The organism is Shewanella sp. H8 (assembly GCF_040285065.1).
GTDB classification, from domain to species: domain Bacteria; phylum Pseudomonadota; class Gammaproteobacteria; order Enterobacterales; family Shewanellaceae; genus Shewanella; species Shewanella polaris.
The window spans coordinates 57,672-115,342 of sequence record NZ_CP157213.1 but is presented as its reverse complement, the minus strand read 5'-3'; the positions used below and the strand labels follow the sequence as shown (position 1 = coordinate 115,342).

The 57,671-nt window shown below is 41.6% G+C and carries 47 protein-coding genes (2 of these 47 cut by a window edge); 9 read left to right on the top strand and 38 right to left on the bottom strand.

Going from position 1 to position 57,671, the window contains the following annotated elements:
* Positions 1-25: the 3' end of a GTP cyclohydrolase I FolE gene (gene folE, locus ABIS04_RS00465; protein ID WP_137223941.1), read on the top strand. 626 nt of this gene lie to the left of the window's left edge; the window shows 25 of its 651 coding nt (coding positions 627-651); its start codon lies off the left edge, out of view; the stop codon is at positions 23-25.
* A 104-nt stretch (positions 26-129) separates the two neighbouring features.
* Here folE and pyrE read toward each other — a convergent pair whose 3' ends face one another.
* Positions 130-771 (bottom strand): orotate phosphoribosyltransferase, encoded by a 642-nt coding sequence (gene pyrE, locus ABIS04_RS00460; protein WP_137223942.1) that lies wholly within the window; start codon positions 769-771, stop codon positions 130-132.
* Positions 772-843: 72 nt separating this feature from the next.
* Positions 844-1,557 carry a ribonuclease PH gene (rph, locus tag ABIS04_RS00455; protein ID WP_137223944.1) on the bottom strand — a complete coding sequence of 238 codons (714 nt, stop codon included), beginning with the start codon at positions 1,555-1,557 and terminating at the stop codon, positions 844-846.
* A 242-nt stretch (positions 1,558-1,799) separates the two neighbouring features.
* Here rph and ABIS04_RS00450 point away from each other — a divergent pair, with 242 nt between their 5' ends.
* The gene (locus ABIS04_RS00450) at positions 1,800-2,663 is read left to right on the top strand and encodes a YicC/YloC family endoribonuclease (RefSeq protein ID WP_350432242.1); all 864 of its coding nucleotides are present in this window, start codon (positions 1,800-1,802) and stop codon (positions 2,661-2,663) included.
* A gap of 784 nt (positions 2,664-3,447) precedes the next feature.
* A complete protein-coding gene (locus tag ABIS04_RS00445; protein ID WP_137223948.1) occupies positions 3,448-4,764 on the top strand; it encodes an anaerobic C4-dicarboxylate transporter in 1,317 nt (438 codons plus the stop codon).
* 484 nt (positions 4,765-5,248) lie between these two features.
* Here ABIS04_RS00445 and ABIS04_RS00440 read toward each other — a convergent pair whose 3' ends face one another.
* The gene (locus ABIS04_RS00440) at positions 5,249-8,404 is read right to left on the bottom strand and encodes a DUF3427 domain-containing protein (RefSeq protein ID WP_350432240.1); all 3,156 of its coding nucleotides are present in this window, start codon (positions 8,402-8,404) and stop codon (positions 5,249-5,251) included.
* 115 nt (positions 8,405-8,519) lie between these two features.
* Positions 8,520-9,626, bottom strand: coding sequence for a Fic family protein (locus ABIS04_RS00435; protein WP_350432239.1), 1,107 nt, complete (start codon positions 9,624-9,626; stop codon positions 8,520-8,522).
* A 273-nt stretch (positions 9,627-9,899) separates the two neighbouring features.
* On the opposite strand from ABIS04_RS00435, the gene ABIS04_RS00430 reads away from it, so the two are divergent.
* Positions 9,900-10,577, top strand: a complete 678-nt coding sequence (locus tag ABIS04_RS00430; protein WP_350433362.1) for a sulfotransferase family protein — start codon at positions 9,900-9,902, stop codon at positions 10,575-10,577.
* A gap of 295 nt (positions 10,578-10,872) precedes the next feature.
* On the opposite strand, the gene ABIS04_RS00425 is transcribed toward ABIS04_RS00430, so the two are convergent.
* From ABIS04_RS00425 to ABIS04_RS00415, 3 genes are all read right to left on the bottom strand, one after another.
* Positions 10,873-12,303, bottom strand: coding sequence for an MFS transporter (locus ABIS04_RS00425; RefSeq protein ID WP_350432238.1), 1,431 nt, complete (start codon positions 12,301-12,303; stop codon positions 10,873-10,875).
* Positions 12,304-12,544: 241 nt separating this feature from the next.
* Complete coding sequence (gene mdoH / locus ABIS04_RS00420) at positions 12,545-14,731, bottom strand: glucans biosynthesis glucosyltransferase MdoH (RefSeq protein ID WP_350432237.1); 2,187 nt, start codon at positions 14,729-14,731, stop codon at positions 12,545-12,547.
* Between the two features lie 8 nt (positions 14,732-14,739).
* Positions 14,740-16,419, bottom strand: a complete 1,680-nt coding sequence (locus tag ABIS04_RS00415) for a glucan biosynthesis protein G (protein ID WP_350432236.1) — start codon at positions 16,417-16,419, stop codon at positions 14,740-14,742.
* Positions 16,420-17,294: 875 nt separating this feature from the next.
* On the opposite strand from ABIS04_RS00415, the gene ABIS04_RS00410 reads away from it, so the two are divergent.
* Positions 17,295-19,430, top strand: coding sequence for a TonB-dependent siderophore receptor (locus ABIS04_RS00410; RefSeq protein WP_350432235.1), 2,136 nt, complete (start codon positions 17,295-17,297; stop codon positions 19,428-19,430).
* A 237-nt stretch (positions 19,431-19,667) separates the two neighbouring features.
* Here the strand turns inward: ABIS04_RS00410 and ABIS04_RS00405 are convergent, their stop codons facing one another.
* From ABIS04_RS00405 to ABIS04_RS00380, 6 genes are all read right to left on the bottom strand, one after another.
* Positions 19,668-21,071, bottom strand: a complete 1,404-nt coding sequence (locus tag ABIS04_RS00405) for a methyl-accepting chemotaxis protein (protein ID WP_350432234.1) — start codon at positions 21,069-21,071, stop codon at positions 19,668-19,670.
* Between the two features lie 357 nt (positions 21,072-21,428).
* Positions 21,429-22,592: an MFS transporter gene (locus tag ABIS04_RS00400; RefSeq protein WP_350432232.1), complete on the bottom strand. Its 1,164-nt coding sequence runs from the start codon at positions 22,590-22,592 to the stop codon at positions 21,429-21,431.
* Between the two features lie 234 nt (positions 22,593-22,826).
* Positions 22,827-23,672, bottom strand: a complete 846-nt coding sequence (locus ABIS04_RS00395; protein ID WP_350432230.1) for a PfkB family carbohydrate kinase — start codon at positions 23,670-23,672, stop codon at positions 22,827-22,829.
* Between the two features lie 213 nt (positions 23,673-23,885).
* A complete protein-coding gene (locus ABIS04_RS00390) occupies positions 23,886-25,223 on the bottom strand; it encodes a coproporphyrinogen III oxidase family protein (RefSeq protein ID WP_137223962.1) in 1,338 nt (445 codons plus the stop codon).
* Between the two features lie 316 nt (positions 25,224-25,539).
* Positions 25,540-25,863: a N(4)-acetylcytidine aminohydrolase gene (yqfB, locus tag ABIS04_RS00385; protein ID WP_137223964.1), complete on the bottom strand. Its 324-nt coding sequence runs from the start codon at positions 25,861-25,863 to the stop codon at positions 25,540-25,542.
* A gap of 90 nt (positions 25,864-25,953) precedes the next feature.
* Positions 25,954-26,823 (bottom strand): AraC family transcriptional regulator, encoded by an 870-nt coding sequence (locus ABIS04_RS00380; RefSeq protein ID WP_350432229.1) that lies wholly within the window; start codon positions 26,821-26,823, stop codon positions 25,954-25,956.
* Between the two features lie 284 nt (positions 26,824-27,107).
* Here ABIS04_RS00380 and ABIS04_RS00375 point away from each other — a divergent pair, with 284 nt between their 5' ends.
* Complete coding sequence (locus ABIS04_RS00375) at positions 27,108-28,271, top strand: iron-containing alcohol dehydrogenase (protein ID WP_350432227.1); 1,164 nt, start codon at positions 27,108-27,110, stop codon at positions 28,269-28,271.
* 218 nt (positions 28,272-28,489) lie between these two features.
* Here the strand turns inward: ABIS04_RS00375 and ABIS04_RS00370 are convergent, their stop codons facing one another.
* The 20 genes from ABIS04_RS00370 to ABIS04_RS00275 form a co-directional block, all read right to left on the bottom strand.
* The gene (locus ABIS04_RS00370) at positions 28,490-28,822 is read right to left on the bottom strand and encodes a multidrug efflux SMR transporter (protein WP_350432226.1); all 333 of its coding nucleotides are present in this window, start codon (positions 28,820-28,822) and stop codon (positions 28,490-28,492) included.
* 127 nt (positions 28,823-28,949) lie between these two features.
* Positions 28,950-29,819, bottom strand: a complete 870-nt coding sequence (locus ABIS04_RS00365; protein WP_350432225.1) for a DMT family transporter — start codon at positions 29,817-29,819, stop codon at positions 28,950-28,952.
* Between the two features lie 131 nt (positions 29,820-29,950).
* Positions 29,951-30,403 carry a GNAT family N-acetyltransferase gene (locus tag ABIS04_RS00360; RefSeq protein ID WP_350432224.1) on the bottom strand — a complete coding sequence of 151 codons (453 nt, stop codon included), beginning with the start codon at positions 30,401-30,403 and terminating at the stop codon, positions 29,951-29,953.
* A gap of 125 nt (positions 30,404-30,528) precedes the next feature.
* Positions 30,529-31,545 carry a formate dehydrogenase subunit gamma gene (locus ABIS04_RS00355; protein WP_350432223.1) on the bottom strand — a complete coding sequence of 339 codons (1,017 nt, stop codon included), beginning with the start codon at positions 31,543-31,545 and terminating at the stop codon, positions 30,529-30,531.
* A gap of 48 nt (positions 31,546-31,593) precedes the next feature.
* Positions 31,594-32,190, bottom strand: coding sequence for a formate dehydrogenase FDH3 subunit beta (gene fdh3B, locus ABIS04_RS00350; RefSeq protein ID WP_350432222.1), 597 nt, complete (start codon positions 32,188-32,190; stop codon positions 31,594-31,596).
* A gap of 28 nt (positions 32,191-32,218) precedes the next feature.
* The gene (locus ABIS04_RS00345; protein ID WP_140232912.1) at positions 32,219-35,077 is read right to left on the bottom strand and encodes a formate dehydrogenase subunit alpha; all 2,859 of its coding nucleotides are present in this window, start codon (positions 35,075-35,077) and stop codon (positions 32,219-32,221) included.
* A gap of 18 nt (positions 35,078-35,095) precedes the next feature.
* Entirely contained in the window at positions 35,096-35,293 is a 198-nt protein-coding gene (locus ABIS04_RS00340; RefSeq protein ID WP_137223988.1) for a formate dehydrogenase, read from the bottom strand.
* Between the two features lie 781 nt (positions 35,294-36,074).
* Positions 36,075-37,067: an alpha/beta fold hydrolase gene (locus ABIS04_RS00335; protein ID WP_140232910.1), complete on the bottom strand. Its 993-nt coding sequence runs from the start codon at positions 37,065-37,067 to the stop codon at positions 36,075-36,077.
* Between the two features lie 68 nt (positions 37,068-37,135).
* On the bottom strand, positions 37,136-38,059 hold the full coding sequence (locus tag ABIS04_RS00330; RefSeq protein WP_140232909.1) for a formate/nitrite transporter family protein: 924 nt from the start codon (positions 38,057-38,059) through the stop codon (positions 37,136-37,138).
* Between the two features lie 324 nt (positions 38,060-38,383).
* Positions 38,384-39,181 (bottom strand): EcsC family protein, encoded by a 798-nt coding sequence (locus tag ABIS04_RS00325; RefSeq protein WP_350432221.1) that lies wholly within the window; start codon positions 39,179-39,181, stop codon positions 38,384-38,386.
* Positions 39,182-39,535: 354 nt separating this feature from the next.
* Positions 39,536-40,228, bottom strand: a complete 693-nt coding sequence (locus ABIS04_RS00320) for a polymorphic toxin-type HINT domain-containing protein (RefSeq protein ID WP_350432220.1) — start codon at positions 40,226-40,228, stop codon at positions 39,536-39,538.
* Between the two features lie 246 nt (positions 40,229-40,474).
* Complete coding sequence (locus ABIS04_RS00315; protein ID WP_350432219.1) at positions 40,475-40,681, bottom strand: hypothetical protein; 207 nt, start codon at positions 40,679-40,681, stop codon at positions 40,475-40,477.
* Positions 40,682-41,293: 612 nt separating this feature from the next.
* A complete protein-coding gene (locus ABIS04_RS00310; protein ID WP_137224000.1) occupies positions 41,294-42,310 on the bottom strand; it encodes a formate dehydrogenase subunit gamma in 1,017 nt (338 codons plus the stop codon).
* A gap of 47 nt (positions 42,311-42,357) precedes the next feature.
* Positions 42,358-42,954 carry a formate dehydrogenase FDH3 subunit beta gene (gene fdh3B / locus ABIS04_RS00305; RefSeq protein ID WP_137224002.1) on the bottom strand — a complete coding sequence of 199 codons (597 nt, stop codon included), beginning with the start codon at positions 42,952-42,954 and terminating at the stop codon, positions 42,358-42,360.
* Positions 42,955-42,981: 27 nt separating this feature from the next.
* Positions 42,982-45,831, bottom strand: a complete 2,850-nt coding sequence (locus tag ABIS04_RS00300) for a formate dehydrogenase subunit alpha (protein WP_137227375.1) — start codon at positions 45,829-45,831, stop codon at positions 42,982-42,984.
* Positions 45,832-45,847: 16 nt separating this feature from the next.
* Positions 45,848-46,045, bottom strand: a complete 198-nt coding sequence (locus tag ABIS04_RS00295; RefSeq protein ID WP_137224004.1) for a formate dehydrogenase — start codon at positions 46,043-46,045, stop codon at positions 45,848-45,850.
* Positions 46,046-46,094: 49 nt separating this feature from the next.
* A complete protein-coding gene (locus tag ABIS04_RS00290; RefSeq protein ID WP_137224006.1) occupies positions 46,095-46,760 on the bottom strand; it encodes a molecular chaperone in 666 nt (221 codons plus the stop codon).
* 10 nt (positions 46,761-46,770) lie between these two features.
* Positions 46,771-48,450 carry a 4Fe-4S binding protein gene (locus ABIS04_RS00285; RefSeq protein ID WP_350432218.1) on the bottom strand — a complete coding sequence of 560 codons (1,680 nt, stop codon included), beginning with the start codon at positions 48,448-48,450 and terminating at the stop codon, positions 46,771-46,773.
* A gap of 151 nt (positions 48,451-48,601) precedes the next feature.
* Positions 48,602-49,261 carry a DUF3306 domain-containing protein gene (locus ABIS04_RS00280; protein ID WP_350432217.1) on the bottom strand — a complete coding sequence of 220 codons (660 nt, stop codon included), beginning with the start codon at positions 49,259-49,261 and terminating at the stop codon, positions 48,602-48,604.
* Positions 49,258-49,725 (bottom strand): DUF3305 domain-containing protein, encoded by a 468-nt coding sequence (locus tag ABIS04_RS00275; protein ID WP_350432215.1) that lies wholly within the window; start codon positions 49,723-49,725, stop codon positions 49,258-49,260. Before ABIS04_RS00275 ends, ABIS04_RS00280 begins: the two co-directional genes overlap by 4 nt.
* A gap of 331 nt (positions 49,726-50,056) precedes the next feature.
* On the opposite strand from ABIS04_RS00275, the gene ABIS04_RS00270 reads away from it, so the two are divergent.
* Positions 50,057-50,911, top strand: coding sequence for a formate dehydrogenase accessory sulfurtransferase FdhD (locus tag ABIS04_RS00270; RefSeq protein ID WP_350432213.1), 855 nt, complete (start codon positions 50,057-50,059; stop codon positions 50,909-50,911).
* On the opposite strand, the gene rlmF is transcribed toward ABIS04_RS00270, so the two are convergent.
* Positions 50,908-51,963, bottom strand: coding sequence for a 23S rRNA (adenine(1618)-N(6))-methyltransferase RlmF (gene rlmF, locus ABIS04_RS00265; protein WP_350432210.1), 1,056 nt, complete (start codon positions 51,961-51,963; stop codon positions 50,908-50,910). The genes ABIS04_RS00270 and rlmF overlap by 4 nt on opposite strands.
* A complete protein-coding gene (locus tag ABIS04_RS00260; protein ID WP_350432209.1) occupies positions 51,963-52,409 on the bottom strand; it encodes a flagellar basal body-associated protein FliL in 447 nt (148 codons plus the stop codon). The genes rlmF and ABIS04_RS00260 overlap by 1 nt, the downstream gene beginning before the upstream one ends.
* A gap of 127 nt (positions 52,410-52,536) precedes the next feature.
* On the opposite strand from ABIS04_RS00260, the gene ABIS04_RS00255 reads away from it, so the two are divergent.
* Positions 52,537-53,112 (top strand): chorismate lyase, encoded by a 576-nt coding sequence (locus ABIS04_RS00255; RefSeq protein ID WP_350432207.1) that lies wholly within the window; start codon positions 52,537-52,539, stop codon positions 53,110-53,112.
* 99 nt (positions 53,113-53,211) lie between these two features.
* Here ABIS04_RS00255 and ABIS04_RS00250 read toward each other — a convergent pair whose 3' ends face one another.
* The 3 genes from ABIS04_RS00250 to ABIS04_RS00240 form a co-directional block, all read right to left on the bottom strand.
* A complete protein-coding gene (locus ABIS04_RS00250; protein WP_350432205.1) occupies positions 53,212-55,830 on the bottom strand; it encodes an immune inhibitor A domain-containing protein in 2,619 nt (872 codons plus the stop codon).
* A 2-nt stretch (positions 55,831-55,832) separates the two neighbouring features.
* Positions 55,833-56,135 (bottom strand): hypothetical protein, encoded by a 303-nt coding sequence (locus tag ABIS04_RS00245; RefSeq protein WP_350432203.1) that lies wholly within the window; start codon positions 56,133-56,135, stop codon positions 55,833-55,835.
* 251 nt (positions 56,136-56,386) lie between these two features.
* On the bottom strand, positions 56,387-56,986 hold the full coding sequence (locus tag ABIS04_RS00240; protein WP_350432201.1) for a YhgN family NAAT transporter: 600 nt from the start codon (positions 56,984-56,986) through the stop codon (positions 56,387-56,389).
* Between the two features lie 313 nt (positions 56,987-57,299).
* Here ABIS04_RS00240 and ABIS04_RS00235 point away from each other — a divergent pair, with 313 nt between their 5' ends.
* Positions 57,300-57,671, top strand: partial view of a metal transporter gene (locus tag ABIS04_RS00235; RefSeq protein WP_350432200.1) — the 5' end (the start) only. The gene runs 1,191 nt beyond the window's last position; only the first 372 of its 1,563 coding nucleotides appear in the window; the start codon lies at positions 57,300-57,302; its stop codon lies off the right edge, out of view.

Here is a 57,671-nt window from a genome sequence, read left to right as displayed (position 1 = left end):
TGAGTTTTTACATCTTGTAAAATAGGTTTGAATCATCGCGCAAGCCAATAAAAAAAGCAGCCATCTAATTTAATAATCTAGGGGCTGCTTTTTTGTTGATAATGATTAATAGGAAAAATAATATAAATATTAAATCCCGTATTGCTCACGATAAGCACTAACAGATGCTAACTCTGCTTCCATACCCGGCTTTTCAGACAGATAATTAATTAAATCGGCCAACTTAATAATCGACACAATCTGACAACCAAAATCACGTTCAACTTCTTGAATCGCCGACAACTCACCCTTGCCTTTTTCTTGGCGATCTAATGCAATCAACACGCCTGCAAGCTGTGCATTGTGAGCATTAATGATTTCCATTGATTCACGAATCGCCGTACCGGCGGTGATCACATCGTCCACCAGCATAACTTTGCCTTTTAGCTCGCTGCCCACCAAACTGCCACCTTCACCGTGAGTTTTGGCTTCTTTGCGGTTAAAACAGTATGGAATGTCTACATCGTGATGATCGCACAAAGCAACGGCTGTGGTTGTCGCAATCGGAATGCCTTTATACGCCGGACCAAACAATAAATCGAACTCAATACCCGAATCCATTAATGCCGCAGCGTAAAAGCGACCTAAACGCGCTAAGTCTTTACCGGTATTAAATAATCCAGCATTAAAGAAGTACGGACTCGTACGGCCAGATTTAAGGGTAAACTCACCAAAACGTAATACTTGGCGGGCTAAGGCAAACTCGATAAATTCGCGTTGATAGGCTTTCACGGTTATTCCTCTATAATCAAAATTTAGCTTAAAAAAAAGGACCGTAATCGGTCCTAATTTTTCAACAGCATATTAACTTAATGCGGCTTTCTGTACATCGACAATTTCGCGAATACTGTTTTTAGCTAACACTAACAACTCAAGTAACTCTTCATGGCTAAAGGGTTCGCCTTCTGCAGTACCTTGAATTTCAATAATTTTACCGGTTTCAGTCATCACTACGTTCATGTCTGTTTCTGCAGCACTGTCTTCAATGTATTCTAAATCACTGATCGCTTCGCCATCAAAAATGCCAACGCTTACTGCGGCAATTAAAAACTTAAGTGGGTTAGCTTTAATAATGCCTTTACCACGAGCCCAATTAAGTGCGTCAACCAATGCTACACAAGCACCAGTAATAGCAGCAGTACGTGTACCGCCATCAGCTTGAATCACATCACAATCGATAACGATGGTGTTTTCACCTAACAATTTCATGTCTACAGCGGCACGTAATGCACGGCCAATTAAACGTTGAATTTCTTGGGTACGGCCAGACTGCTTACCACGAGCCGCTTCACGGTCCATACGGCTATGGGTTGAACGCGGTAACATACCATATTCAGCAGTGACCCAACCTTGGCCCTGACCTTTAAGAAAACGCGGTACGCCTTCGGTGAAACTGGCAGTACATAATACTTTTGTGTCGCCAAACTCAACTAAAACAGAGCCTTCAGCATGTGCAGTAAAAGAACGCGTAATAGTGATAGGGCGAGTTTGAGCTGGTGTACGGTTACTTGGGCGCATGAAAAGTCCTGTAGTCGATTTTAGATCATATTTGAGCGCGTATTATAGAGCTTCATGCCGTGAGATGCCACGACAAACCCACGCAATTATCTATCTGTTGCTTAAACAGCGGTAGTCTCAACACTCGATGTAATTGATATAGACCAAGATAAGCAACAATTCTATCGACAAATCCTTTAATCTGGTCACCTAAAACGGCTATAATCAAGCCACATTCGCAAAATAATATAATAGGCAACTTCATGATCCAAAGCATGACAGCGTACGCTCGTATCGAGCACAAAGCACAATGGGGCACCGCCTCATGGGAAATCCGTTCAGTCAACCAGCGCTACCTAGAAACCTACCTGCGCCTGCCTGAGCAGTTCCGCAGCTTTGAACCTGTCTTACGCGATCGCCTACGTAAACGCCTTAACCGTGGCAAAGTAGAAGTGAACTTGCGTTATGAGCTTGCCGATAACAGCAGCAACGAACTACAACTAAACCAAGATCTCGCCAAGCAATTACTTAACGCAGCCAACTGGTTAAAACAAGAAGCCGGTCAAGGCGAGCTAAGCCTAACAGACGTATTACGCTGGCCTGGCGTGCTAGCCTCAGCCGAACAAGACATGGACAGCATTGGCGCAGAGCTAATGACTGCATTCGACAGCGCTATCGATCAGTTTATCGAAGCCCGTGGCCGTGAAGGTGAGGCCATTAAAGACATGTTACTGACTCGCTTAGACGGCGTAATGGAACAAGTGAACGTGGTTCGTGAGCACATGCCAACCGTAATGAAGTACCAACGTGAAAAACTCACTAACCGCTTAGCAGACATTGCTGGCGAATTAGATCCTGCTCGTATTGAACAAGAAATGGTACTGCTAGCACAAAAGCAAGATGTCGCCGAAGAAATGGATCGCCTCGAAGCCCACGTAGTAGAAGCTCGTCGCATTCTTAAAAAAGGTGGCAGCGAAGGCCGCCGCTTAGACTTTATGATGCAAGAGTTTAACCGCGAATCAAATACTTTAGCCTCAAAATCAATCAGTGCAGAAATCACTTCAGCAGCTGTAGAATTAAAAGTATTAATTGAGCAAATGCGCGAGCAGATCCAAAATGTCGAGTAAGCTTTAAGTTTGGACCTAGTAATATTAAGCCCAGCATTGCTGGGCTTAATTGTTTGTCTGAGCGAGTGGATTACATCTTAGTTTGTATCACGCTTTCTGGGGTAATCAGCTTAGCGCTTTCAGTCAATCCATCTAATATTGAATCCCGTATATAAATAGGAAAATCATGCGGTATTTGTGCTATTACTGTCTTTATCACCGCGTCAATCTGATTAACTGTTTCAAGCAAAATAGTATTCATAGTATCGGCATCAAAACCCACCGCCTTGGCGGTTTGAATAAAGTGTCTAGGGAAGATTTGTGCAACGTACCCTTACACGCTATAGCCGTTAAAATAAAACTTACACGCTTTAGCGTGTAAAACACTCACATAACAACTTCCTCTTGCTGTTAATTATAGAGACCTATCATAACCAGCGAGATGCACTCTAATATAAAATTCGACCTACAATGGCGAGTTATCTGACTTATCAAATGTAACAGCCCTCCACTAATATTTAGCTGATTTAACACAACGACTGCATACACTGTTTTATTTAATCGACACTATCTTATTGCGGTTAATCTCCACTAACTAGAATAACATGAAACCTTTAAGTACGTAATTCAATAACCTAGTGAGCACGAGAAAACGCGATGGTTTGTCATATTGTTCACATTTTTAACATTAAAAGAATATGTCACTCAATAGCTTGAATTGAGTCACTAACCCAAAATACATTGTGATATATCTTTCAATGGCTAAGTCCTGAAAATAATACCTAAATCCATTGGGAGAAATACTATGTTTTATGTACACATGCTGCTGTTATTAGCGGTGATATTTGTAGGTATACGCCATGGCGGTGTCGCCTTTGGTTTACTCGGTGGGTTAGGAGTTTCGGTACTCGCTTTCGTATTTGGCATCGCGCCAGGTACACCACCTGTCAGTGTAATGTTAATTATTCTAGCGGTTGTAGCTGCCTCTGCGACATTAGAAGCCACTGGTGGTTTAACGCTGTTAGTAAAGTTTGCCGAAAAACTGTTACGCAAACATCCTGAACATATTGTCTTTTTAGGCCCTCTTTGTACTTATACGTTAACGGTATTGGTTGGTACAGGCCATTCTGTTTATCCACTACTTCCTGTTATTTACGATGTATCGTACAAAAAAGGTATCCGTCCAGAGCGTCCATTGGCAATGGCAACTGTTGCTTCGCAAATGGGTATTACAGCCAGTCCAATTGCCGCTGCAGCCGCAGTAGTACTAGCAACCGCTGTTGATAACAATCTTGATATTAACTTACTTGATGTACTAATGGTGACCATCCCAGCTACCTTAACAGGTTTGCTAGTGGCGTGTACTTGGAGCTTAAAGCGCGGTAAAGATTTAGATAAAGATGAAGATTTTCAGGCGCGCCTTATTGATACAGAGTTCCGCGAAGCATTAACAGACCCAGCAGCTGACAAGGTTCAAACACCAGAAGCGAAGTCTACGGCGAAGAAAGGCTTAATCATATTCTTACTCGGTATTTTTGCCGTTATCATGGTAGCGATGTTTAGTAAGCAAGTTCTGCCTGCTGGCGTAAAAATGTCGGTCGCGATTCAGTTTATGATGCTGACCGTCGGTGGTTTGATATTGTTGGCCACTAACGTGTCACCGAAAAAAATTGTCACCAGTAATGTGTTTACAGCCGGTATGACCGCGGTCATTATTATTTTCGGTATTGCGTGGATGAGTGACACGATTATTACTCACCATAAAAGCTTTTTGATTGCTGCCGTAAGTGACCTTGTGAGTGTTTATCCATGGACATTCGCTATCGCGATGTTTGTGTCTTCAATATTCTTAAAAAGTCAGGCTGCAGTATTAACCATTATGTTGCCATTAGGGTATTCATTAGGGATCCCAGCACCAGTATTAATCGGTGTACTACCAGCGTGTTATGCCTACTTCTTCTTCCCATTCTACCCAAGCGATTTAGCGGCGATTAGTTTTGATAGAACTGGCACAACTCATATTGGAAAATATGTACTTAACCACAGCTTTATTATTCCTGGATTTATCGGTGTAGGTACTGCAACTGTTGTTGGTTACTTCATATCAATGGCAATTAACTAATCTCAACTTATGTTTTGATTTGAGCTTTGAATAAAGCGATAAACCGCTAGTGACTCACTAGCAACCATAAAAATGGCAGCCACTGTGGCTGCCATTTTTGTTTTTAATTATTGAGAAGCCAAGTTCTAAGACCTATAAAACTAAGATTATCTAACCTGAACCCTGGATAAGAGATGCATTTATAATGATAAAAATCAATACATTAAGCTCAACCTACTTTCAAGCGTGTAATTTGTTTTACTAACAAGGCGAATTAACGCGTCAATAGCTAGTCTATTGCAAGTTAATTCAACGCAGTTAGAAAGACAAAGGACTGTTTGAAAGGTGTTTGTTATCCAGAGTTCAGGTTATCTAGCGAGTTATCGACAGGTTTATTCGTTAATCCGCCCACCATATCGTCCTCTGCAACACGCCGTAAACCCATCCATGGGGGCTTGACGAAAACATCCTGTTTTCAACAGCTGCAGATGCCAATATGGTTAGCTTATCCTACGGCTAATTTTGCAGCTTCATGCCACATAGCATCAGGCATGGGAGTCATTAACTTCCATGTTATATTCATAGGCTGCGCCCCAGAGTGTTCTATGTAACCCGCTTCGCCAAAATTGACAAAACCCATGGTGCGGCCGTTTTCATCTTTCGCTTGCTCACGCACAAACAAAATCAATTTACGGCCCATTTTTTCATGCTCGATATAGCCTAAACCTCTGCCATATTCTGGTCTCGCGCTATTTTGAGATTGCCAATGGAATAGCGATTCATTAATTGCGTAATCATGGTACATGGTCGTTGGTGAAAATTGTTTGACCGACTTTTTCAAGGTAACAAAAAGTAATTCAACATTAAGATCGTTAAGGACTAAAACGCCTTCCCTTGCGGTTGATTTTCTGTCAAAAGAACTTGCACCACTAGCGGCGAGTATTTGTTCCCTGGTATATCTTGAATGCACTTTTAACGCAGGTATTGAGGAGATATGCATTTCAAGTTCACTATGATGAATTCGATCTATAAGTAACGATATAACATCAAGCAGTTCTGCTTGTAATTGAGTATGTCTCAACGCAGCTAAACTTTGCTTAAGGCTAGTAAAACCTAGCTCGGTTCCTGACTTATCCCAAAAATTATAGTGGCACATTAATGCAAATTGGCACAGGGTCGCATCCATATCATCGAAACTGAAGTTATCAATAATTAGCTGCTTTAAAAACTGCAAATATGAAATGGAATTGCAGCCGAGCAAATGATAATTTATCGCACGATAGTAGGCTTTAGCTAGAATTACGTTTAAATTCGGTTCATTAATTTGATTGTTATTTGCACTATCAACCAATTCTAACCAACTCATTTTTAGCTTATAAATGTCTTCTAAATTAACATTAGGATTAAAGCGCAGAAAATTAGATAGGGTTAAGGTTAGCGTACTTTGGTGCTCAAAATTATTAATGAGCTGTCGTAATCGATTGGCATTCATCGTTGCACGACTAATATTTCTTAAAATCATTGCCTGAGTCTGTTCTTCAAGCTCAATTCGACACCCTAATGGTAAATGAGGGAAATCATTGGTTATCTCATCTTTAATAGATTGATTTGTTTTACCAACCAGCGCCCTAAACTTTTGTGAAAAATCATATTCATCACGAGAATTACCCACAAAATCCAAAACTGTGCAGCATTGTTTATCATCCGTTAAACGCAATCCTCTTCCAAGCTGTTGTAAAAAGATGGTCAGGCTTTCTGTTGGACGTAAAAACAATAACGTATCAACTTCAGGAATATCTACGCCTTCATTAAAAATATCGACAACACACAAAATGTGTACATTACCGCTGATTAAACTCTGGCGTTTTTGTTGCCTCTCATGACTATTATCACTGGTGAGGACATCAGCACTAATACCGGCTAGGGTAAACTTACTCGCCATGTATTCGGCATGCTGTTTACTGACACAAAACGCCAAGGCTTTTATCTGACGAATGTCAGTAACGGTGTCATTCAAGCTTCTAATAATGCGCGTGACTCGTTGTTCATTATGAGTATAAAGATGACTTAACTCTGCAATGTCATAGCGCCCTTGATGCCATTTTATTTTGCGAAGGTCGGTATCATCATCAATAGCAAAATACTGAAAAGGACATAAATAGCGCTGATTGATTGCTTCGGGTAAACGGATTTCTGCCGCTATAACCCCACAAAAATCATCAAGGATATTTTGCCCATCATGACGCTCAGGCGTGGCAGTCAATCCTAATAAGATGTTAGGTGAGAAATGTTCTAACAATCCTCGGTAACTACTGGCTGCAATGTGATGTACCTCATCTATAACAATATAATCATAAAAATCAGCGGTGAGCGGCAAGCTTGATAATTGCAGATTCAAGCTTTGTATCGAAGCAAACAAGTGCTGGTAGCTATGAGGCTTATGCTCAGCAACCCACAATTCACCAAACTGATTATTCTTCAATACACCACGATACGCAGACAAAGCTTGCTTAAGAATTTCTTGTCGATGAGCCACGAATAAGAAATTAGCTTCTGGATGCTGTTTATAAAAACGTGCAAAATCAAACGCTGAAATAAGCGTTTTACCAGTGCCCGTTGCCGCAACTATTAGATTTTTATACCGCTGATGGATACTACGCTCAACATTTAACTGCTCAAGAATCTCTCGCTGATGTGCAAAGGGTTTTATATCAAAATGAAAGGTGCTGCTTTCGCTATAACTACCTTTAGCCTCACGTAATGCTTCATGAAGCTTGTTTTTAGATTCAATATCGCCATCAAATAATTCAAATTCATTGGATTGCCAATATGACTCAAAGGTGTTGAGGGATTTATCGATTATGTGAGGAATTTCTTGGGTGGTTATTTTTAAATTCCATTCAAGACCACTCGTCAACGCAGAATGCGATAAATTCGATGACCCTATATAACCGGTATGAAATCCTGTATTGCGCAAAAATAAATAAGATTTCGCATGCAGGCGCTCGCGCTTGGTGTTGTAACTCAATTTAACTTCGGTGTTAGGTAGGCTCGCTAAAAACTCGACCGCTTTAGCATCCGTCGCACCCATATAAGATGTCGTGATGACCCGCAGGGTTTTGCCACTTCGAGTGAACTCTTCAAGTTCATTCTTGAAAATTCGAATGCCGGCCCACTTAATAAAAGACACTAACCAATAAATTTTATCCGCTGAACGGATCTCACGCTTTAACTCAGTGTCTAAAGAAATTCCGGCGTTGCTACCACAAAAAAGTTCGCTTTGGCTTAATCCTGTTAGCGGATAAATGGCTTTAGTAAACGCAGGAAAGTCCGTCGATATGGGATTTTTTTTATCAAATAGCGCTGTTAATATACGGCCTTTACTATCGAGTAAGTTTTCAGTAATCAATTGATCATCTTGAACATGATCTTTCAACCAAAGCACTAACTTATTTGCCAAGCCGATTTGCTCTGTGAGTTGATTGTCTCCGCTAGGGATTGCACCAATGGCACTCTCCATTATCTTGGTCAAAAATCTTGATAGCCAAACACTGGCCTCAGCGCTTTCTAATGGCCGCTCACCTAAATAGAACACATCACGATTGATGCTTTTATCTATCAGTTGAGTAATAAGCTTTTCATAAATACCAACTTGTTCCATGTCAGATAGGCCTTTTGAAAGTGAAAACACTAAGAATATACCATAGCAATAAGTGCATATTACGACTAATAATAATATTATTTGTCAATAAAATGCTTACAGAACAACGATTAAATTAGCGCACCAACACATACCTTGTGCTTCTTCCGCCCGCACCGGTTTTAACCAAACATTGTTGTTCAACTAGTTGAGCTAAATGGCGAGTTGCGGTTGCGCGGCTGACTTTAGCCACTTTTTGATATTGGCTGCTGCTGATCCCATCACTAAAATCACCATCAAGCAGCCGGTTAAGTACCTTAACTTGTTCTGTTGTTAATGTTGGAGTGAGTAAGCGCCGATCGACACGAAGCCAGAATTGGGTTTTCGCGATGGTTTGTTCAATGTTATTGAGAGTGTGTTGAACAGCATCATTTAAGGTGTCTAAAAACCATAGTAGCCAAGGTGTAATATCGAGGGAGCCCTGTTGGGTAGACTCTAATATTGCGTAATAGGCTTTGCGTCGCTCAAGTATGCTAACTGACATAGCGTAAAAATGAATCGAACGATGTTCAGCTTGCGCTAATGCTAAGTCGGTGAGTAAACGGGTGATACGCCCATTACCATCATCAAGCGGATGCAAGGTGACAAACCACAAATGAGTGATGGCCGCTCGTACTAGTGGATCAAGGTCAGCATGTTTTCGTGATTGATTAAACCACTCAATAAACTGCGTTAAACTTTGGTCTAGCGTATCTCGAGGAGGCGCTTCAAAATGGACTGTCGGTTTGTCTAAACGCCCCGATACCACCTGCATAGGCTCATCGCCGCGTAACTTACCGCCAATAACAGGATTAAACACGGCTTGGTTACTCGGAAACAACAGAGCATGCCAATCTAAAATACGCGTTAGGCTAAGTGGCTGTTGCCAGTTTTGTAGCGCATCTAAGGTGATAACGGCTAAACCATCGGTTTGTGCAGTTGTGGGATAAGGGTTTTCTTCGCTCACCCCAAGTTTATTGGCCAAAGATGAACGTACAGACAATGCGTTGAGCGTTTCGCCTTCTATCGCACTTGAATGAACGATGTTGGCGATCATAGTATCGAGTGTCCATTGACTAACAGATTCAGTGCCTATCTTACCCAGTAGCAAACCTTGGTTAAATTGAATTTGACGCAATAAAGGATTAATACGGATATGGTCCCATACAAAATCAGGCCATTCTTGTTGTTGCCAAATCCACATATTAACCTCTGTTTAGCTGACTTAAATACTGCTTTGATGCAAATACCAACCTATTCTACTCACCATATGAGGCAAATAGCAATTTATTCGCCTCACCATATGAGGCGAATAGGATAGTTAATTGCCTCATGACTCCTACTAGCAAGCTCGATAACACCTTGGCTGGCATTTCGGTATAATCATTTACTGATTCAATAACCTTCAAATAACCCAATGTGACTGTAAATAATGACACCCAAGCCGACTGAACTATCAACAACGCCACAAGCCGATATGCCTAAACCCACTTTGACGAACAAGTTGGCTAATAAAGTATTTATTATCGGTTTGCCGCGTACCGGCACTACTAGTGTAAGTGTGGCCTTGCTTGAGCAAGGATTAACGGTTGCCCATCAGGCCTTTACTAAACAGGTATTTATGTTGGCCGATGCGGTATCTGATGCGCCGTGCTTTAGTGATTACCAACAATTAGATACGCTATTCCCCAACGCTAAATTTGTCTATTTAGATAGGCCGCTAGATAAGTGGTTACCGTCGATGCAAATGCTATTGAGCAGAATGTTAGTACATTTAGATAAGGACAATGGTCGCTTTCATCCAATAATGAAACGCAGCTTTAATCATTGTTTTGATATATGGCAGGTTGAAGATGTGTTTGATGACGACCATTTAACGGCCTGTTATCAACGCCACCAGCAGCAAGTGTTGAGCTATTTTGCAGGGCGAGATGACTTTATAACCATTGATATCAGCGTTGCTGGTAGCTTTGCTACGTTGCTGCAGTTTATTGATTTAGTTGAGCCTGATACGGCCGAACTCCCACAACCAAACTTTCCACAGTTAAACATGGGCCGCAATGTGGCCAGCTGGGATGAATATAAACACCCAAATAAAATTAGCGCTAATGCAGCAGGGCCTGATAAACGTAAGTTTTTTGATTACCGACTTTAACGATTTAAATTTAGAATGAGCCAGTTAATACAGCACTACTCGCGCGGCAGCAGCTTTTAACCGTTTATATATCTCGCAGATGTTACTTAACCTGAACTCGGGATCAGGAATGTGTTGATGAGTTTACAAAATCAACACTTTAACTAAAATTCACTTTCAAGCTTGTCATTTGTTTTACTAACAAGGCGAATTGACACGTCAATAGCTAGTCTATTGCAAGTCTTCTTGTGTAAAGAATAACGCAGTTAGGAAGGCAAAGGGCTGTTTGAAAGGCGTTTATTATCCCGAATTCAGGTTACTTATCTTTATTGCGCTTTTTCTTTGCGACGGTTAGCCAGTCTAAGCTAACGCCTGAAATGGCATTAAAGCCACGAATACGGAAAATAAGTGTCAGTAATTGAGGCCTTGGACGAGTTTTGGGCTCGACCGAGCGTGGAATAAACCACAATGCCATTAACGACCGCATACAGGTTGATACAATAAACACCACAAATATTGGACTGCTTAACCAAGCGTCCAACCCTGACCAAATTAGAAATGCTTCAGAATATGAAGCAATTACACCACCGACCATAGCACCAATAAATACAAAACCGGCACTTAAGCCTGCTTGTAAGGCTGCATAGATGGCAAAGTCACTGCGAAAGGGGCGAATATCATAAAGATAATTAGCGGTGCTTAAGGTAAAGCCGCTCCAACCAAAACCGGCAAATGCTTGAATGGCAAGAATGTATAAATAATTATCAGAGAATAACCATAGTAATGGCAAACTCGGAATTAAACAGCTGGTGATAATCATCACTAACCGATTGCCATATAAATCGCTAAAGCGGCCCCAAAATCTTAACGTGATGAACTGAGTAAAAATAGACGCTACGCTCGAAAGGACAAATTCAAAATAACTAAATTGCAGATCGTCCAACATATACACCGCAAAAAACGGTGCCGATATTGCCACCATGCACTGCATACCCGCCACAAATAAACTGTAATGCCTGAACGTTTTATCTTTCCATGCTTGGCGAAAGTTATATAGGGTTTGAGTAAACACCCCTGATGCTTTTGCCACTCTCGGTTCTGGGTCATGCATTTGCAATAGCAACCAAGCAGATGCAAAACGCCCCATAGCAGCAATCGAAAACAGTAAGCTAAACCCTAACCATGCCATATGTACTGAGTCGGTTAGCGTTAATATGCCACCGCCGACAAAGAACACACTCAGCGATGCCATCATGGTTAAGCGGGTGCGAGAAGCAAAAAAGGCTCCACGACGACGCTGCGGCACTATCATGCCCATCCATGCACGCCAGTGCGGTTGAATGAGATTGATAAATCCTTGATATAGCACCGCCAAGCCAATAAATATCCACACTGCATTATCTGGTCTAAATGCCGCAAGTGCGCCCATGGCCAATACCACAATTGCCTGTAAAACCGCACATGCGACAATAAACTGCCGACGGCTAAAATGACTCGCCAACCAAACAGACAACAGCTGTGTCATGGCACCAAACAGCTGCGGTAAGCCCGTCACCCAACCCATTTGGCCTAGGCTTGCCCCTAAGAATATGGCATAAGCATTAAAAAAGTTATCACTGGTGGCATTCATGGTAGACGACGCCACCGCCTCTTGCTGACTACGTCGCAAAGTACACCTCAGCCACGACAATCTATCGCGACTGCGTGAACAAGCATTAGCGGAACTAGATGAATAATCTAAAGCCATAAGAGGTATGAATACACGCCATTGATAAGTGAGTGACTAAGGATACTGGTTAACGTAACGGATTAACGTCACGAGTTAAAATTATGGCCGATAAGTGACCAGCTCACAATCTATAGCGATCACATAATCCGCTATTGTCATTGTAAGTTTAAGTGCGTACTGAAAGCCCCATAAACACAAAAGCCCTGTCGATATAAACCGACAGGGCTTTTTGCACATCAATACTAAAGTAAACACTCACCTAACAAAAAGACACTATGCCTTCGGTGACATATTGCTCAGGCAGCTTTTGTAATTGTTTTAGTAATAAAGGATTACCCAGTAAATACGCTAACTCTTGGCGCGTAAATAGGTCGACAATATTATATTGGCATTGTGCTTCTTGTACTTTTACTCGAGTAATGGCTTCGAGTGACTCAACTGCAGAACCGGGTAAACGGTGAGGCCTTTTATCAATAATGTCTAAATGAAGCGCCATTAACTCAGGGTCTTGCAATAATCTTGATAACGTCCACGGCTGAGCAATGGCGTTAATATATTCAGCACGACGTGATAACGACTCAAGGCTAAGCTGTGGCGGACATATTTCTTCAGGCGTTGCTAATATTTGCATACGCTTAACCCATAACCCCAAACGTTCCGAACCTGTCATGCCTGACAAAGGTACCGCAAGCCATAAACCTATTAATGCTGGACTCATCCAAGCCAGTAAAGTAAGCGAATCCAATACTGCGGCGTAACCTAGTAACACGCCAATTATCATGTGCCAACGATGGCGATAAATCAGGGTTAACCAAGGTAAGCTGCCATCGTCACGTCGCTGTGGTGCCCAACCGCTATCACGTCCGGCTAAAATCGATACGACTGCGCCACAATGAATTAGCATCATAATAGGTGCAATCAATGCCGATAATATAACCTCTACCACAACGCTAATCATCACCTTACCCCGACCGCCCAATTGTCGGCTCATCTTGCTATTTTTGAGTAATAACAACACGCCAAAAATTTTGGGGCCGAACAATATTCCCATAGTGATATAGAACAAGCGCAATGCTCGGTCTGAGTCCATTACAGGCCAAGTGGGAAATAGCGAAAACTGATCAGTAAAATACTCAGGGCGAATAAAGTGCGCTTGTAATGCCAGCATTAAGCCTGACAAAATAAGCAGCAACCAAAATGAAGATGACAAGTAAGCCATTATCCCAGAAAGCAAATGTAAGCGGCTAACCCAGTGCAATCCTTTGGCAAACAATACTCGTGAATGTTGCAAGTTACCTTGGCACCAACGACGATCACGTACTGCTAAATCGACAATAGAGGGTGGGCATTCTTCATAAGACCCTGGAAGATCAGCGGCTATGACCACACTCCAACCAGCACGTCGAATCAATGCTGCTTCAACAAAATCATGGCTCATAATATGACCACCAAAAGGAGGCTTACCAGCCAGATTTGGTAACCCTGCAGCACTCATAAAAGCTTTGGTGCGAATAATGGCATTATGCCCCCAAAAGTTACCTTCTTTATCCGCCCACCAAGATAAACCAGTTCCAATAACCGGACCATATATTCGCGCAGCAAATTGCTGTAGCCGCGCCATTAAGGTGTTGCCATTGATTAAATAAGGAATGGTTTGGATAAGCCCTGCATCTGGATCGGCCTGCATCCGCTGAGCTAGACTAACAATAGTGTGGGTTTCCATTAAACTGTCGGCGTCTAGCACTAACAAATGGTCGTATCGGGCGCCCCAGCGTTTACAAAAGTCACCCACATTACCGGCTTTACGGGCATCATTTTTACGACGGCGACGATAATAGACCCGCGCATCTTTACTCACTTGATGACGCAGAATCAAAAACGCTTGCTCTTCCGCTAACGCGATATCGGGGTCAGTCGTGTCGCTTAATATAAACCAGTCGAATGCATGTGCTTCGCCCGACGCTGCTAGCGCCATGGACATCACTTCAACCGCAGCAAAAACGCGATCGGGCGATTCGTTATAAGTCGGCATTAATATCGCGGTGCGGGTATGCAGACTAACTGTTGTGATTGGTGCCGATGCAGTATTTTTTAACAGCATCACAAAGCCTGCTACGCCGCCACTAAACGCCAATGCAATCCAACAAAAGTTAACGGCAAACAAGACCAAAACAATGTATTCAAGTGGTGTCACACCGCCGACGTTAAATACCGATACCATCTCATAAATCGCCATAATCGACATAATAACAGCACTGCCAACCACTAAAAGTCGGCGCAAGCCGTCAGACGTTACACCATTAGCGATGATGCTTTTACGCGGCATGCCTTCTGACAACGCACGTAAGCTTTGTGGTTCCATTGGGCTTGGCCGTTCTAACGGCATCGCAGCACCGCCAACTAATATGGTTTCTATGTCGCTATTTGTAGATTCTGTCTGCATCATGTTTGTTATTACTTAGTCCAACGGTAAAGCCAGGTTTCGACATCACGTGTGCCAGTAAATTTAAGCTCAGCACGTAGTTCAATCAATTCCGCATCTTGTGGATCCATTTCAAATGCCAAACGATAGCCATTGATTTTAGGCTGACGAGACACCACCACATTGATCACTTCACCTGCAGAACTCTGCACTTTGGCGACAGGAATTTCATCGTTATTGCCTTCTTTTACTTGATAGTCGATAACAAATAAACGCCTTGGCGTCGCTTTAGCGATATCTGCTCGACCACTAGCCGTGCGGGCAACAATCACGGTGCCGTCATCAACTTCGGGTTCGCTGCCCCAAATTAATCGATAAGTAAAATGAAACTCGCTACCCGCAGCAATAGGTTGTTTAGGTTTCCAGTAGCTGACGATGTTGTCATGAATTTCAGAGTCGGTTGGAATTTCGGTTAACACTACCTCACCCGCGCCCCAATTTCCGACAGGTTCAACCCATAAACTTGGACGACGTTCATAGTGGGCTTCAAGATCTTGATACGCATCAAAACTGCGTTCGCGTTGAATTAAGCCAAACCCTTGAGGCGAGTTGTCCATAAAGGCACTGACTTGCAATTGCTTTGGATTGGCCAGCGGACGCCATAAACGCTCACCACGACCATTCAATATCAATAACGCGTCTGAATCATGCACTTCAGGTCTAAAGTCATCAGTGTTTTGACGACCATTCATTGAATGTAAAAACATACTGGTGCTAGGCGCTAAACCGACTTTAACTAAATCTTTGCGCGGAAATAAGGTCGCTTCCACATCAATATGCGTATTCTCGCCAGGTCTAACTGAGAATCGATATGCCCCTGCAACACTAGGGCTGTCTAACAATGCATGTACCACAATTAAGTTACTGTCGCTGTTTGGGCGCTCGACCCAAAAGGCACGAAATATAGGAAACTCTTCTCCTTCAGGTTCAGCGGTATTTAACGCTAACCCCCTTGAAGACAAGCCGTAATCGTTGCCTTTTCCTAAAGCGCGGAAATAACTCGCCCCTTGGAATACCATAAGCTCATCAAAATACGCAGGGGTATTGAGCGGATAATGGATGCGTAAACCAGAATAACCAATATCTTGGGTCGGTAAACGCTGACTTAACACATCACCTGCAGTAAAAAATTCTGAGTTATAGGCTAAATGGGTGGCTTGACTGCCTTCAACCAAGGCAATTTCAATCAAGTCTTGGAAATAAAAACCCCGATGGAACAATTGCATTTGATATGGCAAACCTTCGGCTTTCCAAATGGAGGCTTCTGGCTTAAAGCGAATGTCTCGGTATTCATCGTAAGAAATTTTAGCCAAACCAGGCGGTAATGGATCTTTAAGTTCTACATAGGGGTTTTTCGCTAATTTACGCGCAATTTTAACCACCGAATCAGAGTCAAAATTAGCCGTTTTGGCAAAACGTATTTTGGTTTCTGTATTCAGATTATTTGGTGATTTCACAATCGCTTGTTCATCTGCATAAGTTTGCAGCGGTATGGTCACGCTAGGCGGTGTGGGTGTAACAATCGGTGGAGTAAGTTCTTGTGCGGCAAGGTTAAAACAAAGCCCTGCAGCTATAGCTAACGACAAGCACGTTAGTGATTTTTTGACAGTTTGAGATGAGGCCGAAGTACGACTACTCAGTAAGCTAACCATAATAGGCTACCTAAAAAATACAGCGTTAATATGCGAGTTTCAGAGCGGTTATTGCGGCAAAATATCTTGGTACACAACCCTATGCTCTATTTTGCGAACGATATCAGAATGTCGAAAAAATGCACATGTATTTATAGGGAAAGCCGATTAACATCTATAACATTTTAATCTATTGATATATCGAAATAGCACAAAAGGGAGAGTGAAAACTACCGCATTGTTATTTATCAGATTTATAGGCTATTCATTTCAATCGTAATGAATATATTAACTGTACCGCCAACCATTAATCACCTTTAAATTCAACTGGTTACTATAATGCCAAACCAATAAAAGCACTTTCTATTTAAGATAAAAACGAGTTTGGGTGAATTGTTCAGTTATCAATTCCATTTCTGTATACAAGTTCACTCTCATTGACAATTTACTGAAAGTTTACATCTACAAAAACAAGGTATCTAAAATAGCTCATGCCAATGATTTTATTGAATAAATAAAGATTGATTAACTTATTAAAATAGGGGTTTTGTAGTAACTACACCGTAAGCGCGAGTACGAGTCTTGACTGTCACGCCATAAATGAGAATAATTATCAAAATCAATACCGACATATACTTTGATCATTATGTTTACCTCCAGCTTTATCGCCACCAGCCCATTGAAATTAACTCCAAATAACCAACAAGCTATTTTGGGAATCGAAAACTTAGCAATTCCTTTCTCATCAGAAAACACTCATTTTTACGTCATCGATAACACGCCTAAACAACAAGCTTATTTACACCGAAACATTTTTGATTGCTGAAGATAGAGGCATGAACTTTAAAAGCCAACTTATCACTTTAAAACAGACCAAACAAACATAGGAAATATGCATGCTACCTGAAAAATCCAGATTCACTTTGACCACCATTGCGGTGGCCATTGCAGCCAGCCTTGCTAGTTCAGCGGTATTTGCTGACGACAAAAGTCAGACAGAAGTCAAACCCGAAGTCATTGTGGTGACAGGGAGCTTATTGGGTAATTCTGAAGTTGCTGATTTAAAAACTTATACCGGTAACCGCTCAATCATTACTTCTGATCAAATAGAGCGTACTGCAGCTAGGTCAATCGATACAGCACTACAGCAGGTCCCTGGGATTAAAATTAAAGACGAAACTGGAACGGGGATTTTACCTAATATATCCGTACGAGGTTTAGACAGCAGCCGCAGTGGCTATGCCCAAATATTACTCGATGGGATCCCAATGACACTTGCTCCATATGGGCATACTGGTCAGTCATTATTCCCTGCCACCTTATTCATGATAGATAGAATTGATGTAGCACGCGGCGGAGCATCGATTCAATATGGCCCTAACAACGTTGGCGGCGTAATAAACCTTATTTCTAAGCCAATCCCAACAGACTGGGAAACCAGCCTTAATGAACGCACGACCTTCTTTGGTGACAGTAATACCTTATTTGATACTAACGTCAGCACTGGCGGCGCGGTTAATGAAGATTTTTCGATGCGTTTCGATGGCAACATCACCAAAGGGGAATCGTTTCGTGAACACTCCGAAACTGACATTAAAAACCTAATGTTAAAGACCCTATGGAATATCGATGAGCAAAATAGCTTTGATGCCACGCTACAATATTACGATGCTTTTTCTGAGCTACCAGGTGCCTTAAATACCGCCGCATATGAAGCTGATCGAGAACAATCTCTACGCCCTAATGATGAATTTAATGCCAATACTAAACGAGTGTCATTGAAATATAGCCATGTTCTCGATGATTCGAAAATTATCGATTATGGTGAGATTGATCTCAGAGTATTTGGTAATAAGAGTTCACGTAATTTTCAGTGGGATTTTTATGACTCAAGCAAAGACACCGACGGTAATTTAGGTACTAGCTGGAGTGATACTACGCAAGAAGCCACTCATCTGCGTAACTCTCCACGCGACTTTACCGTGTTTGGCATTGAGCCAACTGCAAGTCTGCTTATTGATGGTGATATTAGTCAGCACATTATCGCTGGTGCTCGTTATATTAATGAAGACATTAGCTACCAACTAAACCACATAGAAAAATCGACTCAAACTGCAACTCGTCCGCGCGACTGGCAAATGGATACTAATGCCATGGCCTATTATGTGAGTAATAAAGTGGGATTCTTTGATGACACATTTTCGATTACCCCTGGCATAAGATATGAAGATGTCCGCATGACCTTTACCAATGTTGGACAAGGTTATAGCCAAGATAATCACGTGACCGAGTGGCTTCCGGGCATCACTTTAGGTTACGAATTCAGTTCAAATTGGTTTGCGTATACCAATGCTCAACGCTCATTGAGAACGCCGCAAATTTCACAATTATGGCCTAAAGATCAAACTCTAGAATCAGAGCTATCGTGGAACTATGAAGCAGGCGTACGCTTTACCCCAACAGAACGCAGTAACTTAAGTATTGCGGCTTACCGTATCGATTTTGAAAATAAAATAGAGTACGACGGTGACGTTAGTCTGTTCGTCAATATTGGCCAAACCCGTAACCAAGGTATTGAGCTAGAAGGCACTTACTCACCTATGTCGCTACCAGATCTGGTTCTAACGGGTGCCTACAACTATTTAGATACTGAACAACTTGATGGAGAATTTGCCGGTAACGAATTGGCTTATGTGTCTAAACATCAACTTTCTGCCAGTGCTTTATACAGTATTAAGGATGTCGATTTAGGATTAATGGCCTTTTATTACAGCAAATCATTTTCCGACCTGGCTAACACAGTTGAAGAGAATGTATCTGGTACATCGGGAGAAGTGCCTGCGTATACCGTGGTTAACTTCAATATTGGTACTGAGTTTTTCAAACAAGATAGTCACGGCCTAAAAGTGGGATTATCCGTCAATAATCTATTTGATAACGAATACTACTTTAGAGGCTTAGATGTATCGCCAGCGGGACGAGTGCCAGCATCGGGTCGTTCACTGAGCTTAGATGTCGGTTACACCTTCTAACTGACATCCGTTTCTAAGAACGTATTGTTAGCTCAAATTGAAATGTATACATGCCCTAAAAAAACAAAGCCTCAACAAATATGTTGAGGCTTCTTTATTATAAAATACAGACTGACCTAATACTTCACGGATAAATTAACGCCGTTTTAGCCTTGGTCAAAAAGAAGATTATCCTTGACACTGGTCATCATAAAACCATGACGTTAGGGTGATGCTAATAACAGTCCCCAATTAATATTAAACAATCAGATCTTTCATCAATTCTTCCAACACATCAGCCTGACGACTCAAACTCTCAATTTCTGTTGCAGTGGCATTAACTAAGTCCATCACTTGAATAGAACTGCTTCTGACAGAATCAACATCATTAGCAATATTATCAGCGACGGCACCTTGCTCTTCTGCCGCGGCGGCAATTTCCAAACTTCTGTCAGAGATATGCTGATTTTGCTCAGCAATTTCGCTCATATTTTGGCTTGCATCTGTCATAAACTGTTCGCTGGTCTGAGCTTCTGTTACTGTTTTCGCCATCACGCTCATCACGCCTTTACTATTGGTTTGCAGCGTTTCGATGATCTTTTGAATCTCGACGGTAGCTGCTTGAGTTCTACCCGCTAAGGTTCTTACCTCATCTGCAACAACTGAGAATCCACGACCCTGTTCGCCTGCTCTTGCAGCTTCAATAGCAGCATTAAGGGCGAGTAAGTTGGTTTGCTCCGATATGGCATTAATTGTTGATATTACATCACCAATTTTAGTGGTACTGGTATCGAGTTCGGCAACGGCAACAGAGGCACCACGAACGTCTCCCGCTAATTTATTAATCTCAACCAAGGTTTTTTGGATTTGAGCTTGTCCTTGAGTTGTTTTTTCTGTTGCTCGCGATATTTGTGTAGACGATTCTTGAGCGTGACTAGCAACCTCTCGAATCGACACAGCCATTTCTTCAGTGGCACTCGCTAGCGAATCAATACGATCTTGCTGCACACTGGCCAACTGGGTATTATCATCGCTACGAACACGCAATTGAGCACTAATCTGTTGGATAAGAGCAATGGTTTCTTGGGTGGCTTTCACCAACTGATGTTCACGTTCTGAAACCCTATCCACCGTTCTTGCGATCAAATTAAATTCATTTCGTGACGGTGCATAGCCGATACGAGAAGCAAGGTCGCCTTCGGCTAACTTTCTCAATGCATGATAAATATGGAATAAACCACCACCAATGAACGTCTTAATATAGTGAGAGCAGACAATCATCAGCAACAAACTCAAACTAATGGCAATGATGTGCCATAAACCTAATCCTGTCACAAAACTAGTGCCATCTACATAACTCAATGAATAGTTCTGCCCTGACACCTGTGCTGAAATATCAGTATTATTACCAATGTTAATCGGGGTGTTTTGCAACAGTGGTGCTAATTCAGATGAAGATAATTGTGTGGAGGAGGCTAATTGAGCAATCAAGTCCACTTGTTGCTGTGCCTCTACGGTGCGTTGTGAAGATGCCGCATCGATGAAACAAATGCCAATAACCACAATGGCAAGCACGGCAGTAAAGAAAAGAACAAGAAAATTCTCTTGCAGTTTTACGTTGATTAAGTACTTGTCTATCCAACGAAATGCAACTTCTTTCACGATGATATCTCCAAAAATGAGCAATGATTATTGAGGTCAATAAACACTCATTTAACCGATTATATTAATATAACAACACACATAATTAGGTGAATAATATATGACTATTTGTTTAAAGAGTCTTTAAATTACAAAGTTGACGTTTAGATCACGTAAAAATACCATAAAAGACCGTTATTGCTACTGCTTAAACACAAATGGATAACGTTAACTAAAAGGCCTTTGTGGTATCAAGAAACACCGAATGCTGAAAACACTGCACTTGAAGCGATAGCTGACAAAAACGCATTAAACTAACAAGACAGCTTAATTAATCTTGTCGTTGCGTGATTAAATATACTTTAGCTAAAATTGAGGTTATTGATTGATCTTCTGATAGTTGGGGGCCAGCAAAAAAGCCCTCATTAACGTGTATCCGGGTAACACGGCCAATAAATACAAGGCTTCTTTTAACGAAGTATGATGCGCTAGCACACCAATAATAACGGGGCCACACAACAAACCTCCATAGGTAAATGTCGCGACAAATGCAATCGCAACGCCCGACTTGTGCTCATTAACAGAAGCAGCTTTTGAAAACACTAGCGGCACAATAATAGAGTAACCTACCCCCATAAATGCGAAGCCAAGCAGAGCAATATAAGGTGATTGCACCAATATAATCATCATCACCCCCAAAAGACTGAATAATGCACATCCTCTAACGACTAAAGTGACACCATATTTATCAATAACGGTATGACCGAATAACCTTGCAAGTACCATAAAGATTGAAAATATTGCGTATGCCCAACCTGCAAAGCTCATATCGGTAGCAAACTCTTGGCGCATAATAACCGCACTCCAGTCGGCTACAGCCCCCTCGCCCAAAGCACAAAACATCGCAATCAACCCTATTGAAACCAAAAATAGCTTAGGTAACTTAGTGTTGTCATCAACAACACCTGTAGCACTCTGCACGGTTGTTGCGGTAATAAGTTTAGGTTGACGAAGTAACATGTAAAATGGCGCGAAAAAGCCACAGATAATAATAAAATGAACTAAGGTACCGATATCAGCCCACATCAATAACACCGAACTGGCCGCTCCAACCCCTGCACCTAAACTGAACATGGCATGAAAGAAAGGCATCAGTTTTTTATTCGTCAATCCTTCTGTTTTTGCCGCCCAGCTATTCATCACCACATCCATTCCGCCGTGTAAAAATCCGAAACAAAACAATGCGACCGCGAGACAAATAGTATTATTACTTAAGGCTAACCCAATAAAAGGAATGGGATACAACACATAAGCCAGTTTTGACATAACTTGTACGCCCAGCTTATCGCTTAACCTTCCCGCCAACGGAAATGACACCACCGCACCGAATGCAAGCAATAGCAGAAACAACGATAATGTTTGTTCATCTAAGGCAAATTTCTGTTTGAAAAATGGCATTTTTGCCGCCCACGAGCCAAACAAACAGCCATTAAAGATAAATAACAATGACACTGCATAGATATTATTTTTGAGAGAATGCATAACAGCTCTAACTCCCAGTCTATTGGTGTGATAGGCCTTCAGTGGATATTAATTAAAAGCTTAGCCAAGGGTAAAACAAGCTACACATAGTAACTACCGGCGGCATTTGAGCAGAGCAATAGCGGCTAACCATTGATACAGTTTGAGTCATAGTCCCATAATGAAAAAGTGACGATTACAAAAAAGACTATGACACACTATTAAATGACTTTGTGGCAGAGGTTGCTTGAGTTATTACACTAGATAAAGTTTTAATGCATTTCCGGGGATCGAACTTTGTGTCGCCACAGCAAAAGAGGCCCACAACGCGCCTTCATGCATTGCATCGGTAATCGACATATGTTGGCATATACCATGGATGACCCCAGCGGCATAAGCATCGCCCGCCCCAGTCGTATCAACTACATCAGCAATAATGGCCGGCACATGCTGTTCATCTGCCTCACTATAAACCGTGGCACCTTTTTCACCATCTGTGACAATAAAATAGGCCAATGCCTCACCCGCAATAGCTTGAGCAAATGCCCATGGTTCTTGGTTACAGCGGCCTTGCATATCGGTAATTGAAGCTATCAACACATGGCAAGGTCGGTTGCGTTCATCTTTCGCCAATTGTGATATCACTTTGCAATTAGGATTAGACGCTATAGCATTCGCTGCCCAAGCGCCCGCACCTTTTGCTGAAGAGTTAATATAAAAAACATCCCAATGTTGCCAATCAGGTGGTGCTGGCAGTTGAAAAATAGGCCGTTGTGGGCGAATAATAGTGCGCTCACCATCAGGTGTCATGACCAATAACATTTCGCAAGTATTACCATTAAAACGATGCACTAAACGGCAATCGAGCCCTAAAGTACTCGCTTTAGCTAAAATCCAGTCACCTATGTCATCACTACCGACCTCACTCACCAATGCCACATTGTGTTTAGCCCACACTAACCCCAACCCGGTATTCGCCCCACCGCCGCCTAAACGCAGCCCACCGTCTTGATAATGAAATCGACCACCGGTTTGCAGTGGTTTATCGAGACGCAAAATTCGGTCGCAATTGATATTGGCAAGCAAAAGAATATTGGCCATGCAACTCACCCCAAAAAAATATACCTAAAAAGAACCTTGAGTATAATACCAATCAGGTTAATTATCTGTACCGTTTAGGTAGATTCAGGCTTTTCGATGAATGAGAGTATAAATATAAGAAGATGAACACTTGAATAAAAGATAATGACTACCATTGACGCAACAAAAAGGCCGTGATAATCACGGCCTTAAATTGCTCATCACAAGACAAGGTTACATATCTGCTTCGGCAAGTGGTTGACGTAATTGGGCGCGCACATTGTCCATGCCAGAGTAAAACTCTTTCATCATCAATAACCCAATCATTTTGCCGTTATCGGTCACAATCAATTCGTCAGGATTAACAGGGTCATTTTTAAGTGCCCCCATAGCTTTCATTGAAGACATTTCCTTGAATAAGGCGGTGTCTAAATTAACGTTAAACGTATCGCGGAAATATTTACGCGATAAGCGTCCAGAAAACATCCCTAGTAAAAAGCGATATTGCATCACTTCTTTTAGCTGATATTTTTTCTGTTGCTCAACAGCCATGCGGCCTTCAGCAATGCGTTGTTGGTATTTTTTCAGTGAAAATGTATTCACATACAAGGTGTCATTTAAAAAACTAAACGAACCAGAACCTATACCTAAATACTCATCATAATCAATAACGTACTCATCAAAACCTTCGTCATTGGTTTTACCAAATGCCCACGCTGACAGTTGTGTATATTGTCCTGTTAAGTGGTTTAAAATCTGGCGATATTGATTAACCATTTCACCTTGGGGTGCTGCTAAGCTGCCTTTAACACTTTTACGGGTTTGGTGGGTAATCATTAACGGATAGGTGGTAATTTGGCGAGGATCAAGTTTAGATGCCATTTCGAGATCGGATTGGATAATCTCATCAGTTTGACCACGAAAACCAAAAATCATATCAACGTTAATAATCGGAAACAGTTCTTTAGCCGCCATAATACGGTCAAAAGTTTGTTGTCCTGAACCAAACTTGTCTAAGCGATCGGTCATTTTTAAAATGCCATCATCAAAGCTTTGTACCCCAATCGACATTCTGTCAACTAAGCCTTTTAATTGCTTAAACTCAGGGTTAGCTAAATGCTGTGGATCTGACTCACAAGACACTTCTTTAATCGTTGGAAATAACGTTTTTGCCAGTTCGATTGTGCGGGCTAATTCATCTTCAAGCACGGTTGTGGTACCGCCGCCAATGTACATAGATTGGAACTCATATCCCAAATCTTTAGCCATTTGCATTTCTTTACGCAGCGCAACAAAGTATTCGCGCGCTTTGTCTTCGCGGAATAAAAATCGGTGAAAGGTGCAAAAAGAACACAAGGTATGGCAAAACGGAATATGTGCATACAACATGTATCTTTTTCCTTCGACAGGCTTTGGCATACGGTCAGTAGAGATGGTGTCGAGACGCAAATTTTTATCAACATAAAATTGCATCACCTTCTCCATAGAGCTGATCATCCAATTGGGTACCGTAATATTAGACTGATAAGGTTTAATCAACTCTTGACTGGCTGATTGAATAATTGGAGACATAAAAAATCCTAATTGAATTAAGCCCTGAGAGCAAAACCATTGATAAAAAGCGCACAATAAAAGACGCGTACCATAAGCAGAAAAACAAAATATCACTTTAGAGATAGCTAAAATGTGAACTAGCCAATAAATATACAAACTAACATGCTTATCTCTACCTATTTGTTAAGCAGATCATGTTTTAGACACGGCTGTTTTATCTTAAAAAATTTAATGACTCATCAATAACACAAAGCAAGCGGCACGGGCTGCCAACGTTGGACGCGTATGGGAATAAAGTGAGGGAGATTAATTATTAAGCTATTGATAAAAATTATTAAACATCAACCAATTTAAATGAAATCATGAATAAGGTTTGCTGATTAGGATACACAGTTTGGATTAACTGCTTTAACTCAGCTAATGGTAAGCTTTCTTGAGTAGCATGAAACTCATTAATGCCATCAAACCTTAATGGTTCCACCGCCAAAATGATAATGTCGCACACCTTTGTATGTCTTTCGAGGGTGAACACTTCAACTTGGCTACCTGGTAAATAATGATTCTCGCTGGCATCGCGGATAGTAATCGTTTTTTGCCCTGATGCAACGAAGGGCGTTAAAAACTCAAAAAAGGTTATTTCTGTGGGTGCAGTAATCATTAACAACCTTAATTAATGATTTAAATTAACAATATAAATTAACGACATAAAGCGCCGCGTAAGCGCTAATGACTCAAGCTAAAATCAGATTTATAACCTCGCGTACTCGCCTGGGCTTTGATTAAAGTAACGTTTAAACTCGCGACTAAATTGGGCGGTACTTTCATAGCCCACCTGAGTTGATACCTCTTTTACCTTTAAATGTTGCAGTTGTAACAACGCCTTAGCTTTGTTCAGGCGAATTTTCTTTAAATATTGTATAGGTGATGAAGCGGTAACTTCTTTAAAACTACGATGGAATGCCGACGGACTCATATTAACCAAGCCAGCTAATGTGTCTACTTCAACCGACTCACCATAATGTTTATGGATGTAATTAAGGGCTTTTTCCACCCTAGATAAACGAGTATGACTTAACGACAACGCAAAAAGCGGTGCCGCATTGGGCGAATCTAACAAGCGATATAACAACTCAAGCACGAGCGCTTCGCCCATTACTTTAGCCTCTAATGGCGACTGCAATGCTTGTAATAGTCGAATAACGCTGCAGTCCATGTCTTCAGTGTTATCGGCAACAAAAAAACCACTCTGGCGTGACCCGTTTAAATCTTTGGGGATTTGATGATGTTCGTCCATCAGTCGAATAATGTAATTAAGTTGCACTAAATCGATATCCACCATCAATACCAATACTGGCTCTTCAATGCTGGCAAAGGTTTCACATTCTACCGGCAATGGGACTGTCATCACTAATGAGCGCTGGCGGTCATAGTCGAAAGTTTGATTGTCTACATAAACCCGCTTTTTACCTTGGCCAACAATAAGCACTCCCTGTGAATAGCACAATGGCCCGCGTGCACCATATTGTGAGCTGCGAAACACATGCACGCCAGATAAATAAGTATCATTGACCCCTTCTTTTGGGGCTAGCTGTGCCATTAATGTTGCTATCTCACTCATATCCTTCGCCTCAGAAAAAATCATGAAACCGATACTAGCAAAAAAGCAGTAAAAGGTATTAAATTTATCAAAAAACCATCATATTTACACAATAAAGATAGGAATAGGCATGAACACGATAGTTCTGTGTATGTTTATTTTGACTCAAAGGGCTATCATAGCCACATGATTTATCCTTGCTGTTATGTATAAGAAATCCATACATCAACAAGTTGTACATGTACTCTTTATATACAAACATCAGCCAATTATTTGTTTCACCGCTAAACCAAAAGGCACCAATTATGCTTAATTTTGATTATCGTAACCCCACTCATGTTGTTTTCGGTAAAGATCGTATTGCAGAGTTAGACCAACTTGTTCCAGCCAATGCGCGAGTATTAATCACTTACGGTGGCGGTAGCGTGCAACGTTTCGGTACACTCGATAAAGTGAAAGCCGCATTAGGTAATCGTACAGTATTTGAATTTGGTGGCATTGAAGCCAACCCTAAATACGAAACACTGTTGCAAGCTGTAGACGTTGCCCGTAAAGAAAAAATCGACTTCTTACTGGCTGTTGGTGGTGGTTCGGTTATGGACGGCACTAAGTTTATCGCACTGGCGACTCAGTTTGATGGCGACACAGCAAGTCTATTACATCACGGCTTTACACCGGTTCCAGTGGCTAATGACAAGGTTATTCCACTTGGCGTTATTGCTACCCTACCGGCTACGGGTTCAGAAATGAACGCCTTTGCAGTCGTCAGTTATCAAGGCGGTAAGTATCCAGTAAACCACCCATGTGTGTACCCAACATTTGCCATGCTTGATCCTGAATTAACCTTCAGCTTGCCAAAAATTCAAGTGGCCAACGGTGTTGTCGATGCGTTTGTGCATGTGCTTGAGCAATATGCAACGTATCCTGTTGATGCCCGCGTACAAGACCGCATGGCAGAAGGCATTATGCGCACCTTAATCGAAATTGGCCCTATCACTGTTGAAGAGCCAACTAACTACGATGCCCGCGCTAACTTAATGTGGAGCGCTACATCTGCCCTAAACGGCATGATAGGTACAGGTGTGCCATTAGATTGGTCAACTCACATGATTGGACATGAGCTAACCGCACTATTCCATATCGACCACGCACAAACCTTAGCCGTAGTATTACCATCGCTATGGCGTGTGTTGAAAGAGCAAAAACACGCTAAATTAGTACAATACGCAGCACGTGTTTGGGATATCACAGAAGGTGACGAAGACAGTCGCGTAGATCAAGCCATTGACAAAACTGAAGCTTTCTTCAAGCAAGTAGGCTTACCTGTACGTTTACGCGATCACGGTGTAACGCAAGATCAACTAGGTCTAGTAGTCGATGCTTTAGAAGCACATGGTATGACCGCATTATCTGAAAGTGGCAAAGTAGACTTGGCCACCAGCCGCAAGATTTTAGACATGGCGTGGTAATAGTGCTTATAACCCAAACAATGAACTCATTATTTGTTTGGGATTAAGTTGCTATATTTCAAACTAAAAAGGGCTTAACAATGACTATCATTGTTAAGCCCTTTTTGTTGCCCTAAACGGGTGGCGCATTAGCATCCTATATGAAGAATGAATGCCATATAAAGATAAAGAAACTAAACAAAGGAGCAATAATAAGGAGTCTAGTTAATGATTACCGATTAATGCGGAGTAACGCTTGAGAATAGGTTCATTACCACAACACCAACGAGAATTAACGTCATCCCCACCAGTGCACCTACATCTAATTTTTGTCCATACATCACCCAAGCGATAACTGTGATTAATACAATTCCAAGCCCAGCCCAAGTGGCATAAGCGATACCAACAGGAATACTTTTTAACGCTAACGATAGAAAGTAAAAAGACAATACATAGCCAACCACCACCACAATTGAAGGTGCTAATTTTGAAAACCCATCGCTTGCTTTAAGCGCTGAAGTGGCAACAACTTCAGTTAAGATAGCCACACTTAAAAATATCCAACTTTTCATTTTTACTTTCTACGCAGACAAAACAGTCGCGCAGTATAAAGACTAAATAGTGATAAGCAAAAGTAAAAAATGAAAGTGTGATCTATTGATTAGAAACTAAAGATAGACAAGAAATTAATCGCTAATATTACACGCTCATCTCAATGGCTTTTTTAGGGGTAAAGCTGCTGCCTATAGATGCGATAATAACCAACCCGATGGCAGACCACTGCAATAAAGTCAGTTGTTCACTCAATATAATAAAGCCAGCTAATGCGGCAATCGCGGGCTCTAAACTCATTAGCACACTAAAAGCCTGTGTTGGCATATTTCTTAGGGCCACCATTTCCAAAGAATAAGGTAAGGCACTGGATAACACACCAACCAATAATCCAAGAGGTAATACTTCCCAACTAATTAATACCAATCCTTGGCTTACAGCACCAACAGGTACCAGCACTAACGCCGCCACAGTCATGCCTAAAGCAACGGTAATACCACCCGATCCTTGCTTGCCAGTACGGGTGCCAAACAAAATATAACCAGCCCAACATGCTCCGGCACCCAGTGCCATTAATGCACCGCCAAGGTCAAGACCTTGCGCACTAGATAAGTTAGGCAGTAAAAGTAAAATTCCAGCGATGGCGCATGCCACCCAAAACAAATCGCTTTTGCGCTTTGAGCTAAATAAGGCTACCGCCAGAGGGCCGGTAAACTCAAGCGCGACAGCAATGCCTAACGGAATACGCTCAATCGCAAGATAAAATAAGATATTCATTCCACCAAGGCACAAACCATAAATAATAATGCTTTGCCAATCTCGGCCCTGAGGTAGTGCACGCCAAGGACGGAACACTAACCAAAGTACCGCTGCGGCAAATCCTAAACGTAAAGCTGTTGTGCCTTCAGGCCCAACGATAGGGAAAAGTTGCTTAGCTAAAGATGCACCAGACTGTATGGTGATCATAGCCAATAAAACACAACCTACAGCCGTTAGCAGTCCGCGATTGATTTGCATTAAAATATATCCAAAAATGAAAATACAAGAGGAGGCATTCTACCTGAGACAAGTGAATCCCTGCAGTAATTATTATCATCCACAATTTCGGTTGCATTTAAAGGGTCAAGATATTCAAACGACAATGAATTTTACTCGGGTTCTTGTGATGATAAGCATTTTATAAATTCAATTTTACTATTAGTAATCGAGCCATTATTTTCATAGCCACAAATTTGATAACCACTCGCAATAAGCATTTGCAGCATAGCCGGAAACTGATTCATAGATTTAACCCTAATAGTGTTAAAACCATTTTCAATTGCCCATGATTCCTGAAGTAAACGCAGTTGAGAAGCCACTTTCATTTTTCGATGTTCAGGTGCAACACCGCCTAACCAACTGTAAAACAGACCATCAGTTAACTCGTAACCCAATTTAAAACCAACAGGAACGTTATGGTACCGAGCAATTAAAATGAGATGTTTTTTCTCTGCCAGTCTCTTTTCAATGATGTCTGCAGATATTTCAGAACCCAATTCAGGTACTTGCGCCAATACAGATACAATGTCTGATATCGTTCCAAGATCGCATTTATATTTCATAAAACCACCCATTACACGTTTTAATTACTTTGCATTATTTTCAATAAAAAAAACACCTTGTTAGTGACCTAACAAGGTGTTTTATTTATGCAGTTAACAAGTGTGTTTACACTCGTTTTACCCGTTTATTCTTTGTATTTTAACGTACCATTAGCTTTGATTTCGTCGTACCACAAGTTGTGATGCTGTGAAGCCCAGTTTTCGTCGCAATAACCTGAAACCATACATTCCATACCGCCTTCGCTGAGTACAGTTGCCATCCAAATATGCACTATGGTAAACGCGACAATAACCACTGCGCTAACACCATGTATAAGCAGAGCGAGCATTGACCAAATGCGAGGTAAATCAAGCATAGGGAAAACTAACATAACCCCAGTGACACTGATGCAAAAACCAAAAATAGTTAAACTCCAGAACCACATTTTTTCACCCGCATTGGCAAAACCACTGTCTGGGTGTTTGCCTTTAAACGGACCAAAGTTAATGTAACCACCAACCACTAAAAACCATTTTAAATCATACAGTTTAATAGTTTGTAACGGCATCCACTTAATAACACACACTAACCAAGACACCATAAATATAGGGCCTGACCAATCATGACTAAACTTGCTTAATGCAATTGTTGCCGCCCAAATACCGTCTCCGACATAAGGGGCGATAAAATGCCGTCCAAGCATAATGACTAAACCGGTTAACATCAAAACTAAGCACGATATGGCCAGAATCCAATGTATCCACAGATCAGCTTTGCTCCAACGAAATACCAATTTACCCGAAAAGCCTTTACTCAGCGTAGCTGGGCCATTCACAAAGTAAAACACGAGAAAAGCGGCAAAAACGCCGACAAAAGCGAAAGCGAATACAGGCTTAAGGTAAGTATTTCGTAATTCTTTACCTTCGTTACCTGCAACGTTTACCAACACACCTGCGTCTACGCCTTTATATGTACTATAGCCAGCTTTACCCGCTTTTATGTCACGCCAGAGATCTGCATCTCCAGTCATCGACCTTGCTTGTTCTTGACTTGATTTTTCATCGGCGGCATACACCGACGATGTAGCAAATCCCAATCCCATACACAGAACTAATAGAGCAAATATTCTGCGCAATGATTTGTTTAACGTTAAAGTTAACATTGTCACTCCTTTATATGGCTGCGAACAAAGTCGCAGCCCATGCTCTAATTAGACTGATTCACCCGTTTTAGGATCATAACCCCAAATGGCATTTGGATTACCACGTGTAGCCATGCGCTGACGATAAATGTCAGACACGATATTGGCGTCGCCCGCAAGCAATGCTTTAGTCGCACACAACTCGGCACACATTGGTAATTTACCTTCCGCAATACGGTTAGAACCGTATTTTTGGCGCTCAGCTTCAGAATGATCTTCTTCTGGGCCACCAGCACAGAAAGTACATTTATCCATTTTTCCGCGACTACCAAATGCAGTCTTTTTAGGGAACTGTGGTGCACCAAATGGACAAGCATAAAAACAGTAGCCACAACCAATACAGGTATCTTTGTTGTGTAGCACTATGCCGTCTGCGGTACGGTAGAAACAATCGGCCGGACATACAGCCATACATGGAGCATCAGAACAATGCATACATGCGACTGAAATTGACGCTTCACCAGGAACACCATCGTTTAATGTCACCACGCGGCGACGTTGAATACCCCACTCTAAAGCAGAGTCGTTTTCGTTTTTACATGCGGTGACACAGCCATTACATTCGATGCAGCGCTTGGTATCACATAGAAATTTCATTGTAGCCATTTTGGCAATTCTCCTCGCTTAACTGCAATTACGCTTTTTCAATCTGACAAAGCGACGCCTTGGTTTCCTGCATTTGAGTCACAGGGTCATAACCATAAGTCATTGCAGTGTTCGCTGATTCACCGATAACGAAAGGCACTGTGCCTTCAGGGTAATTAGCCGCTAAACTTTCGCCGTGCATTACACCAGCAAAGTGATATGGCATCCAAGTCACACCAGGCTTAACGCGTGGAGTTACCATCGCCTTAATCTTAATGCGTCCGCCTTCAGCACCTTCTAACCATATTGAGTCACCATCACGCAAACCGCGATCAGCAGCATCTGCAGGGTTCATTTCAACAAACATTTCTTGCTGTAGTTCTGCAAGCCAAGGGTTAGAACGCGACTCTTCACCACCACCTTCATATTCAACCAAACGACCAGATGTCAGTATTAATGGATATTTAACTGAACTATCATGCTGTTGAATTGTTTTATATAAAGTTGGTAAACGATAAACTCGCATATCATCGTAAGTTGGATATTTACTCACTAAGTCACGACGTGGTGTATACAGTGGTTCGCGGTGAATAGGCACCTGATCAGGGAAATTCCACACGATACAACGTGCTTTAGCATTACCGTAAGGAGTACAACCATGTTTAACAGCGACACGCTGTATACCGCCAGAAATATCGGTTTTCCAGTTATTACCTTCAGCGTGTTGTTTCTCTTCGGCCGTTAAATCATCCCACCAGCCAAGCTGCTTAAGCATGTCTGCAGTGAACTCTGGATAACCATCTTCAATTTCAGCACCTTTAGAAAAGCTGCCGTCTGCTAACAGATTCTCGCCTTGGTATTCAACGCCGAAACGGGCACGGAAGTTACCACCACCCTTTGACACATGTTTACTTGTGTCATACAGAATTTGTGTACCTGGGTGTTTCTGTTCTGGCGTACCCCAACATGGCCAAGGCAAACCATAAGTTTCACCTTTAACTTCGCCACCAGGAGCTTCCAACGTTTTATTGCTGAATAATCCCCAGTTTTGGGTGTGCAGTTTAATACGCTCAGGGCTTTGGCCTGTCATACCAATAGTCCACATACCGCGGTTAATTTCGCGAGTCACGTCTTCTATCACTAGCATGTCATTGGCATCTTTAGCGATACGCTTGGTGTACTCTTTATCAAAGCCAAGCTTTTGCGATAAGCGGTACATAATTTCAAGGTCAGTTTTCGATTCAAATAATGGCTCGATCACTTTTTCACGCCATTGTTGGCTACGACCAGAGTTAGAGACTGAACCCTCTGTTTCGTATTGAGTCGTTGCAGGTAACAAGTACACGCCATCTGTACGACGGTGCATAACGGCTGCCATGGTTGGGAATGGATCAACTACAACCACAGTGTCCATCTTGTCTAGTGCATCACGAACATCATTCTGGCGGGTTTCGGTGTTAACTGACTGTCCCCAGAAGAAACCCATACGAATATTGTCTTTTTGAGTTAAATTCTCAGCGCTTTCTAACACACCATCATGCCAGCGAGAACATGGAATACCCGGAGTGTTGATTGGCAAACTGCCTAAATATTCGTTTTGATCAAAGCGTGATTTAACCCAATCTAAATCTAGGCTCCAAACATTGGTCCAATGTGCCCATGCTCCAGAAGTTAACCCGTAATAACCTGGTAAATTATCGAATAATAAACCTAAGTCAGTCGCACCCTGCACATTATCGTGACCACGGAAAATGTTAGTACCACCACCTGATACACCCATGTTGCCAAGTGCAAGTTGTAAAATACAATAAGCGCGAGTGTTAGCATTACCGACGTGATGCTGAGTACCACCCATACACCAAATAACAGTACCTGGACGGTTATCGGCCATCAGTTTCGCAGCTTGGTAAACCTCTTCTTCGCTACAACCTGTGATACTGGCTACTTCTTTTGGTGGGAACTTCTTGGCTTCTGCACGAATAGATTCCATTTCGAAAACACGTTCTTGGATAAAGGTTTTATCTTCCCAACCGTTTTCAAAGATGTGCCATAACATACCGTAGATAAACGGGATGTCAGTACCAGGACGTAGGCCACAATGTAAGTCTGCATGTGCAGCAGTACGAGTAAAGCGTGGATCTACAACAATTATTTTAGCGTTGTTTTTCTCTTTCGCGATCAAGATATGTTGCATTGCAACTGGATGCGCCTCGGCAGGATTAGAACCGATAAAAAAGATTGCATTGGCGTTTTGAATATCATTGAAAGAGTTGGTTTGCGCACCGTAGCCCCAAGTGTTAGCAACACCGGCTACCGTGGTAGAGTGACAAATACGCGCACAGTGGTCGATATTGTTCGTACCCCACATTGCTGCAAATTTGCGATACATATAGCAGCCTTCGTTCGAAAACTTAGCACTACCCATAAAGTAAATTGAATCAGGACCAGACTCTTTACGAATATCCAACATCTTGTCACCCACTTCGTTAAAAGCTTGCTCCCAAGATATTTTTTTCCACTTGCCGCCAACCAATTTCATTGGGTATTTAACGCGTTTTTCGCCATGGCCATGTTCGCGTAATGCAGCACCTTTGGCACAATGTCCGCCAGCATTGAATGGATGATCGAATGCAGGTTCTTGGCCTGTCCACACGCCATTTTGTACTTCAGCGTATAAACCACACCCTACCGCACAAGCACTACATATAGTGCGCTTGATTTCTGTTGGTGCATCGTAGGGTACATCTTTCGCTTCAGCACGACGGATCATGCCTGTGCCCATCATTGATGCAGCCGCAATACCACCGGTAGCAATACCCATTTGTTTTATAAATTGACGACGATTAATACCAAGCTTACTTGAAGCTTCATTGGTAGGAGCCGTGATTGACTTGCGAGTTAATTTCATCGCTTAAATTCTCCTAAACTAGCCGCGTAAGCTATCGTAATAACTGTTGATGTGGGCCGTTTCTTGATAGCCATTAGTGTGCGAAGTGCTAGCACTTTTTTCAGTTGCTTGGGCAACCTTAATGCCTGTCACGGCAATCGCGACACTTGCTGTACCACCAAGAGTGATAGCTTTCAGCAAAGATCTACGATTTAAATCAGGTTGTTGCTTACTCATTTAATCTCCCATCGAAAACGATTGTCTTCTGCCGCACCTCATAGAGGTTGCATTCTTGTTGTATAATATTGAATAAATACTACTTCATAGTAGGTAGTGATTATTTTCGGAGCCATAGTAGAAACAATGGAGATTTGTTTATTTGATCTACATTAGAAACTCAGTAGTTAATTAATAAAAAATCTAGAAATGTCAGTTAGATCACACTGGGGATGGTTTGAAACCAACCAAGATCACCAATCCAGCTAACGAATTTCTTCATCAAACAGCGGGAAATCAAATAGGGTTAATCAAAGGCAAGCTTTTAAGACAACGTTTTGTTCAGTAATGACACTTAAGTTGGTTTATATTTGGTGCATAGACTTACCCTAAGTCGATAGCTTTAGCGCTAAATAACTTGATTTTGGCACGTGCAACAGAATCGATTTATGCATTCCACTGCAGCATTGAATTCATTAAGATGGCAACCACCATTTCGATATTAATTCACCTTAAGCAACATGCGTAATGTGCTCTTACTGAACAAATAATGAATGTAATGGGTATTGGTTAATTTAAGATGTAGAGAGGCCGTTGAATCTGACTTATCGATTTTATTAATGTTGTGTTTATTTTATACCTGACATAAAAAAACACCCCGAGGAATAACCTTGGAGTGCAACTCTAACGTTAAAGGCGTCGGTAAGTATTTATATTTCTCGCTGTCATCTGGTTAAGAGGCAATGAATAAAATAAAACACTCACTGGCCAACAAGCTACAGATAATCTGTTTGGGTATTTATTATTTATCAAGCGCCTGATGGAATGCTTTTATAAAAGCATCATAGTCTTCAAATTGCGGCATGTGACCTAAGCCTGGCAACTCAATAAGCACTGAGCCTTTAATCAAATTATGAGCATTAACGCCGAGTTTTTGATATTCGCCTAATTGTCTGGTTACACCTTCTTTTAACCATCCTCTACCTGGGCCGGTTTTATCTCTGGTGCCTATAATCAGCACAGTTTCATTGTTAATTTGTGAAAACCTATCGACAATGTTTTCTGAGAAAATCGGACCATAAGTTAATGCATTATTCCAAGCTACGATCTTCCAATCATCACCAGCAAGCATGCCTTTCAAAGGCACTAAAAGTTTCTCGTATTCGCTTGACCACTTGCCATCATAATAATTTTTCTTCTGATAGTTTCTCGCTTTGTCGAGTGTTTTAGCGAGCTCATTTTTATAAAAAAAGTTAACATCTTTAAACTGCACATATTTGCCGTAATCTTCTAAACCAATAGGGTTAATCAGAATCAATTTATTCACGGCATTAGTATAGTTAGCCGTAAATGTAGTCGCTAACATGCCACCCATTGAGTGACCAACAAGATCAAATTTTTTGATATCTAAACTGTCCAATAATAACTTGGTATTTAAGGCTAATTGGCCGAAACTATACTGATAAGCCTCAGGTTTTGAAGATTTACCAAAGCCGATTTGATCTGGAATAATGACTCGGTAGTTTCTTTTTAGCAGGTCGTTTGCCACGCGGTCCCAATAGTAGCCTGAAAAATTTTTGCCATGTAATAACACGATGACTTTTTCTGCGCGTTTATCGCCCACATCCATGTAGCGCATTTTTAAATCTTTATCTTGAGAATTAAAATTAAATGTCTTAACGTCAAATGGATAATCAAACCCATCCAACTCTTTATTATACTTAACGGAATTTGCCGCATATGCCTGTGTTACCACAGCAAATAGGGCAAATAATACAACACAAAATTTCTTCATATTAATCTCTCTTAAATCAATCGAAAAACAGCCACAAATGAACCATGATAGCCAATTTGATATTAAATCTACATTTCTTGCTTAATTTGACCGTAGGCTAACATCGCAAACAATCCTGTGCCGCCAATAATATTCCCTATTAACATTGGTCCAATATGGTGTGACAGCGCAGTGATAAAATTCATTTCCCCATTGAGCACAAGGCTAAATATCTCATTGGAGCCAGCAATAACATGGGTAAACTCTCCCGCTGCGATTAGCCATGTAAACATAATGATAACGAGTACCTCAGAGCCTTTTGCCGAGGGCAACATCCACACCAAAGAAGCAATAAAAAATCCGGCTGGTATGCCACGCATTAATGTCTCTGAAGGCGTTAACTCTGCAACATGCCGTGATATCTGCAAAATAGCGCTCAGGATCTCTTCTGTCAGTATGCCACCGTGAACGAAAATAGCCGCCGTGAGAAATGTACCAACAAAATTAGCACCTAGCACTATGGCCCACAGGCGGGCGGTACAAACAAGACGACGTTGGGTGGTATTAGCCAACAGTGGCAGCACGACGGTTATGGTATTTTCAGTAAAAAGTTGCAGTCTTGCTAGAATGACCAGCACGAAACCGAAAGTGTAACCAAGGCTTTCAATAATCGACAAATACGGGTGTTCGGAGCCTATATTGCTGCGAATGATACCTTCAGCCAAAACCGACGATGAAATACCGATACCAGCAGCAATCCCAGACCACCACAAAGACATCAGCGGTCGTTCCAATTCTTCCAGGCCTTCACGCAGAATAATTGAATAAACAGTAAGTGATGACAGACTACCGTGCTCGATTACCGCATCACGTTCCGAACCTGTCAGCGCTATCTCTGTTGGCGTTGGCTCATTCTCCCGCGCCTCACGCATTTCAACCTTATTGCTAGACTGTTCATTACCATTGTTGGACGGCTTGGTTTTGTCGGCCTGGTCAGGTCCATTTTGTGTCATATTATTATCCTTTTCGGTCTTTAACCTGACTTAAACAATAGACGGCTTATATCATCAATTCAACAGGATCGGTAAGCCACTATGATGCTTGAAAATACTATATTAATAGTCGGTAATATACTATGGCAGCATGGTTATTTAACATTAACCTAGGTGTCATAGATGGGATAAGCAAATCAAAATCCAAATCAGAATCTTTAAGCTAATTCATATCAAGCTTGTCATTGGGTTTGCTAACTGGCACATTGACGGGCTATTGCGAGTTAAGAGTAAATCAGTGCGACACCATTAACGGAGCAAAGAACTTTATATCCCATTCCTAGGTTATTTATTACCTTTTTTAGGTAACGAATTGTAAGCGTCCCTTACGGTATCATATCCATAAATACGCTCTAATTTTCGTACCATAAAATGCCCTCTCGCCATGTCTTGGAAGTGATCAATAAATAAAGTATTAATGATTGCACCACCCGCGGCACCGACAGCCGGTACGGCTTGTGCAGCGGCTTTTTGGGTCACTTGAATACCAAATTTTTCTGCAATTTTAGTAATTAACTTAACTAAAATAGGTGCGGCTTCATCTGTCATACCTTTTTTTACCATAAATTCAGTCGCTTCTGAGACTGATTTTGCCAAGGCTGCTCTTACTGCAAAATATCCAGATTCACTACCATCATCTAAATCACTTTCGCCTCCTAAAGCAAACACCTCTAAACAAGCCATTTTGGTTTCCAGTGTGGTAATCAACTCGCCTTCACTACGAGCAATATCAGCGATCGAGCGCAGAATAATTGATGTTGAAATAGGAAGTTCAACCGCTATTGCAGCCAAGCCAAAGAAACCACCGACACCACCACTCACCGCGACGCCTAATTTGTGCCAAAGATTAGACGACTCTTCTCCTGGAATATCTTTCATAGTAAATATCGCCGCTTCTGACGCTTTAATTAGCGATTTCTCGGTCATTTTCGCGATATTTTTATTCCAGTTATCAGGTAGTAACGCTAAGCCTTTTTCAATAGGAGTCCCTATAAGATTAGTCATTTTTACCGCGAGTCCAGGGTTTTCTAATAGTGATTTGGCAACTAAAAGCTCTTTTTTATGTGATTCTGAAATATTCAACTAAACCCCTTAGTGGTGAAGCAACGCACCTGAGTTATTTTACATCTAGCAGACAAAACTAAAATCAATTTTAAACAAAATGCCACGTGTGGCAAATAAACTGGAAGCGTTTACTCGAGTATATTCCTACTAAGCTGTCCAATGTCCTAATGAAATAACATCGTTTGTTTCAACATTTATCACAATGCCTTTTAATGATAATTTATATGCAAAAAGTGAAGGTTTTTTATCTATAAATAGACTTTCGATCTCGAAATATTAGGTGTGTGGTTGATGTAAAACGGCTGAGGAAACTGACTATTAAACAAGAAATGATTTCAAGTAACGAAATGATAGATAAAAAATAGCTTGGTATTATTTATCTATAGGAGGTAAATACCCACGACCATTTTTAGTTAAATCACTCACACCTTCTGTTGCGTCATTTAGCGCGCGGCCATAATTAACACGACAGTGAATACAAGGGCTCATCTTATTCACAAAGCGACCTTTTTTTGTATACTTCCTCAAATAGGCATGTGAAATCACTACATTACCTTGATGTAATTCAATAACATCGGCTAATTTATTCCTTAAATCAGTTACTGCTGCATCTTCAGCGCACATATTGTCATTTGCACGGCCCCAGCCTATGACTTGTTTACTGGGATCGGAATGTACATATTTGGCCGCCACCCAAGGTCCACTATGGTAACCCGTTGATTTTCCATCAGGAAACTTAGAGGGCCTATTTGCCAATTCATACGCTATGAGTTCAAGCTGATCTGTTGGGGCTCTGTCACACAGGATGTCATGAAATGTAGGACGGCTAGTGGTGACAAAATAATTATGATTGTGGCTTATTTTTAAATCGTGATTATGGCGTGAATGATCAACTTTGTTTATGTTTTCTATTTTAGCGATAGCATCACTACAGGCCAGTATTTTGTCACCAATCTTCAGATCGACAGCCTTTATCCATTCCTCAGCAATTAGATAAAATTGATGTTCTTCCACCACAAGCATCAAGGTTGTTAATTCACCAATGGAATATTTAATCTCTAGCATAACGTCAGCAACACTTCCAAGTAGTTGTTAAATTGGTGGTCGTTAAGCACCTTAGACAGTGAGAAATCTAACAAATAACATCAATAACTTACCAGAACAACATATCAATAGAGAAAGTTAAACCACAGACTAAACCTAAGAAACCAATTCTAATCATCATTACCGACAATAAAGCTTAGACTAATGTCCATTGTTTAGTGACGCCTCAATACTTTTTAGTCAAAGTATAAAATGAGTTACCGTTCCTTATTCTTCGACTTCAGCCTTGTTCTTTTTCGCATTGCATTCCATAATTTGCATTTCTTTCTCGGCTTTGAGGCGACAAACAGCCAATTGCTCTAAACGCATAGTTTTAACTGTCGCGAGTGGATCATCAACTTGATTGCCTCGCTGTGACATATCGTACTCAATGATATCATCATCGGGTATATCATCATTATTTTTAGCTGTCATTATTACCTACCTTTTGTGCCACTTTAACGCCATCTTAAAGTCATCTTAAAGCCATCTTACTCATTAAAAGCCCATTCTAAAACTCTAGTCGCAATTAACATAGCCACCTATTTTTATCATCAGCAACATATCGTCTTTTAAAGGTTATAGCGATAGACTTATACCAATCCTTATTAGAATATGATCTATTTTAGGCTGCGTCACTAGGCCCAATACAATGAAAGTGACTGTAGGTGTAGTCTTCTACATCAAAGTCATTTGAAGCAGTAATGGGGGTTGTGGCACCGCCCCGAAGGGCGAATTTATCAGAGTGGTCTTCTTTGTTAGCCTTTCTAAACGTACGACTGCATGGATGCAGGAGGTAGAGCAACGCAGGAGCAGTTGCCGAGAACGACTATGTCTTCAAAAGGCTGCCTCGAATACCTCACTGATATTTTTCGCTAAAAGAGCAAATTCTAATGCGGATTGGTATTAATTACCCCTGCACATACATTTATCAGCGATATTGAATTATAGGTATATTAAAAACCAATAAAAAAAACACCTTGTCAGTGACCTAACAAGGTGTTTTATTTCTGCCATAACGAGTGTGTTCACACCCGAGTTACAGGTTTACTCTTTGTATTTTAATGTGCCATTGGCCTTGATTTCGTCGTACCACAAGTTGTGGTGCTGCGAAGCCCAGTTTTCGTCACAATAGCCAGAAACCATACACTCCATACCACCTTCACTGAGTACTGTCGCCATCCATATATGCACTATGGTAAACGCGACGATAATCACTGCGCTTACACCATGCACAAGAAGTGCGATCATTGACAGCTCACGTGTTAAATCGAGCATTGGGAAGACTAACATTATCCCAGATACACTGATGCAAAGACCGAAAATGGCTAAGCTCCAGAACCACATTTTTTCACCCGCATTAGCAAAACCACTGTCTGGGTGTTTGCCTTTAAACGGACCAAAGTTAATGTAGCCACCGACCACTAAAAACCATTTTAAATCGTACAACTTAACGGTTTGTAATGGCATCCACTTGATTATACAGACTAGCCAAGACACCATAAAAATGGGACTAGACCAGTCATGTACAAACTTGCAGAACGCGATTGTTCCCGCCCAAATACCGTCACCGACATAGGGAGCTAAGAAATGGCGCCCGAGCATAATGACCAAACCGGTTAGCATCATGATTAGGCACGATACGGCCATAATCCAATGTATCCAAAGATCAACTTTGCTCCAACGAAATACCAATTTACCCGAAAAGCCTTTACTTAATGTAGCTGGACCATTCACAAAGTAAAACACTAAAAAGGCGGCAAAAACACCGACAAAAGCTAAGCCAAGTGCGGGTTTTAGATAAGTATTTCGCAATATCTTGCCTTCATTACCCGCTACATTAATCAGCACATCAGCATCAAGGCCTTTGTCTGTACTGTAACCAGGTTCGCCAGCTTTTACTGCGCGCCAGAGATCTGCATCACTGGTTTTTGACGTTGCTTGTTGCTGGCTTGATTGTTCATCAGCGGCATACACCGGCGATGTAACCAACCCCAATCCCATACACAGAACCAACAGAGCAAATATCCTGCGCAGTGATTTGTTTAACGTTAAAGTTAACATTGTCACTCCTTAATACGGCTGCGAACACGTCGCAGCCTATGCTCTGATTAGATCAACTCGCCTGTTTTAGGATTGTAGCCCCAAATAGTATTTGGATTACCACGTGCTGCCATACGCTGACGATAAATGTCAGACACTATGCCTGCATCACCAGCCAACAATGCTTTAGTTGAACAAAGTTCAGCACACATTGGTAACTTGCCTTCTGCAATACGGTTTGAACCATATTTTAGACGCTCAGCTTCAGAATGATCTTCTTCTGGGCCACCAGCACAGAACGTACATTTATCCATTTTGCCACGGCTACCAAATGCAGTCTTTTTAGGGAACTGCGGTGCACCAAATGGGCAAGCATAGAAACAGTAACCACAACCGATACACGTATCTTTGTTGTGGAGTACGATGCCGTCTTCTGTACGGTAGAAACAATCGGCCGGGCATACAGCCATACATGGTGCATCGGTACAATGCATACATGCGACTGAGATTGACGCTTCTCCAGGAACGCCGTCGTTAAGTGTCACCACGCGGCGACGTTGAATTCCCCACTCTAAAGCAGAGTCGTTTTCGTTTTTACAAGCTGTGACGCAACCGTTACACTCGATGCAGCGTTTGGTGTCACACAGAAATTTCATGACTGCCATGATGGCTTATCTCCTCATCAAGTGTTATTAGGCTTTGCTTATCTGACATAAGCTGGCTTTGGTTTCTTGCATTTGCGTTACGACGTCATAACCATAAGTCATGACAGTATTGGCAGCTTCGCCAATCACGTAAGGCACTGTACCTTCGGGGTAGTTTTTGGCTAAACTCTCGCCTTCAAATACACCAGCAAAGTGATATGGCATAAAACATTCACCCGCAATAACACGCGGTGTCACCATCGCCTTAACAGTAATTTTGGCACCTTCTGGACTGTGAACAAACACGTCATCACCATCACGTAAACCGCGATCTGCAGCATCTGCTGGGTTGATCTCGATAAACATTTCTTGCTGTAATTCAGCAAGCCATGGGTTACAACGGCTTTCTTCACCACCACCTTCGTATTCAACCAAACGTCCGGTTGTTACCGCTAATGGGTAGTCGGTAGCAAAGTCCTTGTCTTGAATAGTCTTATAAAGTGTTGGTAGACGAGCCACCATACGGTCTTCATAAGTTGGATATTTAGCCACTAAGTCACGACGAGGGGTATATAACGGTTCGCGGTGTAATGGAATATCATCAGGGAAGTTCCAAACAACACAACGCGCTTTAGCGTTACCGTAAGGAATACAACCATGCTTGATAGCCACACGTTGAATACCGCCAGAAATATCTGTTTTCCAGTTTTTGCCTTCAGCTTTAACTTTCTCTTCTGCTGTTAGGTCGTCCCACCAGCCAAGCTGTTTAAGCATGTCAGCGGTAAACTCTGGGTAACCATCTTGAATTTCAGACCCTTTTGAGAAAGAACCTTCAGCAAGAATGTTAGTACCATTATGTTCAACACCATAGCGTGCACGGAAGTTACCACCACCATCTTTAACTTCACGTCCAGTACGATACAAAATTTGCGTACCTGGATGTTTCATTTCTGGGGTGCCCCAACATGGCCAAGGTAAACCATAGGTTTCGCCTTTAGCTGGGCCGCCGGGTGCTTCAAGTGAGTTAACGTCGAATGTGCCCCAGTTTTCTTGGTGCATTTTCAAACGCTCTGGGCTTTGACCTGTGTAACCAATAGTCCACATACCTGAGTTAAACTCGCGAGTGATATCTTCAATCAATGGCTCTTCACCATTCACTTTAATATGCTTACAGAATTGGTCAGCTACGCCCCATTTTTTGGCCAGTTTATACATGATGATGTGATCAGGTAATGACTCAAATAATGGTTCGATAACTTGTGTACGCCACTGTAACGAACGGTTAGAAGCTGAAACTGAACCATAAGTTTCGAACTGAGTTGCCGCAGGTAATAGATACACACCATCTTGGCGTTGATGCATTACACCAGCCATAGTAGGGAATGGATCAACAACAACCACTGTGTCCATCTTGTTTAGTGCTTCACGCACTTCACGACCACGAGTTTCGGTGTTAACAGACTGACCCCAGAAGAATCCTAGACGAATATTGTCTTTTTGGGCAATTTTGGTTTTGTCTTCTAACACACCATCGTGCCAGCGTGAACAAGGAATACCCGCTGATGTTTGTGGTGATTGACCTAAGTATTCACCTTGGTCAAAACGCTCGGAAACCCACTTTGGTTCAAGATCCCATACATTAGCCCAATGGTCCCATGCGCCAGAGGTTAAACCGTAGTAACCCGGTAAGTTATCAAATAACAAACCAAAGTCAGTAGCACCCTGTACGTTATCGTGACCACGGAAAATGTTTGTTCCGCCACCTTCGACACCCATGTTGCCAAGAGCAAGCTGCAAAATACAGTAAGCACGTGTGTTGGCATTACCAATATGATGCTGAGTACCACCCATACACCATACAACAGTGCCAGGCTTAGTTTCGGCCATCATTTTAGCCACACGGTACATTTGCTCTTTTTTAACACCAACAATGTGTTCGACTTCTTCTGGAGGATATTTTTTCACTTCTTCTTGGATACGTTCCATGCCGTATACACGTTGGTCGATGAAAGTTTGATCTTCCCAGCCGTTTTCGAAAATGTGCCATAACAAACCATAAATATATGGGATGTCAGTACCTGGACGAATATGGACATATTCATCTGACTTAGCTGCTGTACGAGTAAAGCGTGGATCGACTACGATGATTTTGGCACCGCGCTCTTTTGCCGTCAGAATGTGCTGCATCGCTACTGGATGAGCTTCACTTGGGTTAGAACCAATAAATAATATACATTTTGTTTTACGAAGATCGTTAAACGAGTTCGTTTGCGCACCGTAGCCCCAAGTGTTAGCAACACCGGCTACCGTGGTAGAGTGACAAATACGAGCAGAGTGGTCGACGTTGTTCGTGCCCCACATTGCCGCTAATTTGCGATACATATAAGCTTGTTCGTTTGAAAACTTAGCACTACCCATAAAGTAAACAGAATCTGGACCTGATTCTTGACGAATCGACTCCATTTTGTCGCCCACTTCATTAATAGCTTGTTCCCAAGATAGACGTTTCCACTTACCGCCTTCTAGTTTCATTGGGTACTTTAAGCGTTTTTCACCGTGACCATGTTCACGTAGTGCAGCACCTTTAGCACAATGTCCACCTTGGTTAAACGGATGATCGAACGCAGGCTCTTGCCCTGTCCATACTCCATTTTGAACTTCGGCATATACACCACAACCCACTGAACAATGTGAACAAATAGTTCGTTTAATTTCAGTTGGCGCATCGTATGGTACATCTTTGGCTTCAGCACGACGCATCATTCCAGCACCAAGCATTGAAGCCGCGGCAATACCACCAGCTGCCAAACTGGCAGACTTTAGGAATTGACGTCGGTTAAGGCCTAGGCTCGACTTTTCAGCTTTGACGGCTGTGTCTGTTTTGCGGGTTAATCGCATCACACACTCTCCTCTGTTATTTGGTTAACGAAGCATAGTAGTTACGAATATGCTCTGTTTCGCGATAATTACTGCCCGTAGGCTCTTCTGTAGACGGTTTAGTGACTTGGGCAAGTGCGGGTGCACTGACACTAGCCACAGCACCTGCCGCACTGCCGAGCGCTAATGCTTTTAGCATTTGGCGACGACCCATGTCGGAAGCTTGCTTCTTCATATTGTCTCCTTGTTGATAAAAAGATGAGGCTGGTAAGCCATCATCCGATTTAGTTAATTTGTACAATCTCGTCTTCAACCGGATCTAAGTCAGCACTGCCTGGACAATTCACCGGAATATCTAAACTCAGCTGTTCAAATTCATCTGCTTCAGCAATAAAAAATGCTTTAGCTAGTTGCGCGACACTTAGGTAAAAACGGGCACTTGGCGTTTTAGCTAAATTGTCACAAAAACGTATAATCCAACTTGCCATATGGCGTTGATAAAATGCCAATTGACGATAACCTGGCGCCTCTAAAATCAAGCAACCCATTACTTCGCATAAGGCAGCGACATGATCCTCTGGTTCTTTAACGTTATCTTCACGTTCAAAACCCAGTTGCATTAGGTCACTACGCAAGGCAGCTAAAGGCTTATCCATTAAAGAACCGGTCATAAACCAACTGCCATAAGGCATAATTTGACCACTGCCAACACCTAAAAATATATCAAAATATTCATCTTCTAAAGTATCAGTATCACTGTTTGCGGCGGTCTCTTTTAACGCAATCCATGCATGGCTCATGGTATTGCCATCCTGGGCTTCTACCTCTAAATTAGCTAAAAAAGCTAATAATTCAGTACTAGGTTGACGGCGGAGTAATGCAGCTAATAATTGATAGATATCGGCTCTTAACTGATCATTCTCACTTATTTGTCTTACTGTTTCTGTCATAGCAGATCTCTTATTGCAATTGCTTTTCTGGATCGTCAAGGATGTCTTCAAACATGTCTTTTACACGGCAATCGCCACACATTTGTAAACGCTCAATATTGGCGCTAAACGCGCTATGTGTTCCCACCATCTCAATTATTTTATGTATCATTGATTGGGTCGCAAACTCACTACCACATCGAATACATTCAAATGGAGGCTCTTCCTTTAACATTTGGACTTGTTGTCTTGCTGATTGATTAAAGTTGATTTGTGGTACTAAACTAATCACTTTTTCAGGACAGGCAGATTCACATAAGCCACATTGAACGCAATTTTGCTCAACAAACTTAAGTGCCGGAGTATCACCGCCATCCATTAACGCTTGGGTTGGACAAGTAGCAACACACGACATACATAATGTGCACTTGTCGCTGTTTATACTGACCATACCGTATGGAATATTAGCCATTGTTAACACATCATCGACGGCTGCTGCCTGGCTATTAAGATGATCGATAGCTTGGAATACAATACTGCGTTTTACATTGGTATCAGGTTCGATAGCCGTTAAGGTCATCGGCATGATGACAGGCCAAGCTATGCTTACGGCTAAATTATCATCTAATTGGTTTAGCTCTGACGGGGTAATAAGACGTATCCGTTGTGGTTGACCCATTTGGTCAAGAATACGATTCGCCAATGTTGACTCACCTTTCAGCATTTGCAGCAATGTAGGTGCAGTTTCAGGCGTTTGTAAGATTAAAATTTCGCGCGCACCATATGCCAGTGCAGCCAACCAATGATCAATACTTGCTACAGTGATTTCTTCCATTGCAACAGGTAACACGTCACCGCTTAACTGTTCAGTAACCAATTCCGCACCCGCTTCGTTATCATGAAATAAAATAACTGGAGCGGTTTGCGCTTCTTGGCGATAACGACTGACTAACTTTTCAAGGTAGGTATGCAGTGATGCAGGGGTAGGTAAATCATAGCTTAGCGCCCCTGTTGGACACGCATTTGTACAACTACCAGCACCGTGGCAAAGATAAGGATCGATTTCAATTTTATAGGCTACGCTGCTAATGGCATCGGCGGGGCAAAAATTTAAACAGCGGTTACAACCGCTTAAGCCGTGTTTGTCATGGGCACAAATATCACTATTAACCCGAACATAACGCGGCTTATCAAACTCACCAATTAAATCAGGAATATTGGCAATCGCATCTGCAAGTAATGCAGAATCTTGACCAACATAAAAATATCCCGGAGGTAGCATTTCAAGGTTAATACATGGGCTATGGCTTAAATCGAGCACAATATCAAAATGCGCTTGACGAATGGCGACAACACTTAAGTCTGTTATGCCATTTTCACCTTCGACTTTGACTTGAAATTGTCCCAGAAACCCTTTTACGCTAGCCAACTTGTTGTAGTAACTTTCAACATCAGTGGCCGCATTCATTACCGCTTCAAGGTGGGCTTCATCTTGGCTAGTGATCGCTTCATTAGCTAAAATGACTCGGCTTGCCATAGTGGACAATTTGTCCGCCGCTAATCGCGCCAAATCTTCAGGCCCAATAATGAGCACATGTCCCTTGGTCGTATAACTGACCGTGGGTGGTATTAAATTTTGCAAAATCTGCGTACTTGCCATCACCTGTTGTCGTGCTTGTTTCAGCTGTGGCTGGTTTTTTCTGATACTCATTGCGTTCCCAATTCTCGGTTTTTATACCTAATTCACAGTGATAGCTCAGTTCACTGTTCACGCTTATAGCTCGTCATTAATTGACAATAACTCTTTCTATAATCTTTAAATAACGGTTTTATCTAGGTCACATTATAAGTGACTGTGGTTATTACGCTTTCGCCTCATCACTGGCGACAGCTTGCTTTATCAGGTCATCATTCTGACTAAGCGGTTGTTCTTCAGGCGATATCGCCACAATTTGTTGTTCATTTTCATCAGCTAACACGTTTAGCTCTTCATCTACTTCTAAATCGGTTTGCTCATCGATCTCAGCTTGTGCTAACTCCGTTGAACTTAAATCTGTTGGCGCTAAGTCAGCTTCTAATTCTGGCTCAGGCAGTTCTTTTTCAACAACATAGCGAAATACTTTACTGGCTAGTTCGGCTGAAACATCCGCTGATAATAACGGCTGATTGGTATAATCCAGCGCGTATTCGATTAGCCCGTCTATGTGACCATATTGCGGCTGCTTCCATAACGCTCTTAGAGCAGCGGCTTTAGTCGTTGGATCAACACTTTTAGCCATAAAACGGGCAAAACTGCCGCCAACTTCAATCGTGTTTGGATCGGGTAACGGTTCAGACTCTAAAGCTTCATCAGGCTCTAAGCCTATTGCATTAACGTCTTGAGTCGACTCAGCTGTGGGAGTGCTAATTTCATCAGGGTTTTCTTGAGCTTGCTGTAGCAATGCTTCTTGCTCAGCCTCTTCAGCAACCCGCTGACGTCTAAGTTCCCAACGGTTAAGGAGTCCTTCAGCTTTATCACTCATTGTATTTTCCCTAAGCGATTCGCACTTGGCCCTTCATTTTTACGACGGTTAACATGTTTACGTCGATGAGCGCTAATCTCAACTTCGCCATGGCGGGTGATAAAGGCTTCGATCCAACAAGCTATAGCACTAGGCATTGGAATATTGAGTACTGGAGTATCTGATTCAAGACAACCAGCGCTAACGTGTTGGTCGGCTGAAATCATTGCAGGAACCCATGTCCCATCAATTAGTTCGTCGCACACGATAAAAAGCGTTGAATTATCCATATCCAAGTTAATACGATAGCTACCACGTTGATCTTTGTATAATTCCAATGGAACTAAAAACGAATTTTCTGGCTGCTCTTGTGTTGCAGGAATCATTTGGTCAAGCTCCCAACGGACTGAAGTCCAGCGTCCTACTTGGGTTTGCACTTTTTTTAGTGAAACATACATTGGCCAAAGCGTGTCGGTGTGCTGCATGGTGATGCTTACCTCTGACATGAATATGTGTATTGAAATACACTCTAATGATTAATAGCAGCAAAAATGATGCCAACTAAAAAGTAAAACGAACTTTGAACTAGATCCCGAAACACCTATTAAGGATAGGACAATATGTCCATAGTGCAATACTAGGTGGGACATATATACACGTCAAAAACGCTGAGTTTAACAAGACTTGCGCCAGATCACGCTTAGGTAAGTGGTTTGCAATTTAGGGAATAATAATTGCTATGCTAGTTAAGTAATTAAGTAATTCAACACACTCATTATTACCATCAATAAATACCTATTAGAGGCTAAGCTGTTTATGACTCAATCTGTTTCTTCAACCTCCAAGCAGCACAAAGCAATAAAGTTTGTTAAAACCAATACTCAGGTACCACTTACCATTCCGGTAAAAGCCATCAACGAGCAAGGTCAGGAAGTTGATAAATCTGTGGCTTGTGAACGTCCATTAACCTTGTATTTAAATTGGCGCCCTATCGTGACGCTAATGACATTAGGTGCAAAACCAGAATCACTGACTCTTGGTTATTTAAAAAACCAAGGATTTATTAGTGATTTAAACTTATTAGAATCCGTTATTGTAGATTGGGATGTTAGCTCCGCCGCGGTAATTACCAAAGAGGTATCAGAGGATATTGAACAACAACTATCTGAAAAAACCGTCACATCAGGTTGTGGTCAGGGTACTGTTTACGGTGGTTTTTTACTCGGGTTAGATGATATTGATTTACCTACACCATCGCTTAAGCAATCAACTATCTATGCTTTACTAAGTAATATCAGCGATTACAATGAAACCTACAAAAATGCAGGGGCAGTTCATGGTTGCGGCATATGCCAAGACGAAAATATCTTAGCTTTTGTTGAAGATGTAGGCCGTCACAATGCAGTAGACACTTTAGCGGGTGATATGTGGTTAGAGCAACAATCGGGACATGATAAAATTTTCTATACCACGGGTAGACTGACATCTGAAATGGTGATTAAAGTTGCCAAGATGGGGATACCCGTTTTGCTATCGCGCAGTGGTGTTACCCAAATGGGTTTAGACTTAGCTCAAAAAATGGGAATAACGATAATCGCTCGTGCCAAAGGTCGACATTTTTTGATATACCACGGTAGTGAAACAGTCACTTTTGATGTAAAAAAAGATTAACTCCGCAATGTGGCCCATTTTTGACGCAATGTTGGGGTTAAAAAACTCCAAGCTAAAATGCGGGTCACTTTATTTCCTTGAGTCATCTCAATGGTTTTCACTTCAGCAGCGTTTACCTGTTTAAGTAATTGATAACAAGGTTTGAGGTTTTCTGACTTTGATATTAATGAGGTGAACCATAATACTTGGTTGGCAAACTCATGGCTTTGCGTAATCATGTTAGCCAAAAATTGTTGCTCGCCACCTTCACACCATAACTCCGCTTTTTGACCGCCAAAATTAAGTGTAGGTTGAGTTCTACCGGCTACCAACTGTTTCGATTGCTTACCATGTTTTTGTTGCTGATTTTTCGCTAAGTTATTGGTTTTTCTTAATGAGCCTACAGATGCTTCAGCGAGTGAGCGATGAAATGGTGGATTACACAAGGTGAAATCAAATAGTTCATTTGGGGCAATTATCCCCTTAAAAATATGCTCTGGTTGATGCTGAAGTCTTAACTGCAATTTAGGCGCTAGATTAGGATTTTTCTGCGCAATTTGGGCTACATTCTCTATCGATATGGGGTCAATATCTGACGCAACAAACTGCCAACCGTAAGTTTGAATACCCAACAACGGATAAATACCATTGGCACCGGTACCAATATCTAATCCACGAATACTTGCCCCTTTAATCACTTTGCCTTTAACAGCCAACAAATCAGCAATGTAATGTATATAATCTACTCGCCCTGGTACTGGTGGGCATAGATAGCCCTCAGGAATATCCCAATCACGAATATGATACTCACTCAATAATAATGCCGCATTAAGGCTTTTTACCGCTTTAGGATCAGCAAAATCAATCGATGGATTACCATAAGGGTTTGGCCGTACAAAAGTCGCGAGTACTGGCATTGCGCTAATTAGGGCAGCAAAGTCATACCCTTGTTGATGAGCATTACGTGAATGTAATCCTTTTGATAGCACGGGTTTTACGGCTGCCGATTTATTTGGCAAGCGCTTAGTGACGTTATGCTTTGCTCGCCCAGGCTTAGTGGTTGAACGGGTCATTAATCGTATAAATACTTAGTAAATAATAAGTTAACCACAACCGAACGCCCGACTTCTTTTTCCATAAGAAGATTGAGCGTTTTATAACATTCACGGCGAATTTCTTCTCGCCCAGATAACGATTTCACTTTATCTTCAGATTGATTGCCTAATATTTCAACTATCGCCGAACGTAATAAAGGATCATGGTGTTCTAAGATAATCAAATCATCGGGATTTTTTACCATCAACTCAATACTGATCTTAACAAAACCTAACTTTTTGCGGTTTGAAATATAATTAGTGACTATGTCTGGTTCAAAGCCATAGTATGCGTAATCTTCGGTTACTTGTTTCTCTGCAACTTTTTCATCTGCAACTTGCTTCTCTTCAGCTTTCTCATCTGCTGCATAAACACTAAATGCGAAACAGCACAACATAACTAACGTTGAAACCAATTTTTTCATAGTGAGATAAACTCCGTTAATGTGGAACGTTAATTAAATAAGCCATGTAGTTCACCCCCTTAGGAGTGTTTGATCATCTTTGCCATGATAGACTATTGCCGTTGAGATATATTGTAACGAGTTTTAGATGAACGTGACCAGTATTAGCTTTCCTTATGGTGAATCAATTCATTGGTTTTCGCCACAAAAAATCGATGCTTTGCCCCATAGTCCGCTTAAAGGATGGTTATTAGCCACCGGAAGTTTAACCCAGCGCCTCAAGACACACTGTAAACACTTTGAAGTAAAAGTATTAGGTGAGCATCTACTTGTGCCTCTAGCGGATGAATTTCCTACCCAGACTGATCCTGTTTGGATCCGAGAGGTATTATTGTGCCTTGACGGTATTCCGTGGGTATTTGCCCGAACACTCATCCCACAAACAATTTTAGGCGTTCAAACTCCAAAGAATGATTTTACGCGCCTTGGCACTCGGCCTTTGGGTGAATTGTTATTTAGCAGCCCAGACATTACTCCTGGTAATATTGAAGTTGCCCAATTTGAAACCTGTGGCCGTTTAGCGGCCTTAGCCACCAGCTTAAATCAACAAGTGAATCAGAGTTTATGGGGCCGAAGACGCTATTTTAATGTATTTAACTCACAGCTTATTGTCAGTGAAATATTTCTACCTGCTGCTGTCGAGTACATTAATAAAATCGCCTAATCTCATGTATAAAATTAATCCAATATCGTTAGCAAAACCTTGTTTACCTAATGACAAAAAACGCCCTTTAATGGGCGTTCTGTTATCACCTTTGTGGTGTTAAATCCGTTTGCGGAAATAGCCAAACAAACCAAACATAATCACACTTAGCCAGCCTAGACTTCCTCCGCCACTACCACTACCACTATCGTCGCTAGTTTCTGTCGATGTTGGAGTTGTTGGCGTGGTTGGAATTGTAGCTATAACCACACTTACACTTTCTGTCGCGGTCACCGTATTACCCGCACCATCGGTGACTAATACACTAACGGGATAGTCACCCGATGTTGAATATGTATAGCTTGGCGCAGCATCAGTACTCGTGGCATTAGCCTCCCCAAAAGACCATGTGTAAGTGTAATCACTGCCGCCACTGACAACCACGCTAAAGTTCACATCAGCACCTGAAACTAGAGCCGTAATGTCAGCATCAAGGGTCACTTCCGGCAATATGCTGCTATCAGCCAAGGCAAACTCAACTGTCGCGGTACTACTGTCGCTAGCTTGTTCCATTACTTGCATGGTAAAACCTAGCTCTGGCAATATCATACCTGCCTGTGGTTTTAGAGGCGCACTGTAGTCAGTACTATCATCAAATAAAGACTCCGCACCTAAATGGCTGTCACCAAAGTAAGGATTTTGAGGGTACAAACTAAAAGCAGCATCACGAATTTGAATATCGGTTAACTGATTACCAATCAAATTTTGGTCTGCATCAATAACACCAATCAAACCTCCACCTGGATGTTCTGACACATTGTTATCGCTATAATTGGGGTTTTCTAACCACAGTAATACGCCGGGTTCGTAATTATGAGAATCTAACCCAGCATCAACACCTTGATGGCTGCGTAATTGGACTAAATAACGTCTTGCTTTACCAGATAAGCTATCTTCAATGCGGCTAAAACCAGACAGGGTTGCCATTACGTCAGTTTCGGCGCCATCATTATAAAACGCTGTGCCCTGGTTAGTTAATTGAATATTATCAATCGCCATACCGTAATTACCAACGGCTTCATCTGTTTTGTACACCACACTGATCTGCACATTACGTCCGGCATAGTTACTCAAATCAAAGTTCAGTCCAACCCAATCCTCATCACCATATGAGGTACTAATATCACTCGACTTACCGCTAATAAAGTTTTTAACGGTTGGATAAATAGAGTTGGTTGTAATGGTGTGATCGCCAGGTATCGCCACGCTGTCTACCATTACCTGGATATAGTCATAATCGTCTTCAATATCCCAATGAGCTTGGAAAGATAATGCTAACGGCGTATCTAATGGCAATGTCACATCAAATGACATGGCATTATTGATTAGATGACCCTGACCAGAATAATACTGATACATGCCTGATAATGGTGCTGTAAATGCAATGTCTGCGGCAGGGAGCGCAATTGATAATTGATTAACTGCATTAGTGTTTATGGCATGGCTAAGCTCTACTGCCGTACCACTACTGGTTAAATCCGCCAATGAAACATTTTGTTCATTGACCCACTTACCTTTGTATTTTTCTTGTAAGTAAGATTTTGCATACGGGCTAAAACCACTTGGTTGAGAACCTGCAGGACTGCCTGTCCAACTACCGCCAGACATCAAAGACCAAGAGCCTACAGGCGAACCATCGCCACTATAAGTGGTGTCATATTCGTCTGGTAAACCCAAATCATGGCCGAACTCATGAGTACATACACCTACTGCAGAATCGATTGGCTGCACGGTATAACCAAATACTTTAAGGTTGCGGCCAGGAATTTCATAACCATTGGTATTTTGGTCTACGAAAAAACGATGTGACCAAATTGCGTCCTCACCTAATATTCCGCCACCCACTTCTTCGCCGATACTAGAATGAAACAACATGACGTGATCAATAATACCGTCTGCCTCATCATAATTACCGTCACCATCTAGATCGTACGGGTCTTCAACATCAAAGCTTTCTAGCTCTGAGTCGCTCATGCTTGCTACCGCTTTGGTGACAGCTTCTTTAACTAAATCAGTTACTGCTTGGTCATTATCATCAGCATCATTACCACCATAATAACTAGCATTTTGGTCCGCGGTAACCCAGTCTTGTACTTGGCCAGTAAAAAAGAAGCTCTCTCCAGAAACAGCTTGGTAATATTGATAAGCAGATTGTAAAGTTTGATTACTTGGACCTGTATAGCCTGTTTCTGAAAATAGCAGCTGCTGATAATGCGACACAGGATAGCTGCTGTAATACATTTCAGTATCACCTACATCGAGTCGGTTGGCGTCATGAGGTAAGTCGGGAAAGTCGACTAATACCGCTAACACCTTTACCTTTTTAGTGACATCTTGATCGGCTAGAACATTATTGGCAGAAACATATTGAGCACTGGTTTTACTTTTTTGCCCAACTTGTTTAATACGTATTTGTTCCGCTTTGATTTCAATAGCTGCGGGTTTATATGTCGTATGATTACCACGATGAATAAATTCATCTACAGCAGCTTGCTTAACGGTATCACTGGCGTCTGCAGCAACTTCTCCACGTTTGATCAACCAGTATAGTACTTGCTCTTGATCGATTAACGCGCTATCGGTAGGAGTGCCCGTTTGTGGAGCAGCCAATGCAGTCATACAACAAGAAAGCAACATAGTTGATGCGGCAAATCCATAAAGTTTAGTCAATTTACTCATTACTACTTACCTATATTGGGTGTTGGCTTGTGGCATTTTTCAAACGCTTTTTGGCGTTTAACAATATAATCAGCAACAATTTTATCAATTTGTGCTTGATTCATATCTGCGGTGATTAGCCCTTTTTTACGTAAATTTTCAGTGAGTTTAGTCTTATCACGTAACGGCGGCATCGCGCTAGGACCACAATCTTTAACTAACGGTTTAGTGCCTACTGGATCGTCTACCTTTGATGCTGCAGACTGATGTTGACAACCTTGCAAGCTCATAAAACCAAGTCCCAACATGACGATAATAAATTTCATAATTCACCTTTATCAGTAACCACACAATATTAACAGTTGTAACTATTGGGCTACAATTAACTTTAGACATTAATTAATGTAAATATATCCGCTCGATTAATATTTAATTGAAAGTATCTTCAGCTAGCTTAAATAAAAAAACCGACTCAGCTGAGTCGGCTTTTTATATGAACTATGGATAGATAATAATTTCAATTAGTTAACGTTCAACCTTGGCGTCACTCAACATCATCCAATCAAATAAACCGGACTTAAATCGCAGCAGCTGTTTTGAGATAATTAGATATGCCATCAAGTAACATTTGTACCGCTATCATCACCAATACCATGCCCATCAATCGTTCAACAGCTGTTAATCCTTTTTCACCTAATAAGCGAGTAAATAACTTATAGAACATTAAAATAACAGCGCTCATAGCCCAAGCAGAGACTAATGCAATGGTCCAATCTCCCATACGATTACTGTCAGTGTGCGCCAATAATATTAATGCAGCCAAAATAGATGGACCCGCCATCAATGGGATTGCCATAGGGACAATAAAAGGCTCTTCACCCGCAGCTAATCCCGCGACACCGCCAGGAGAAGGGAAAATCATCTTAATCGCAATTAAGAACAAAATAATGCCGCCAGCAATACTGACCGACTCTGACCGTAAGTTTAGAAAATTAAGAATTGCTTCACCGGCATATAAAAAGGACAACATAATAACTAATGCAAATAGGAGTTCACGAATTAAAACCTGACGGCGCTTTTTGGGATCGATATGGCGTAAAATCGAAGCAAATATGGGGAGGTTACCCAGTGGATCCATAATCAAAAACAACATGACGGTGACAGAAAAAATATCCATGGACAACAATCTTTTAATTAACAAAATTTGAGCTATATTGTATACCAAAAGTAACAAAATAAACGATATCAAAGCTCACTTATTTATAATCATAAAACAATAATGCTGTTTAATTATAAGTAAGTTGCCATCATTAAGATCGACAAAACAATTACCGCGTTAATAAATTCAATAATCAGAATAAGCTTAAATCGCGTCGTTATAATTGCTATCTAACACTCAGTAAATTATTCAGTTTAAACGCTCTCACACTACAATTTGCAATAAAAATGGTTATACTACGTTGTTTTTTTCGATTGATTTTCTGGATAATATGCTCTATCTAATCTCTAGCTGTATTGCATTACTGTTTGGGCCAATTTTTTATCGCTTCTTTTCATCAGGTAGCGGATTGCAAAAAGGCTTGGATGGATTTATTTTCGTCTCTCTTGGCGGATTGGTGCTCATTCATATTTTGCCAGAACTACTGGAACATGGCGGATTTATAACGCTATTGTTTGTCATGCTTGGCGTTTGGGGTCCAACAGCCAGCGAAAAGCTATTTCATCAATATTCAGATATCACCCATAATATTACCCTCATATTAGGTACTGGCGGTTTGTTGCTGCACACGATTACTGATGGTGGCGCAATGGTATTAGCTCAACAAGACGGTAATTCGACACTCCTTGCCTTAGGTGTGATT

Bases quoted from the DNA above. Each gene is read 5' to 3' on its own strand.
- rph (WP_137223944.1), bottom strand. From the start codon at position 1,557: ATGCGCCCAAGTAACCGTACACCAGCTCAAACTCGCCCTATCACTATT.
- ABIS04_RS00450 (WP_350432242.1), top strand. From the start codon at position 1,800: ATGATCCAAAGCATGACAGCGTACGCTCGTATCGAGCACAAAGCACAA.
- ABIS04_RS00445 (WP_137223948.1), top strand. From the start codon at position 3,448: ATGTTTTATGTACACATGCTGCTGTTATTAGCGGTGATATTTGTAGGT.
- ABIS04_RS00440 (WP_350432240.1), bottom strand. From the start codon at position 8,404: ATGGAACAAGTTGGTATTTATGAAAAGCTTATTACTCAACTGATAGAT.
- ABIS04_RS00435 (WP_350432239.1), bottom strand. From the start codon at position 9,626: ATGTGGATTTGGCAACAACAAGAATGGCCTGATTTTGTATGGGACCAT.
- ABIS04_RS00430 (WP_350433362.1), top strand. From the start codon at position 9,900: ATGCCTAAACCCACTTTGACGAACAAGTTGGCTAATAAAGTATTTATT.
- ABIS04_RS00425 (WP_350432238.1), bottom strand. From the start codon at position 12,303: ATGGCTTTAGATTATTCATCTAGTTCCGCTAATGCTTGTTCACGCAGT.
- mdoH (WP_350432237.1), bottom strand. From the start codon at position 14,731: ATGATGCAGACAGAATCTACAAATAGCGACATAGAAACCATATTAGTT.
- ABIS04_RS00415 (WP_350432236.1), bottom strand. From the start codon at position 16,419: ATGGTTAGCTTACTGAGTAGTCGTACTTCGGCCTCATCTCAAACTGTC.
- ABIS04_RS00410 (WP_350432235.1), top strand. From the start codon at position 17,295: ATGCTACCTGAAAAATCCAGATTCACTTTGACCACCATTGCGGTGGCC.
- ABIS04_RS00400 (WP_350432232.1), bottom strand. From the start codon at position 22,592: ATGCATTCTCTCAAAAATAATATCTATGCAGTGTCATTGTTATTTATC.
- ABIS04_RS00395 (WP_350432230.1), bottom strand. From the start codon at position 23,672: ATGGCCAATATTCTTTTGCTTGCCAATATCAATTGCGACCGAATTTTG.
- ABIS04_RS00390 (WP_137223962.1), bottom strand. From the start codon at position 25,223: ATGTCTCCAATTATTCAATCAGCCAGTCAAGAGTTGATTAAACCTTAT.
- yqfB (WP_137223964.1), bottom strand. From the start codon at position 25,863: ATGATTACTGCACCCACAGAAATAACCTTTTTTGAGTTTTTAACGCCC.
- ABIS04_RS00380 (WP_350432229.1), bottom strand. From the start codon at position 26,823: ATGAGTGAGATAGCAACATTAATGGCACAGCTAGCCCCAAAAGAAGGG.
- ABIS04_RS00375 (WP_350432227.1), top strand. From the start codon at position 27,108: ATGCTTAATTTTGATTATCGTAACCCCACTCATGTTGTTTTCGGTAAA.
- ABIS04_RS00370 (WP_350432226.1), bottom strand. From the start codon at position 28,822: ATGAAAAGTTGGATATTTTTAAGTGTGGCTATCTTAACTGAAGTTGTT.
- ABIS04_RS00365 (WP_350432225.1), bottom strand. From the start codon at position 29,819: ATGCAAATCAATCGCGGACTGCTAACGGCTGTAGGTTGTGTTTTATTG.
- ABIS04_RS00360 (WP_350432224.1), bottom strand. From the start codon at position 30,403: ATGAAATATAAATGCGATCTTGGAACGATATCAGACATTGTATCTGTA.
- ABIS04_RS00355 (WP_350432223.1), bottom strand. From the start codon at position 31,545: ATGTTAACTTTAACGTTAAACAAATCATTGCGCAGAATATTTGCTCTA.
- fdh3B (WP_350432222.1), bottom strand. From the start codon at position 32,190: ATGGCTACAATGAAATTTCTATGTGATACCAAGCGCTGCATCGAATGT.
- ABIS04_RS00345 (WP_140232912.1), bottom strand. From the start codon at position 35,077: ATGAAATTAACTCGCAAGTCAATCACGGCTCCTACCAATGAAGCTTCA.
- ABIS04_RS00340 (WP_137223988.1), bottom strand. From the start codon at position 35,293: ATGAGTAAGCAACAACCTGATTTAAATCGTAGATCTTTGCTGAAAGCT.
- ABIS04_RS00335 (WP_140232910.1), bottom strand. From the start codon at position 37,067: ATGAAGAAATTTTGTGTTGTATTATTTGCCCTATTTGCTGTGGTAACA.
- ABIS04_RS00330 (WP_140232909.1), bottom strand. From the start codon at position 38,059: ATGACACAAAATGGACCTGACCAGGCCGACAAAACCAAGCCGTCCAAC.
- ABIS04_RS00320 (WP_350432220.1), bottom strand. From the start codon at position 40,228: ATGCTAGAGATTAAATATTCCATTGGTGAATTAACAACCTTGATGCTT.
- ABIS04_RS00315 (WP_350432219.1), bottom strand. From the start codon at position 40,681: ATGACAGCTAAAAATAATGATGATATACCCGATGATGATATCATTGAG.
- ABIS04_RS00310 (WP_137224000.1), bottom strand. From the start codon at position 42,310: ATGTTAACTTTAACGTTAAACAAATCACTGCGCAGGATATTTGCTCTG.
- fdh3B (WP_137224002.1), bottom strand. From the start codon at position 42,954: ATGGCAGTCATGAAATTTCTGTGTGACACCAAACGCTGCATCGAGTGT.
- ABIS04_RS00300 (WP_137227375.1), bottom strand. From the start codon at position 45,831: ATGCGATTAACCCGCAAAACAGACACAGCCGTCAAAGCTGAAAAGTCG.
- ABIS04_RS00295 (WP_137224004.1), bottom strand. From the start codon at position 46,045: ATGAAGAAGCAAGCTTCCGACATGGGTCGTCGCCAAATGCTAAAAGCA.
- ABIS04_RS00290 (WP_137224006.1), bottom strand. From the start codon at position 46,760: ATGACAGAAACAGTAAGACAAATAAGTGAGAATGATCAGTTAAGAGCC.
- ABIS04_RS00285 (WP_350432218.1), bottom strand. From the start codon at position 48,450: ATGAGTATCAGAAAAAACCAGCCACAGCTGAAACAAGCACGACAACAG.
- ABIS04_RS00280 (WP_350432217.1), bottom strand. From the start codon at position 49,261: ATGAGTGATAAAGCTGAAGGACTCCTTAACCGTTGGGAACTTAGACGT.
- ABIS04_RS00275 (WP_350432215.1), bottom strand. From the start codon at position 49,725: ATGCAGCACACCGACACGCTTTGGCCAATGTATGTTTCACTAAAAAAA.
- ABIS04_RS00270 (WP_350432213.1), top strand. From the start codon at position 50,057: ATGACTCAATCTGTTTCTTCAACCTCCAAGCAGCACAAAGCAATAAAG.
- rlmF (WP_350432210.1), bottom strand. From the start codon at position 51,963: ATGACCCGTTCAACCACTAAGCCTGGGCGAGCAAAGCATAACGTCACT.
- ABIS04_RS00260 (WP_350432209.1), bottom strand. From the start codon at position 52,409: ATGAAAAAATTGGTTTCAACGTTAGTTATGTTGTGCTGTTTCGCATTT.
- ABIS04_RS00255 (WP_350432207.1), top strand. From the start codon at position 52,537: ATGAACGTGACCAGTATTAGCTTTCCTTATGGTGAATCAATTCATTGG.
- ABIS04_RS00250 (WP_350432205.1), bottom strand. From the start codon at position 55,830: ATGAGTAAATTGACTAAACTTTATGGATTTGCCGCATCAACTATGTTG.
- ABIS04_RS00245 (WP_350432203.1), bottom strand. From the start codon at position 56,135: ATGAAATTTATTATCGTCATGTTGGGACTTGGTTTTATGAGCTTGCAA.
- ABIS04_RS00240 (WP_350432201.1), bottom strand. From the start codon at position 56,986: ATGGATATTTTTTCTGTCACCGTCATGTTGTTTTTGATTATGGATCCA.